General features: G+C 63.7%; 50 protein-coding genes (2 of these 50 running past the window's edge). 21 read left to right on the top strand and 29 right to left on the bottom strand.

The features are described 5' to 3' along the window. The 4 genes from CURSPS6_RS01600 to CURSPS6_RS01585 all read right to left on the bottom strand — a co-directional run. A protein-coding gene (locus CURSPS6_RS01600; RefSeq protein WP_030013610.1) for an amidohydrolase family protein crosses the window boundary here: on the bottom strand, positions 1–401 show its beginning. Its footprint begins 736 nt before the window's first position; the window shows 401 of its 1,137 coding nt (coding positions 1–401); the start codon lies at positions 399–401; its stop codon lies beyond the left edge, outside the window. Further along, the gene (locus CURSPS6_RS01595; RefSeq protein WP_030013609.1) at positions 391–1,689 is read right to left on the bottom strand and encodes a glutamine synthetase family protein; all 1,299 of its coding nucleotides are present in this window, start codon (positions 1,687–1,689) and stop codon (positions 391–393) included. The genes CURSPS6_RS01600 and CURSPS6_RS01595 overlap by 11 nt, the downstream gene beginning before the upstream one ends. 144 nt (positions 1,690–1,833) lie before the next feature. Continuing rightward, complete coding sequence (locus tag CURSPS6_RS01590; protein WP_051687507.1) at positions 1,834–2,685, bottom strand: MurR/RpiR family transcriptional regulator; 852 nt, start codon at positions 2,683–2,685, stop codon at positions 1,834–1,836. Continuing rightward, positions 2,679–4,034 carry an aspartate aminotransferase family protein gene (locus tag CURSPS6_RS01585; protein WP_030013606.1) on the bottom strand — a complete coding sequence of 452 codons (1,356 nt, stop codon included), beginning with the start codon at positions 4,032–4,034 and terminating at the stop codon, positions 2,679–2,681. Before CURSPS6_RS01585 ends, CURSPS6_RS01590 begins: the two co-directional genes overlap by 7 nt. A 115-nt stretch (positions 4,035–4,149) precedes the next feature. On the opposite strand from CURSPS6_RS01585, the gene CURSPS6_RS01580 reads away from it, so the two are divergent. Further along, positions 4,150–5,607, top strand: coding sequence for an APC family permease (locus tag CURSPS6_RS01580; RefSeq protein ID WP_030013605.1), 1,458 nt, complete (start codon positions 4,150–4,152; stop codon positions 5,605–5,607). Positions 5,608–5,819: 212 nt separating this feature from the next. Further along, positions 5,820–6,725 (top strand): SDR family oxidoreductase, encoded by a 906-nt coding sequence (locus CURSPS6_RS01575; protein WP_030013604.1) that lies wholly within the window; start codon positions 5,820–5,822, stop codon positions 6,723–6,725. Positions 6,726–6,816: 91 nt separating this feature from the next. Here the strand turns inward: CURSPS6_RS01575 and CURSPS6_RS01570 are convergent, their stop codons facing one another. From CURSPS6_RS01570 to CURSPS6_RS01560, 3 genes are all read right to left on the bottom strand, one after another. After that, complete coding sequence (locus tag CURSPS6_RS01570) at positions 6,817–7,449, bottom strand: hypothetical protein (protein WP_030013603.1); 633 nt, start codon at positions 7,447–7,449, stop codon at positions 6,817–6,819. A 308-nt stretch (positions 7,450–7,757) separates the two neighbouring features. Continuing rightward, the gene (locus CURSPS6_RS01565) at positions 7,758–8,270 is read right to left on the bottom strand and encodes an HD domain-containing protein (RefSeq protein ID WP_321164007.1); all 513 of its coding nucleotides are present in this window, start codon (positions 8,268–8,270) and stop codon (positions 7,758–7,760) included. A 181-nt stretch (positions 8,271–8,451) separates the two neighbouring features. After that, a complete protein-coding gene (locus CURSPS6_RS01560) occupies positions 8,452–9,627 on the bottom strand; it encodes an epoxide hydrolase family protein (protein WP_030013601.1) in 1,176 nt (391 codons plus the stop codon). 432 nt (positions 9,628–10,059) lie between these two features. Between CURSPS6_RS01560 and CURSPS6_RS01555 the strand changes: the two genes are divergently transcribed. Next, the gene (locus CURSPS6_RS01555) at positions 10,060–10,779 is read left to right on the top strand and encodes a glycosyltransferase (RefSeq protein WP_030013600.1); all 720 of its coding nucleotides are present in this window, start codon (positions 10,060–10,062) and stop codon (positions 10,777–10,779) included. A gap of 195 nt (positions 10,780–10,974) precedes the next feature. Here CURSPS6_RS01555 and CURSPS6_RS01550 read toward each other — a convergent pair whose 3' ends face one another. Then, complete coding sequence (locus tag CURSPS6_RS01550; protein ID WP_030013598.1) at positions 10,975–11,433, bottom strand: hypothetical protein; 459 nt, start codon at positions 11,431–11,433, stop codon at positions 10,975–10,977. A 76-nt stretch (positions 11,434–11,509) separates the two neighbouring features. Here CURSPS6_RS01550 and CURSPS6_RS01545 point away from each other — a divergent pair, with 76 nt between their 5' ends. The 7 genes from CURSPS6_RS01545 to CURSPS6_RS01515 all read left to right on the top strand — a co-directional run bounded on the left by CURSPS6_RS01545 (position 11,510) and on the right by CURSPS6_RS01515 (position 20,119). After that, positions 11,510–12,097, top strand: a complete 588-nt coding sequence (locus CURSPS6_RS01545) for a TetR/AcrR family transcriptional regulator (RefSeq protein ID WP_030013597.1) — start codon at positions 11,510–11,512, stop codon at positions 12,095–12,097. Continuing rightward, positions 12,094–12,729, top strand: coding sequence for a VC0807 family protein (locus CURSPS6_RS12605; RefSeq protein ID WP_160319766.1), 636 nt, complete (start codon positions 12,094–12,096; stop codon positions 12,727–12,729). Before CURSPS6_RS01545 ends, CURSPS6_RS12605 begins: the two co-directional genes overlap by 4 nt. Beyond that, positions 12,726–13,937: a nucleotide disphospho-sugar-binding domain-containing protein gene (locus CURSPS6_RS01535; protein ID WP_160319765.1), complete on the top strand. Its 1,212-nt coding sequence runs from the start codon at positions 12,726–12,728 to the stop codon at positions 13,935–13,937. The genes CURSPS6_RS12605 and CURSPS6_RS01535 overlap by 4 nt, the downstream gene beginning before the upstream one ends. Before the next feature lie 455 nt (positions 13,938–14,392). Next, entirely contained in the window at positions 14,393–15,625 is a 1,233-nt protein-coding gene (locus CURSPS6_RS01530; protein ID WP_030013593.1) for an XdhC family protein, read from the top strand. Beyond that, positions 15,616–16,569 carry an FAD binding domain-containing protein gene (locus CURSPS6_RS01525; protein WP_035809999.1) on the top strand — a complete coding sequence of 318 codons (954 nt, stop codon included), beginning with the start codon at positions 15,616–15,618 and terminating at the stop codon, positions 16,567–16,569. Before CURSPS6_RS01530 ends, CURSPS6_RS01525 begins: the two co-directional genes overlap by 10 nt. Further along, positions 16,566–19,442, top strand: a complete 2,877-nt coding sequence (locus CURSPS6_RS01520) for a molybdopterin-dependent oxidoreductase (RefSeq protein ID WP_082469921.1) — start codon at positions 16,566–16,568, stop codon at positions 19,440–19,442. Before CURSPS6_RS01525 ends, CURSPS6_RS01520 begins: the two co-directional genes overlap by 4 nt. Beyond that, positions 19,439–20,119, top strand: a complete 681-nt coding sequence (locus tag CURSPS6_RS01515) for a nucleotidyltransferase family protein (RefSeq protein ID WP_051687505.1) — start codon at positions 19,439–19,441, stop codon at positions 20,117–20,119. The genes CURSPS6_RS01520 and CURSPS6_RS01515 overlap by 4 nt, the downstream gene beginning before the upstream one ends. On the opposite strand, the gene CURSPS6_RS01510 is transcribed toward CURSPS6_RS01515, so the two are convergent. Together CURSPS6_RS01510 and CURSPS6_RS01505 are read right to left on the bottom strand one after the other, a co-directional pair. Beyond that, complete coding sequence (locus CURSPS6_RS01510; protein ID WP_030013588.1) at positions 20,116–21,171, bottom strand: glycosyltransferase family 2 protein; 1,056 nt, start codon at positions 21,169–21,171, stop codon at positions 20,116–20,118. The genes CURSPS6_RS01515 and CURSPS6_RS01510 overlap by 4 nt on opposite strands. Continuing rightward, positions 21,168–22,229, bottom strand: a complete 1,062-nt coding sequence (locus CURSPS6_RS01505) for a glycosyltransferase (protein WP_082469917.1) — start codon at positions 22,227–22,229, stop codon at positions 21,168–21,170. Before CURSPS6_RS01505 ends, CURSPS6_RS01510 begins: the two co-directional genes overlap by 4 nt. A 186-nt stretch (positions 22,230–22,415) precedes the next feature. On the opposite strand from CURSPS6_RS01505, the gene CURSPS6_RS01500 reads away from it, so the two are divergent. Further along, entirely contained in the window at positions 22,416–23,894 is a 1,479-nt protein-coding gene (locus CURSPS6_RS01500; protein WP_030013586.1) for an O-antigen ligase family protein, read from the top strand. A 17-nt stretch (positions 23,895–23,911) separates the two neighbouring features. Here CURSPS6_RS01500 and CURSPS6_RS01495 read toward each other — a convergent pair whose 3' ends face one another. Continuing rightward, positions 23,912–24,979 (bottom strand): glycosyltransferase, encoded by a 1,068-nt coding sequence (locus CURSPS6_RS01495; RefSeq protein ID WP_051687504.1) that lies wholly within the window; start codon positions 24,977–24,979, stop codon positions 23,912–23,914. Positions 24,980–25,123: 144 nt separating this feature from the next. On the opposite strand from CURSPS6_RS01495, the gene CURSPS6_RS01490 reads away from it, so the two are divergent. Continuing rightward, on the top strand, positions 25,124–26,755 hold the full coding sequence (locus CURSPS6_RS01490) for a lipopolysaccharide biosynthesis protein (RefSeq protein ID WP_030013580.1): 1,632 nt from the start codon (positions 25,124–25,126) through the stop codon (positions 26,753–26,755). A gap of 65 nt (positions 26,756–26,820) precedes the next feature. Beyond that, positions 26,821–27,432, top strand: coding sequence for a hypothetical protein (locus tag CURSPS6_RS01485; protein WP_030013579.1), 612 nt, complete (start codon positions 26,821–26,823; stop codon positions 27,430–27,432). Between the two features lie 80 nt (positions 27,433–27,512). Here CURSPS6_RS01485 and CURSPS6_RS12470 read toward each other — a convergent pair whose 3' ends face one another. From CURSPS6_RS12470 to CURSPS6_RS01455, 6 genes are all read right to left on the bottom strand, one after another. Then, positions 27,513–29,189, bottom strand: a complete 1,677-nt coding sequence (locus tag CURSPS6_RS12470) for a hypothetical protein (protein WP_152978017.1) — start codon at positions 29,187–29,189, stop codon at positions 27,513–27,515. An 85-nt stretch (positions 29,190–29,274) separates the two neighbouring features. After that, a complete protein-coding gene (locus tag CURSPS6_RS01475) occupies positions 29,275–30,243 on the bottom strand; it encodes a hypothetical protein (RefSeq protein ID WP_235503651.1) in 969 nt (322 codons plus the stop codon). Next, positions 30,240–31,400, bottom strand: coding sequence for an acyl-CoA dehydrogenase family protein (locus CURSPS6_RS01470; protein WP_030013576.1), 1,161 nt, complete (start codon positions 31,398–31,400; stop codon positions 30,240–30,242). The genes CURSPS6_RS01475 and CURSPS6_RS01470 overlap by 4 nt, the downstream gene beginning before the upstream one ends. A gap of 4 nt (positions 31,401–31,404) precedes the next feature. Further along, the gene (locus CURSPS6_RS12240) at positions 31,405–32,157 is read right to left on the bottom strand and encodes an acyl carrier protein (protein ID WP_082469911.1); all 753 of its coding nucleotides are present in this window, start codon (positions 32,155–32,157) and stop codon (positions 31,405–31,407) included. Next, positions 32,154–33,317 (bottom strand): glycosyltransferase family 4 protein, encoded by a 1,164-nt coding sequence (locus CURSPS6_RS01460; protein ID WP_082469910.1) that lies wholly within the window; start codon positions 33,315–33,317, stop codon positions 32,154–32,156. The genes CURSPS6_RS12240 and CURSPS6_RS01460 overlap by 4 nt, the downstream gene beginning before the upstream one ends. Next, positions 33,317–34,714, bottom strand: coding sequence for a sugar transferase (locus CURSPS6_RS01455; RefSeq protein WP_082469908.1), 1,398 nt, complete (start codon positions 34,712–34,714; stop codon positions 33,317–33,319). Before CURSPS6_RS01455 ends, CURSPS6_RS01460 begins: the two co-directional genes overlap by 1 nt. A 438-nt stretch (positions 34,715–35,152) precedes the next feature. On the opposite strand from CURSPS6_RS01455, the gene CURSPS6_RS01450 reads away from it, so the two are divergent. Then, on the top strand, positions 35,153–36,538 hold the full coding sequence (locus tag CURSPS6_RS01450; protein ID WP_030013572.1) for a hypothetical protein: 1,386 nt from the start codon (positions 35,153–35,155) through the stop codon (positions 36,536–36,538). A gap of 167 nt (positions 36,539–36,705) precedes the next feature. Here the strand turns inward: CURSPS6_RS01450 and CURSPS6_RS01445 are convergent, their stop codons facing one another. From CURSPS6_RS01445 to CURSPS6_RS01405, 9 genes are all read right to left on the bottom strand, one after another. Next, on the bottom strand, positions 36,706–38,352 hold the full coding sequence (locus tag CURSPS6_RS01445) for an alpha-keto acid decarboxylase family protein (protein WP_030013571.1): 1,647 nt from the start codon (positions 38,350–38,352) through the stop codon (positions 36,706–36,708). A 295-nt stretch (positions 38,353–38,647) separates the two neighbouring features. Then, positions 38,648–39,649 carry an amidohydrolase family protein gene (locus tag CURSPS6_RS01440; RefSeq protein WP_030013570.1) on the bottom strand — a complete coding sequence of 334 codons (1,002 nt, stop codon included), beginning with the start codon at positions 39,647–39,649 and terminating at the stop codon, positions 38,648–38,650. A gap of 2 nt (positions 39,650–39,651) precedes the next feature. Next, positions 39,652–40,749: an amidohydrolase family protein gene (locus CURSPS6_RS01435; protein ID WP_030013569.1), complete on the bottom strand. Its 1,098-nt coding sequence runs from the start codon at positions 40,747–40,749 to the stop codon at positions 39,652–39,654. A 115-nt stretch (positions 40,750–40,864) separates the two neighbouring features. After that, the gene (locus tag CURSPS6_RS01430; protein WP_030013566.1) at positions 40,865–41,341 is read right to left on the bottom strand and encodes a pyridoxamine 5'-phosphate oxidase family protein; all 477 of its coding nucleotides are present in this window, start codon (positions 41,339–41,341) and stop codon (positions 40,865–40,867) included. A 116-nt stretch (positions 41,342–41,457) separates the two neighbouring features. Further along, on the bottom strand, positions 41,458–42,804 hold the full coding sequence (efeB, locus tag CURSPS6_RS01425; protein WP_030013564.1) for an iron uptake transporter deferrochelatase/peroxidase subunit: 1,347 nt from the start codon (positions 42,802–42,804) through the stop codon (positions 41,458–41,460). 3 nt (positions 42,805–42,807) lie between these two features. Next, on the bottom strand, positions 42,808–44,139 hold the full coding sequence (gene efeO, locus CURSPS6_RS01420) for an iron uptake system protein EfeO (RefSeq protein ID WP_030013561.1): 1,332 nt from the start codon (positions 44,137–44,139) through the stop codon (positions 42,808–42,810). Positions 44,140–44,146: 7 nt separating this feature from the next. Further along, positions 44,147–45,037 carry an iron uptake transporter permease EfeU gene (gene efeU, locus CURSPS6_RS01415; RefSeq protein ID WP_030013557.1) on the bottom strand — a complete coding sequence of 297 codons (891 nt, stop codon included), beginning with the start codon at positions 45,035–45,037 and terminating at the stop codon, positions 44,147–44,149. Between the two features lie 170 nt (positions 45,038–45,207). Further along, positions 45,208–46,566: an MFS transporter gene (locus tag CURSPS6_RS01410; RefSeq protein ID WP_030013556.1), complete on the bottom strand. Its 1,359-nt coding sequence runs from the start codon at positions 46,564–46,566 to the stop codon at positions 45,208–45,210. A gap of 179 nt (positions 46,567–46,745) precedes the next feature. Then, entirely contained in the window at positions 46,746–47,441 is a 696-nt protein-coding gene (locus tag CURSPS6_RS01405) for a GntR family transcriptional regulator (protein ID WP_082469906.1), read from the bottom strand. A 156-nt stretch (positions 47,442–47,597) separates the two neighbouring features. Here CURSPS6_RS01405 and CURSPS6_RS01400 point away from each other — a divergent pair, with 156 nt between their 5' ends. The 6 genes from CURSPS6_RS01400 to CURSPS6_RS01375 all read left to right on the top strand — a co-directional run bounded on the left by CURSPS6_RS01400 (position 47,598) and on the right by CURSPS6_RS01375 (position 52,198). After that, positions 47,598–48,797 carry a 4-oxalomesaconate tautomerase gene (locus CURSPS6_RS01400; protein ID WP_051687501.1) on the top strand — a complete coding sequence of 400 codons (1,200 nt, stop codon included), beginning with the start codon at positions 47,598–47,600 and terminating at the stop codon, positions 48,795–48,797. Further along, positions 48,794–49,846, top strand: coding sequence for an amidohydrolase family protein (locus CURSPS6_RS01395; RefSeq protein ID WP_051687500.1), 1,053 nt, complete (start codon positions 48,794–48,796; stop codon positions 49,844–49,846). Before CURSPS6_RS01400 ends, CURSPS6_RS01395 begins: the two co-directional genes overlap by 4 nt. Beyond that, positions 49,839–50,522 carry a 4-carboxy-4-hydroxy-2-oxoadipate aldolase/oxaloacetate decarboxylase gene (ligK, locus tag CURSPS6_RS01390; RefSeq protein WP_030013550.1) on the top strand — a complete coding sequence of 228 codons (684 nt, stop codon included), beginning with the start codon at positions 49,839–49,841 and terminating at the stop codon, positions 50,520–50,522. The genes CURSPS6_RS01395 and ligK overlap by 8 nt, the downstream gene beginning before the upstream one ends. A 25-nt stretch (positions 50,523–50,547) precedes the next feature. Further along, the gene (locus CURSPS6_RS01385) at positions 50,548–51,573 is read left to right on the top strand and encodes a VOC family protein (RefSeq protein WP_051687499.1); all 1,026 of its coding nucleotides are present in this window, start codon (positions 50,548–50,550) and stop codon (positions 51,571–51,573) included. 116 nt (positions 51,574–51,689) lie between these two features. Continuing rightward, on the top strand, positions 51,690–51,941 hold the full coding sequence (locus CURSPS6_RS01380) for a type II toxin-antitoxin system Phd/YefM family antitoxin (protein ID WP_030013546.1): 252 nt from the start codon (positions 51,690–51,692) through the stop codon (positions 51,939–51,941). Then, positions 51,938–52,198 carry a Txe/YoeB family addiction module toxin gene (locus CURSPS6_RS01375; RefSeq protein ID WP_030013545.1) on the top strand — a complete coding sequence of 87 codons (261 nt, stop codon included), beginning with the start codon at positions 51,938–51,940 and terminating at the stop codon, positions 52,196–52,198. Before CURSPS6_RS01380 ends, CURSPS6_RS01375 begins: the two co-directional genes overlap by 4 nt. 190 nt (positions 52,199–52,388) lie before the next feature. Here the strand turns inward: CURSPS6_RS01375 and CURSPS6_RS01370 are convergent, their stop codons facing one another. After that, a complete protein-coding gene (locus CURSPS6_RS01370; RefSeq protein WP_030013541.1) occupies positions 52,389–53,660 on the bottom strand; it encodes an SLC13 family permease in 1,272 nt (423 codons plus the stop codon). After that, a complete protein-coding gene (locus CURSPS6_RS01365) occupies positions 53,657–54,808 on the bottom strand; it encodes a PrpF domain-containing protein (RefSeq protein WP_035809992.1) in 1,152 nt (383 codons plus the stop codon). The genes CURSPS6_RS01370 and CURSPS6_RS01365 overlap by 4 nt, the downstream gene beginning before the upstream one ends. Before the next feature lie 102 nt (positions 54,809–54,910). On the opposite strand from CURSPS6_RS01365, the gene CURSPS6_RS01360 reads away from it, so the two are divergent. Beyond that, the gene (locus CURSPS6_RS01360; RefSeq protein ID WP_051687498.1) at positions 54,911–55,843 is read left to right on the top strand and encodes a LysR family transcriptional regulator; all 933 of its coding nucleotides are present in this window, start codon (positions 54,911–54,913) and stop codon (positions 55,841–55,843) included. A 366-nt stretch (positions 55,844–56,209) separates the two neighbouring features. On the opposite strand, the gene CURSPS6_RS01355 is transcribed toward CURSPS6_RS01360, so the two are convergent. Then, a protein-coding gene (locus tag CURSPS6_RS01355; protein WP_235503649.1) for an MFS transporter crosses the window boundary here: on the bottom strand, positions 56,210–56,367 show its final stretch. 1,324 nt of this gene lie beyond the right edge of the window; 158 of the gene's 1,482 nt are visible here — the last part of the coding sequence; the start codon falls outside the window, past its right edge; it ends in the stop codon at positions 56,210–56,212.

The following is a 56,367-nucleotide window of genomic DNA, read 5'->3' as shown; positions in this document are numbered from 1 at the left end:
TCCAATCGCACGATCTCGTGGGTGGTGCCCCGGAGGTCGGCGTTCATGCGGGCGACGTCCCAGATCGCGTCGGTCGCGAAACCGGAGTCCACGATCCAGTCGCTCACGCCCGCCGAATCCATCAACACTCTCGCCAGGGCATCGGCGCCGAGGCGATCGCGGGTGTCCATGTAGGCGTCCGCGCTCGCGTGGGCCTCCAGACCGAGGACGGGTGCGCAGTGACGCCGCACCGCGAAGCCGACCTGGCTGTCGAAGGCGCTGACCCCGGCCGGTTGGGGCACGTCGCATTCGCTGATGAGGGTCTCGAACGTGCCCCGATCCACGTCTCCGGCGAGGGGGCCGTGGACGTGGTGGTCGACCAGCCTCAGATCGCGGAGGGTTTCGTGAAGATCAGTAGACATTCGCGACCTTCCGGCAGATCTCCTCCGCGGTCATGCCCTCGCAGGCTTCGAGGTCGGCCCGCTTGACGTCCATGTAGGTCTGGATGAGATCCGGGTCGAACCACGACATCACGATCTCATCCTTGCTCAGGGACTCCAGGGCGTCCTCGACGTCGGTGGGCAGCTTGGGGACCCGCGTCAGCTCTTCGGCCGGATCCTCCTCGTGCCAAATCTTCTCGGGCTGATAACCGCGCTTGATGCCTTCCATTCCGGCGCGCACGATGGCTCCCACGGCCAACCAGGGGTTCGCGGTAGCGTCCGCGGCGCGGTATTCCAGGTTGAACTGGTGCTGCGGGCGTCCGCCACCCAGGGTGCTCGTGGGGCAGATCCGCACGAGGGCCTCACGGTGGTATTCGCCCAGGAAGGCCCCGCCGACGCTCCAGCGGTTGGGGCTCAGCCGCAAGTAGGAGGCCGGGCTGCACGCGGTCAAGGCGGTCAGCGGCTTGGCGTGGGTGATGATCCCGGCGGCGAACTGGGCACCGATCTCGGCGAGATCCGAGGGACGCGCCGGGTCGTGGAGCACCGGGGCCCCGGTCTGGGCGTCGCGCAGGGAGAAGTGGATGTGCACGCCGCTGCCGGAGCCGTCCGGGTCCAGCAGGGGAGCGAAAGAGGCCTTGCGGCCGCTGCGTTCGGCCAGGTCACGGACGAGGTCACGGAGCACCACGGCGCGATCGGCGGCGGCCAGGGCGCCGGTGGGTTCCAGGGTGATCTCGAACTGGTCCTCGCCGTATTCCGGAAGCCACGTCTCCGGCTGGAGGCCGACCTCGTCCAACAGCTCCACGAGCTTGGACCCGAAAGGCTCGGCCTTGCGGAAACGTTCGAAGCTGAACGGGGCGGTCTCTTCCGCGCCGGTCAGGAAGAACTCGTGCTCGAAGGAGGCCACGACCTCCAGGCCGGTGAGTTCGGTGAACTCGCGCAGGGCGTCGCGGGCAAACGTGCGGGGGCAGCAGGCCCAGGGGGAGCCGTCGGGGCGCGTCTGGTCGGCCAGGTAGTAGCTCAGGCCGGGACGTTCCTCGGACTCGGGAATGTTAATCGACGCCTCGTTGTCGGGCATGAGACGCAGATCCCCGGTCGCGCCAAAGACGTTGTCCTCGGCGATATGCCCGAAGGCCCCGATCGCCAGGTTGGCCGGGACCCAGCCGACGCCGCGTCGTAGTGCAGCCGGGGTCTCGGCGCCGGGGACCGAACGCCCGCGAGTCTGCGCGGCGAGGTCGTTGGTCGCGATGAAGGTTAAGGGGGTCGTGGTCATGGTCCTCACGCATCTTCGTCAGTGAATCAAGTGTTCCAACACCGAGCGTTTCGATGTCTTCCGTAATGCACATTACATTTTTTGAGAGACGTGGGCCACACCGGCTGCCGCATTGGGTGCGTATTTCGGGTGGTGAGACGATCCTCAGGCGTCCCGGAGGATGTCTTCGGCCAACGCGACCCGGCGCTTGCCCCGCTCGCCCAACTGTTCCGTCACCGCCGCGACCAGGCTCTCGACCACCGCGGTCGCGGCGGTGATGGAATCGAAGGGCGAGACCGACTCGACGGGGCAGGGCAGGACCACCGAAGAGGTTCGGGCGATCGGGGAGAGCCAGACATCGGTCATGAGGCACACGGTGGCCCCCTGGGCGTGGGCGGCCTGGGCGAAGCGCTCGGCCCAGGCGGTGTAGCGCCGGTAATCGAAGGCGACGAGCACCGTGTGCCGGTCGGCGTCGGCCACCGCGGTCGCGCGGGACAGCTCATCCGGGCCGACCACCGAGACTCCGGGGCGCAAGAGCCTCAGGTGTGCGGCCAGGTACTCCGCGAGGAAACCGCTGAACCGGCCGCCCACGAGCATGATCTGTTTCTTCGGATCGCACAGCTCGTGAACCATCGCGCGGAATTCGGATTCGGGGAGGCCCTCGTAGGTGCTCTCGATCATCTCCACGAAAGAGCGCCGGGAGCGGGCCAGGACGTCACGGCCGTCCTCGTGGGCCGCGCCGGTCTTGTGGGGGTATTGGCTCAGGGGTGAGCCTTCGTCGTTGAGCCCCTTGACGACGTCGCGCTGGAGCTCCGGCCAGCCCGAATAGCCCAGGCGCGCGGCGAAGCGAATGACGGTCGGAGGGCTTACGTCGGCGACGGCGGCCAGTTCCGCCACGGTGCCCAAGGCCGCACTGGGGTATCCGGCGAGCACGGCCCGGGCGGCCTTGCGCTCGCTCGGGCTCATGTCTTCCATGGACTCGTGCACGAGCGAGCGTACGTTCCGGTGACTCACCATCCAGAGAACCTCCTCAGGTTGTTCGGATCAATCTTTCCATCTTCGGCGTCCCGGAGGGCCTGGGCGATCGTGTCGGCGATGAATTCGGCGTCCTCGCGGGTGATCGTCAGGGGCGGAACCAGTTCCAGAACATTGCCACCCTTTCCCGAGTAGTTCAGGGCGACGCCGAGCTCGAAGGCCCGGTACACGGTGGCCGCGGCGAGTTCGGTGGCGGGCTCTTTGGTTCGCCGATTCGAGACCAGCTCGACGCCGATCGATAGCCCGCGGCCGCGCACCTCGCCCACGTGGGGCATGGTTGCGGTGCGCTCCTGGAGAAGCTCCTTGAGCAGCCGGCCCTGGGTGGCGGCGCGCCGGGGAAGGCCTTCTGTGTCAATGCGGCGGAGGATCTCGAGACCGGTCCGGGATCCGGCGGGGTAGCCGTTCATCGTGAGGAGGAGACCGCCGGAGGCGGCGTCGGCCATCCCGGGGGTCATGATCGCCGCCGACACCGGAAGCCCTCCGCCGAGGGTCTTGCCCAAAGTCAGGGCGTCCGGGGCATGGGTGGGATCGTCGAAATAGTCGTCGGCGGCGTACGCGGGAAAGGTCCCCGTGCGTCCCAGGCCGACCTTGACGTCGTCGACGCACAGCAGCGCCCCGTGCCGGCGGCAGGCCCGGTGAATCTCCCGCAGGAAATGCCTCGGAGGTATCAGGATCCCGCCGTCGTGCGCGATGGGTTCGACCATGACCAGGCCGATATCGCCCGGGGCGAGGGCCTCCTCCGCACGGCGGATGACCTCGGCCAGGAGTTCTTCCTCGGTGCTGGTGGGGTCCCCGGTGACGGCTTCGGGGCGGTAGAGGTCCGGGTAGGGCAGGACCACGGCGCGTGGATCGAGGTCGCCGCCGGCGTCGGCGTTGAATCCCGAGACCGCCTGGGAGTCCCCGATCCCGCCGTGGTACGAGTGGCCGAAGGTCAGGACCTTGCCGCGGCGGGTGGCCGCGCGGGCGCTCCGGATGACCGCGGTGTTGGCGTCCGAGCCCGTCAGGCCGAGGTAGACCTTGCGGCCGGCGACCCCCGGGATCACGTCGAGGAGGCGCTGGGCGAATTCCACGGAGGCCGAGTTCGTCATCGCCAGCACGTTGGCCCCGCCGCCCTCGGCGAGCGCGGATCCGGCGGACTCGGCCAGTTGCGCATCGCCGTAACCGAGTCCAAAGGCCCCCTGCCCGGAGGTCGCGTCCAGGACGCGCCGGCCGTCGTCGGCGACGAGGTACGGGCCGACGCCCGAGCGGACCGCCAGGGGGTAAAAGCGCATTTTCGACGGGCCGGCCAGCACCGATTCGTCCCGCTCGTAGAGGTCGTGTGAGGGATCCATGGGTGTCCTCCGTGAATCGTGAATAACAGAAATGTCTTGTTTCTGAGGATTTGTAACGTGTATAACTATAGGCAATCTATGTGACGCTGAACACTGCGTCGGAGAGTTGGGCACGATGAACGACGCCAGAACGCAGAGCACCCCGACCGCGCCCGAGCCGAGCGCGACCCCCGCCGCGGGCAAACCGAAACGGCTCATCGGGCCCATCCAAGCCGCGGCCCTCTCGGTGGGGTTCATGGGACCCGTCATGGCGATGGCCCTGAACGGCATCGGCGTCGCGGGCCTGGTGGGCACCAAAGTCCCGTACACGTTTCTCATCGCGGCCATCGGCGTATTGCTCGTGGCCTATGCTTTTGTCCGCCTGACCGGGAAATTTGCGCACGCGGGGTCGGTTTACGCGCTGACCGGGGTGACCATCGGGCCCCGGGCAGGGTTCTTTTCGGGCTTCGCCCTGCTGGGCACGTACCTGTTCTTTGTCGCGTGCATCTACGGGGCCTGCGGCGTCTTCTTCGACGCCTTCGTCTCGACGCTGGGGTGGGATATTTCGGTCCCGTGGCCGGTCACGCTGATCGTCATCGCGGCCCTCGTGCTTCTCTTGGGCGTGCGGGAGGCGCCGGTCATCACCAAGATCCTGATGGTCATCGGCGCCGTCGGTATCGGCTTGATGTTGATCCTCGCGGTGATCGTGATCGTGCAGGTCGCCAGCGGCGGCGGACCCCACGGCGAGCCGTTGAGCATGGACCCGGTGCTGCCGGGCGGGGCGTCGACCTCGGCCGTCATGACCGCCTCCGTTTTCGCGTTCCTGTCCTGGGCCGGCTTCGAATCCTGCACCTCACTCGCGGAGGAGACCCGCAACCCTCGGCGCGCGATCCCGATCGCCCTTCTCGGTTCGGTGATCCTGGGCGGGGTGATCTACGTGGTCGTGATGTACGCCCAGACGGTGGGGTTCGGCACCTCGGATGCGGGCGTTTCTTCCTTCGCGGGCGCCGACTCGTCGTTGATCGAGATCGCCTCGATGTATACCGGGCCGATGTTCGCGCGGTTATTGGCGCTCTCCGCGTTCGCGGTGGCCTTCGCCTCGGCGCTGAGTTCGACCTCGGCGGCCTCCCGGCTGCTCTTTGCCCTGGCCCGTGACGGATTCGGCCCGCGATTCCTGGCCCGCACGCCCGCCGGCTCGTCGACGCCGCGCAACTGCGTGACCGCCGTCGTGGTGCTGACCCTGGCGCTGTCCCTGTTCCTGCTGATCTTCCAGGCCCGGGCCTTCGAGACCTACTACTGGTTCGCGACCATCGCCGTGCTGTGCCTGATCGTCGCCTACGCGATGACGTCCGTGGGTGCGATTGTGGCCGCCGCCCGCGGGACCTTCGGCCTCCACCGGTGGGAGATGATCATTCCCCTGGTCGCGCTCGCATACCTCGGATACGTGTACTTTGTGCAGGCGTGGGGTCAGGAGGCGCCCTTCACCTACTTCCCCTGGATCGCCGGCGTCTGGTGCCTCGTGGGGCTCGTGGTGGCCTTGGTCCGGCCGGATATGGCAAAGAACATCGGGGATGAGCTGTTGCTGGAGGACTGACGATGCCGGTTGCTTTCGTGACCCGCCGCGAGAACGTGACGTTCAGCATTTAATGAATGATTGAGTCAAAACTTTGGGCCGTGAATCCGCGGATCGTCGTGACGAGGTTTTGGGTTTAAGCCGAGAGCTGTCGAGCCTGGTTGGCTGCGGCGCCTCAGCTTTAGAGTGGGTATTGAGCCAACGCAGTTTTCGAAAATCTCTCAAAGGAGAACATGATGACTCAATCGGCCGATCAACTTACCTTCCAGAACCCGGTCACGCGGTATCCGGTCATCGAGCCGCCCCGGCAGAAGCAGCCGGAACCCGGCCTGGATGCACACCTTGAGCCGAGCACGGATCGCGGCGAAAAGACCTACCGAGGAACCGGACGGCTCGACGGGCGTAAGGCGCTCATTACCGGCGCGGATTCCGGAATTGGCGCGGCGGTAGCGATTGCCTTCTCGAGGGAAGGCGCGGATATCGCCATGAACTACCTGCCCGCCGAGGAAGAGGACGCGCAGTACATCAAGAGCCTCCTCGAAAAGGAGGGACGAAAGGTTCACCTGCTTCCCGGGGATCTCTTGGACCACGAATTCTGCGCGACCCTGGTGGATCAGGCCCACGAGGCTCTCGGTGGACTGGATATTCTGGTCAACAACGCCGGCAAGCAGGTCATTACGGATGGCCTGGAGAATTTGAGCGACGACGAGTTGGAAAAGACCTTCGACGTCAACATCCTGGCGATGTTCCGCATCACCCGCCAGGCGCTGAAATATCTGCCCGCGGGATCGGCCATCGTGAATTCGACCTCGATTCAGGCCTATGATCCGTCGACGCACATCATGCATTACGCATCCACCAAGGCGGCGATTAATAACTTCTCCAAGGGTCTGGCGCAGGACCTTGCCCCGCGGGGCATCAGGGTCAACGCCGTCGCCCCCGGGCCCATCTGGACCCCGTTGCAGGTCAGCGAGGGCCAACCCCAGGAAGCCCTCCCGTCCTTCGGGCAGAACACGCCCTTGGGCCGTGCCGGGCAACCCACCGAGTTGGCTCCCGCGTACGTATTTCTGGCTTCCCCGGAGTCGAGCTACGTGATGGGGGAAACCCTGAACGTCAACGGCGGGATGGTTTCACCGTAAACGGCTAGGGTCACCGGCGCATCCGTTCGTGCTTTCGCGGAAGGATGCGCCGGTGACTTTTTTGTGCCCGCCCGGGCCCGGCGGGCTCGGGTTAGCTCGTCATGTCCGTCTTGATCCAGCCGCTGTCATCGGATCCTCTGAAACCGTTATCCGTCGAGTACTCCGCCGAGATGTAGTAGTAATACGAAAATTCCTGCGGAATGCAGGTATTCGATGTGGTGATGGCCGTTTTGATCTGGCTTCCCGGCCAGGTGTAGTCGGTGGTTTGTGCAACGGTCCGACCCGTGAACCGGAAAATGAATACGTCAAAGGGCGACCCATCGATGTATTCGGTGTCCGCTTGTTTGGTCAGCCGGTAGTCGCCGTGGGTCAAGTTCAGGGACTCGATGTACCCCTGGGGCATGGCCAGAGCGAATTCGATGAGACCGAGGGTCACCGTGGCTTCTGGCGACGAATCCGCCGCTCGGAAACCAAATCCCGGCGCCGCACCGTCGATGGATATGTCGGTGTGGAAATCCAAGTTTGGATGGAAATTGAAGCCGGGCGAGCACTGGCCCTGAAATCCATAGGTTCGCCCGTGCCACGACGTGCTCAGCTCGTAACGAAGCGGTTGCGAAACGGAATATGCCGGTACCGCGCTGGTGGCCATGACCACCGGGGCGGCCCAGAGAGCGCCACGGGTCAAAGTGCGGCGTGAAATCGTCGATGAGACGGACTGATTCATGCGTATTTCCTTCAGGAGTGCGAGAAGTGATTGACCTGAGGGGGAAAATATAACAAGAACATGAAATTTGAACAACACTCCGACGGGCCTGCTCAGTCCATCACTCGCAGACGTCGTTGAGCAGGCCCAAAGCCGAAGCATCCCCGGAGTGCCGCCGATCTACCCCGAGCCGAGGATGCGGTTTCGGAGGCCGCCGGGGGTCCGGCGACCCCCGGCGGTACTTTCGTGGATGAGGCCCGTGGCGCTCAAGCGAACCCAAGAGAAAGCAAGTCGGCGCGGGTGGACACATAACGTCGCGCTTGCCACAGTTATTCGAGTGGGTGCCGCCTCATTCGTTCGGCAAGCCCGTTGCTGACCAACCGCTGGGCGGCGGTGTCTGGTTTTCTGCGGGCTTGGTCGGTAACGCAGGTGCTAAATTCCTCGGCGAGGGAGCCGCGCGGGTACTTCTCTGTCACCTCTTGCAGGAAGGTCTGCGGCAGGATGTCGATGCCGGCACCGGTGATGTCCAGGCCGGTTGCGAGTTCCAGGAGGTGCCCCTCCAAGTCGAGGCCCGGATCCACGCTGGTCCAGTTGTGCCGGATGATCACCTCAGCCACACGCTCGCGCCGCGCGGACGCCCATCCCGCCCCAGCGGTCAGGACCTTGGAGATATGACCGGCGGCTTCTTCGTAGGACAGCGTGTGATTGTCGAATTCCGCTACGGTGCCCAGATCGTGGAGGAGCGAGGCAACGTAGAGGAGCTCGTGGTCGACCCCGGAAATTCTTCTCACCGAGGCGATTCCTTCTGCCCACAGCCAGGAACGCATGGTGTGGTTCAGCATGGCATCGGAATGGTATTCGGTCACTAATTCTCGGGCCGCCCGTGCGGCAGGGGTTTGTGGCGGGTGGATGGCGGCGAGCTTCATACGAAGAGTGTTCCACAGTTGGGACGGCCCGTCGCTACGTGGCTGGTCTAACGTGATGAAGGGTCACGACAAGTCGTCAGATGGCAAATTCCCAGCCCTACTGTCTCGCCGCATTCAACACGATAGCTAACCCCTTCCTGACGTCACCAAGGAAATACTGTGGCATTTCTAGTGATGGGAAATGGCCTCCGGATAAAGGCGTCTGCCAGTGAACAATATTTCGGTAACGTCTCTGCGCCCAAGGTCTCGGCGTCTTAGCAATGTCATGTGGATAGGTGGTGATCGCGGCCGGGACATCCACCGTGAGCTCCGGGTCAAGCGATCCAAAACTTTCATAGTAGATTCGGGCAGCTGAGGCGCCCGTGGCGGAGAACCAGTACATAGACACGTTATCGAGGAAGGCGTCTCTCTGGATGGACTCGAATGGGCTCTTCTTGGTGTCTGTCCATTCGAAGAATTTGTCCAGAATCCATGTCAAGAGACCGACCGGAGAGTCCACCAGCGAGTAGCCCATTGTCTGTGGCTGATCTGCCTGCACCTTGGCGTAGGCGGTGTGGTTCTTCTGGAATCGTTGAGTGTGTACGACCCACTCGAGGTCGGTACTAGTCAGTCCGCTCTTCGTCTGACCCACCGGCCCCTCGTTGAAGGTGCTGTGGATGCCGATCACGTGATCCGGGAATCGTCCGGCGAGGATTGTCGTGATGACCCCTCCCCAGTCCCCTCCCTGAGCCAAGAACCGGGGGTAACCTAAACGGTCCATCAACTCGACCCAGGCGCTGGCAATCTTTTCGGTACCCCAACCCGTGTTCTCAGGCTTGTCGCTGAAACCGAATCCCGGAAGTGAAGGGATTACCACGTGAAAGGCCGGTGCCTCCGTGTCGATGGGTTCCGCAAGATCATCTACCAGGTGAGCAAACTCAATGACACTGCCTGGCCAGCCGTGGGTAATGAGCAGAGGAGTGGCGTCGGGCCGCGGAGATCGCCGGTGCAGAAAATGAATGCCGACACCGTCGATCACGGTCTTGAACTGTCCCACCTGGTTGAGGTGTTCTTCGCATGCCCGCCAACTATAGTCGGTGGCCCAATGAGACACGAGGGCACGAACTTCCTCGAGCGGCGGACCTTGCTCCCATCGGTCGATGGGAGCAGAATTCCCCGGGCGGGTCGCCGCCTCCGGGTATCTCGTCATACGTAACCGTGTTCGTAGATCCTCGAGATCACGGGAGTCGATATGAAGCTCAAATGGTTTTATGGTGTCGATTTGAGATGTCATCAAGGGGCTACTTTCGGGGACGCATTCAGAAGACGGTTTGAGCTCGCGGGTGGTATATCCCATCCTAAAAGGGATCTGTAAAGAACAGTGTCTGGTCATCGATTTCTGAGACGGTGTCGAGGCCATGGCGGGGTGTAAGCGCGTACAAGACCGGGAGATCGATGGTGTGAACCCTTCTCGCTGACACGACGGTTTTCGCCTATAAATGCGAACACATCGTGTGATCAAACATCGTGACGGGACCTGTTCGGTTGTGAGTTCTTGGGCCCCAGGGGAGGTGGGGACTTGCGATGCTCGGCCCCCGGTGGGTTTCATGGGAATGTTTCACATAGGTTCCTATAGATCGGGCTGCACTTCCTCTAGGAGGGGCCCACGAGTTTTGGATCCTCCCGGAGCGCGAGCCTCACCCCACAATGCCACGAGAGAGCCCCGATGTTCAGCGTCGTCATTCCTACCCTGCAAAAATCACCAAAATTGGGCAGATTGGTCGCCAGCCTGGATGCCGTCGATCTGGTTGGGGAGATCATCGTGATCAATAACGCCCCGGAACCGCTGGTCTTTGCGAGTCCGAAGGTTCGCATCCTGAACCAGGCAGAAAACATCTTCGTCAACCCGGCGTGGAATCTGGGCGCGGAACAGGCGCGGTTCCCGTGGTTGGCAATCCTCAATGACGACATCGTCCTCGGTCGAGACTTTTTCGCCCGGGCGGCGTTGCTATTGCGCACGGGTCGAGTGGGCATGGTGGGGCTGAACAAGGATCACGTGACCGGTTCGCCGGGCGGAATCCGAAAATTTGTGCCGGCCAGCCCCGCGTATAAACGTGGAATCGCTTTTGGGGTGGCCATGGTCATGCCCACCAAGAATTACGTTCCCATACCCGAGAACCTCAAGGTGTTTTACGGGGACGACTGGATATTCCACTCCCAAACCCGACGGAATTGGACGCTGAGAAATATTCGCATCGACGTGGACATGTCCGTCACGTCGGGCGCTCCGAAGTTCCTCGCGATGGGGCGCGAAGAAAAACGCTGGTATTTCGCACATCAACCGACTCACTACCTGGACCGTTTCGGGTGTGAACAGCGTGCGACGCGGAAGTTGCTGGATATTGCCTACGGGATTCGACGATTCGTCGCCCGAGTGGGCCGCTAAGGCATGGTGAGGATCTTGAACTCGCTATGCAACCAGTCGCATCAATAGTCAAACGTGACCCCGGCCCCGCAGACTGGGCCGGGGTCATCTCTCCCGTTGCCTCGTCATGTCCGTCTTGAGCCAGCCGCTGTCCTCGAAACCCTGAAAACCGGTATCCATCGAGTACTTCGAGGAGATGTAATTGAAGTACGAAAATTATTGCGGAATGCACGTATTCGGCGTGGTGATGGAGATGGTGATCTGACTTCCCGGCCGACTGTAGTCGGCGGTTGACGCAACGGACTGACCCGTGAATCGGAAGATGAAGACGTCGAAAGGGACGCCATCGATGTATTCAGTGGATGATCTTTGGGCGAGTCGATAGTCGCCATGCGTCAGTCGCATGGTTTCGATATATCCCTGAGGCATCGCCAACGTGAACTCGATGAAATTCAGGGTAACGGTGGCCTCCGGAGAGGAGTTGCTCGCGCGGAATCCAAAACCCGATGCCGCGCCGTCGATGAAAATATCGGTGGGGAAGTCTAGATTTGGCTGAAAATTGAATCCCGGTGCGCAACGCCCCTGGAATCCATAGGTCCGAGCGTGCCATGACGTGCTGAGTTCAGATAGAAGCGGTGCGGACACGGAGAATGCCGGAACCGACGTGGTGGCCATAACCAAGGGTGCGGGCCACAGGCCGCCACGAGTAGCGGCCCTTGCAAAAAGTTATCTGCATGGATAATTTTAAACCATGCCTCCTACTCAGCAGCGCGCCGTCGAGCGCCGTACCCACATCATCGCGACCGCCGTCGACGTCGTCGCGGAGGTCGGCTACCACCAAGCCTCCTTTGCCAAGATCGTCGAACGCGGCGGCCTCAGCAGCCCCCGGCTGATCTCGTACCACTTCACCAACCGCGAGGCCCTCATGACGGAGGCCCTCGCCTACGTCGTTGAGCAGGCCCAGGCCCATATGCATCCGCGCATCGCGGCGGCCATGACCGTGCAGGAGAAGCTCGCCGCCTACATCCTGGGCAATCTGGACTTCCTGGAGACCAACCCCACCTGCGCGATTGCCGCCGTCCAGATCGTGGCGAATCTGCCTCGCGCCGAAGGTGATCAGACCCAGGGGGACACCTCCGTTCGTCTTCTCGAGCAACTCTTTACGGACGGCCAGGCCGCGGGGGAGATGCGACACTTCGATAACCGGGTCATGGCCGTGACCCTCCGCGCCGCCATTGACGCCGCCGCCACCGGAATCGACCGGGCCAACCTTGCCCACCATGCCGAAGAGCTCGTCGAGATCTTCCGCCTCGCCACCACGGTGGAGGTTCAGTCATGAGCGCTACCGGAAACCAGGCTGTGATGCCCCGTCGCCGCCTGATCGTTCAGCTTGTCGTCGATGTCGTCCTTCCGCTGGTCGTGTTCTACGCGATGCGGTCGCAAGGTGCCTCGGTGCTTATGGCGTCCGTGGTATCGGGGGCGATCCCGGCGGCGAGAAGCATCTTTTCGTTAGTCAGAGGACGTGTGGATGTCATGAGCCTCGTCGTGCTCAGCCTCTTTGTGGTGGGCACGGTCATTGCGTACCTCGAAGGCGACGCCCGCCTGTTTTTCGCCAAAGACGGCTGGCTCACCGGCATGCTCGGCCTGTGGATCATTTTCTCGCTCTGGATGGCTCGCCCGTTCATGCTGCACCTCGGGCGGGCTATCGCCTTGGCGAAAAAGGGTAATCGCTCCGCCGACGAATGGGAGCATCGGTGGCACGCGGACCTGCGCTTCCGTCACGACCTCCGGTTCGTCAGCTGCGTTGTGGGCGCGGTGCTGATGCTCGACGCCGTCGTGAGGGTCTTCATCGCCTACACCCTCCCGGTCGACGTCGTTCCCGCGGCCACCAACATCCAGTACGTCATCATGCTGGTGGGGCTCTTGGGCTGGTTCTTCCCATACACCGCGCGTCACGGGTTGCGGGCATGAGCCGTCGTTTGCGCGTTGCGATCCTGACGATTCCGTCGACCGGGCACGTCAACCCCACCCTGGACTTGGCCGCGGAACTGGTGCGCCGTGGCCACGACGTGACCTACGTGGTGCCGGTGGATTTCGGCTGGGCCGCCCGGAAGACCGGCGCCAAACACCAGGCCTACCGCTCCACCCTGGCGCCGCGGCCCGCCAGTGAGCCACCAGGTCCGGAGTATGCGTGCTGGTTACCTTTCGTTCTCCTCGCCGAAGCGGATCATGTGATTCCTCAGGTCCTACCGTGCATGGAAATATTGGCCCCCGACGTGCTCGTCTATGACAGAACCACGTATCCCACGGCTCACGTGTTGGGTGCACGTCTCGGATGCCGGGCGGTCCAGTTCTTCCCTTCTTTCGCCTATAACCAGGTGTTCTCGCTGGTCGGCGACCTGGAGCGGGCCACGATCCTCAATCCCGCCCACGAGTCGAACGACGCGCTGCGCACCGCGTTGGCGGACGGTGCGCAGCGGTGGGGCGTGAGCGAGCTGACCCCGGACGACGTCGTGCTGGCCCGTTGCGAGACGGCGATCGTCGCCGTGGCGCGCTCATTCCAGCCCGCAGCGGAAACATTCCCGCTGGGCTACGTTTTCACGGGTCCGGGTCTGTGCACCCGCACGGTCGTGGAGGGTGAGCCCATGCCGACCACCGGTCACGAGGTATTCGCGTCCCTCGGCACGGCCTTCACCAACCGCCTTGCGGATTTCGGAGCGATCGTCGAGGGAATTCAGCGTGGCGGACGAGCTGGTCTCCTGGCGACCGGTGGCATGAGGGGCGGCCCGACGCCCACCGACCTCGTCGACGTCGTCGCGCAGGTGGATCAGCTCGCGGCCCTCGCTGCCGCGCGCGTCTTCGTGACCCACGCAGGCATGGGCGGGGTGCAGGAATCCCTGGCCTTCGGCGTGCCGATGGTGTGCATTCCCCAAACGAGCGAGCAGAGGGCGGTTGCCCGGCGCGTCGTGGAGCTAGGACTAGGGGAGATGCTGGAACCCGGCGTCACCGCGGCGGATGTGAGTGACGCCGTCGACCGGGTGGACCGGTCAGAGGTTCGGGGGCGACTCGGAATGTGGTCCCGCGGCCTGAAGGGCATCGATGCGGGAAGTCAGGGAGCCGACCAAGTCGAACGTGTGGCCGACGATAGCGCTACCTCGGAGAACCTGCCTCAGCCCTGACCGCTTACGGGCGAGGTATGGACCGCACCGCTTGCGACGTCGCCAAAAGGACCACGCCAAGCGCCCCGACGGCGCACGTCGACATGACGCGTCCTTGCAAATCCGGCGGAGTGACTGCGAATACTTGGCCGAAGAGTCCTGAATTGAGGGTCGGGGGGGGGTGAACCACGAACGATACGAGCTTCGTTGGAAAGGGTTGGGTTTCGGCACGGCTCACCTCCTGAATACGCGTGCAGTCCTCCACGTCGGGATAGGTGAGGTATTGATTATAGTTAAAAAATGAACCAATGATTCTTCGAATCGTGGTCGACTGCCGGACAGGTGGTAAGACCTGCGCGTTCCTGACATGACCCTTGCCACGCCCAAAAATTGTGATCTAAAATAAGTGCATTGCCTATGGCGAGTCCCATGAGCTGGGCTATCTACCGGGCGCTACAGAAAGGACAGGTAGCCCCGTGTTGGATCGGCTGTACGCATATTCCTCGACCCTAGAAACCCCCGAGCGGTGGGCCATCGCCACCGTCATCGCCACCTCTGGGTCCGTCCCACGGCCCATCGGCACCTCCATGGCCGTCCGAGACGACGCGCTGACCATCGGCTCCATTTCCGGAGGATGCGTCGAGTCCGCCGTCGTGGACGCCGCCCTCACCTGCATCGCCGACCGCGAATCCATGATCTGCGAGTTCGGGATCAGCGACGAGGACGGTCTGTCGGTCGGGCTCATGTGCGGCGGAAACATCAGCGTCGTCATCGAACCCGTCGCATCCTTGGCCGACGCCATGCGGTCGCTACTGGGCGCCTCCGCCGAGTCGGATGTCGCCTCCGGGGAAGCCGTCGACAACGGTGTGGTGATCCGACCCCTTCCGCGGCACGTCGCCATCCGCAACGGGCAATTGACGGAAGAAACCGGTCAACCGGCCCCGGCAGGTTCCGCCAGCGAATTGCCGACCGTGGCCCTGGCCGTCACGGAGTCCCTGCCGGAATCCGCCGCCGCATCGTTCGGACGCGCGGCCGTGCAGGTGGAGGAAATCATGCGGCGCGGCGGATGCGGCGTGGTCGAGACGCGCGACGAGACCGTCCCCGAATGCCCCACCACGGGAAGCCTGTTCGTCGAGTCCCGGAGGCCACAGGCCAGAATCCTCATCTACGGCGCCAACGACTTTTCCTCGGCGATCGCCCAAGCATCATCGTTCCTGGGGTTGCAGGTCACCGTGTGCGACGCCCGCGAAGTCTTCGCGACCCGGGCCAGGCATCCGGGTGCGAACGACGTCATCGTCGCACGACCCGGCGACCATTTTGCCCGGGAGCGCGAGGCGGGCCGGATCGACTCCCGCACCGCCGTCATCATGCTCACCCACGACCCCCGTTTCGACCTACCCGTGCTCGACCAGGCCCTACGCATGGACCTGGCCTACGTCGGGGCGATGGGGTCCCGCTCCACCCACGAGCGCCGAGCCCAGGAACTGATCCACGGCGGCCTCCCTCCAGAGTGTTTCGCGCGCTTGCACTCACCCATCGGACTCGACATCGGCGCGCGAAGCCCCCAAGAGGTCGCCATCGCGGTCCTCGCGGAACTCGTGGCCGTGACCCACGGGCGGGCCACCTCCGACGGAATCCCGGAACTGCGGAACACCTCCGGCCCGGTACACGCCGCCCACCAGCGCAAGGAGACCGTCTCATGGACATGACCTGCGTCGACGCCGTCCTGATGACCTCCGACCCCGAGGACTGGCGCCCGGGGGACAGCTGGCTCGCCGGCGGCACCGTCCTGTATTCCTACGGAACCGACATTTCCCACGGACCACCGACCCGCCTGCTCGACATCACCGACGCCGGATGGGAACCGTTGACCTGGAAACCCGCCGACGGCCAACCCGCCGGCCTCGAGATCGCCGCCACCTGTCGCATCGCCGACGTCTACGCCTTCCCGTACCGCGCCGACGCGGCTGGCGGGACCGATCAGACGACCCACGAACCCCTCCGGCCCCTGCCCGGCCTCGACCTCTTCCGGCCGTGCTGCGACTCCTTCGTCGCCTCCTGGAAGATCTGGCACCTGTCCACCATCGGCGGCAACGTCGCCACGGCGCTACCGGCCGGACCCATGACCTCCCTGCTGGCCGGCCTCGACGCCGTCGCCGAGCTCTGGGGGCCGGGCGGAATCCGCCGAACCGTACCCGTTGCGGAACTCGTCGTGGGGGAGGCCGCGACCGTCTTGACCGACGGAGAACTCATCCGCGGCTTCCGGGTGCCGCTCGAGGCCCTACGGCAGGACTGCGCCTTCCGCCGCATCTCCCTCACGGAAAAAGGCAGATCGGCGGCCCTGTTGATCGGCAGACGCCTGGACCGTGACACGCTCCGCCTGGTCATCACCGCCTCGACCCGCCGACCGCACGTCGTCGACCTCCCCACCGGCGGCGGAAAAACCCTCGCGGCCTTGCACCAGGCCATCGAGGAATCCGTCCCCGCGGGGGAATGGCACGACGACATCCACGGCTCGCCCACGTGGCGTCGGGCCATGACCCACCGGCTCGCCGCGGAAATCCTCGCGGAGCTCTTCCCCGAAACCTCCACTGGCACAGCGCCCGCATCCCGCCCCACCGGAGACATCACGATGATTCGGAGCACCTCATGAGCGCGACCCACCCCTCCCAGGAACGGCTCGGCCCCGGGAACGCCCCTGAGCCCGAGGCGCACACCGCGCCCCACCACGCCGTCGTGGACCACCGAAACCTCCCGGTGGACCCCGCCCCCGGTCAATGCCTGCGAACCTGGCTGCGCGACCAAGGCTCCACCGGCGTCAAAAAGGGGTGCGACGGCGGCGACTGCGGCGCCTGCACCGTGCTCGTGGACGACGAACCCGTCCACTCCTGCCTCTACCCGGCCCACCGCATCGTCGGCAAAAACGTCATCACGGTCCAGGGGCTCGGAACCCCCGAATCCCTCCACCCCGTCCAAGAGAACTTCCTCAACGCGGGCGGCTTCCAGTGCGGATTCTGCACCGCCGGCATGGTGTGCACCGTCGCGGGAATGTCGGAGGCCGACCGAAAAGACCTCCCCCGAAGCCTCAAGGGGAACATCTGCCGATGCACCGGATACCGCAGCATCGAGGACGCCGTCGCCGGACACACCAACCTCGACCCGGGCCACCAGGGCGTGGGATCCAGCACCGGCGCGCTCGCCGGCCCCGGAGTGGTCACCGGAACCGCCCGCTACACCATGGACCTCGACACCGGCGAGCTGCCGAGCCCGATGCTCTACGGCGCCCTGGTCCACTCCGACCGGGCCCACGCGCGAATCCTGGCGATCGACACCGAAGAAGCCCTCCGGGAACCCGGGGTGGTGAAGGTCCTGACCCATCGGGAAGCCCCGATGCGGCGCTTCTCGACCGCGCAACACGAACTGCTCGCCGACGACCCGGCCGACACCCGCGTGCTCGACGACGTCGTCCGCTACTACGGCCAACGGGTCGCCGTGGTCATCGCCGAGTCCCAACGCGCCGCTGAACGCGGGGTCGCCCGAGTGACCGTCACCTACGAGGACCTGCCGGCCGTCTTCGACGTCGAGCGGGCCGACGCCCCCGACGCGCCCGTGATCCACCCCGAGGACCCGCCCGAGGCGACCGCGGGACGCTCACACCCGAACGTCGTCGCCGAGGTTCACCACGAGATCGGCGACGTCGACCGGGCCCTCGCAGAATCATTCGTGACTAGCGAAGAAACCTTCCACACCCAGCGGCTCTCTCACATGGCCCTGGAAACCCACGGGTGCATCGCCTGGCAGGAACCCGACGGTCGATACGTGCTCCGCACCAGCACGCAGGTACCTTTCCTGGTCAGGAGGACGCTCGGCCAACTCTTCGACCTCCCCCGCGACCGGCTCCGGGTCTACTGCGAGAGGGTCGGCGGCGGATTCGGCGGGAAACAGGAAGTGCTGTGCGAGGACATCGCCCTGCTGGCCACCATGGCCACCGGGCGGCCCGTCCGCATCGAGCTCTCCCGGAAGGAAACCTTCACCGCGACCACCGTTCGGCACCCCTTCCGGATGACGGTCCGCGCCGGCGCCGACCGCGACGGCAAGCTGACCGCGCTCGCGGTGGACGTTCGGGCCAATACCGGCGCCTACGGCAACCACGGGCCAGGAGTTCTGTTCCACGGGGTCGGCGAGTCTATTGCCGTGTACAACGCCCCGAATAAGCGCGTGGACGGCCTCTCGCTGTACACCAACACGATCCCCTCGGGCGCCTTCCGAGGGTACGGGCTGAGCCAGATGATCTTCGCGGTCGAGTCCACCATGAGCGCCCTCGCCGCGAAGCTAGGGGTCTCGGAACTGAGCTTCCGGCACAACAACATCATCCGCCCCGGAGACCCCATGCTCAGCGTCGAGGACGAACCCGAAGAGGATCTGGTGATCGGCAGCTACGGCCTGGACCAGTGCCTGCGCCTGACCGAAGACGCGCTGCGTCGTGGCCAACAGCGCTGGCGCGAGAAAGAGGCAGCCGGCGGGGCCGAGGACTGGGGTGACGAGTGGAGATTCGGGGACGGCCACGCCGTCGCGATGATCGCCACGGCGCCCCCACGGGGTCACATCGCCCACGTCGAGATCGAGCTGGGTCCCGCGGCCACGTACCGGCTGAAGGTCGGAACCGCTGAATTCGGCAACGGCACCTCCACGGTTCACGCCCAACTCGCCGCGAGCCGCCTCAACACGACCACGGACCGGATCCGGCTGGTGCAATCCGACTCCGACGTCGTCGAGCACGACACCGGCGCGTTCGGTTCCACGGGCACCACGATCGCCGGGCGCGCCAATGACCACGCGACGAAGCGGCTGGTCGGAGACCTCCGGAGCATGGCCGCGGCACATCTCGGGGTCGCTCCCGAGGCGGTCGCGATCCGCGGCGACGAGGCGGTCACGGACGGCGGTTCCGTGGCCTTGGACCGGCTCCGCGACGCATGCATCGAAAGGACGGGCAAGCCGCCCGCCGCCCACGGATATTGGGACGGCTCCGAGCGATCCGTCGCCTTCAACGTGCACGCCTTCCGCGTCGCGGTCAACATGGCCACCGGGGAGCTCCGGATCCTCCAATCGGTGCACGCCGCCGACGCCGGGGTCGTGATGAACCCGCACCAGTGCCGGGGTCAGATCGAGGGAGGCGTGGCCCAAGCGATCGGCGCCGCACTCTACGAGCAGGTGATCGTCGACGAGAACACCGGGAAAGCGGTCACGGACATCGTCCGGCAGTACAAGGCCCCGAACTTCGCCGACGTCCCCCGCACCGAGGTCTATTTCGCCAAGACCTCGGACGAGTTGGGGCCGCAGGGGGCCAAATCCATGAGCGAATCTCCCTTCAACCCCGTGGCGCCGGCCCTCGCCAACGCGATTCACGCCGCCACGGGGGTCCGGCTGACCCGTACCCCCATGACCCGAGACGCGATCCACGCCGCGCTCGCCGAGGCAGGGCGGCTTCTCGGAGGGACGTACGCGGGGGAAGCCGGCACCCCATGAACCCGCGCCCGCTCGCCGACCCGGCCGTGACCGGATGCGCGTTGATCCTGGCAGCGGGCCAGGGGCGACGGCTCGGGGCGGGCCCTAAGGCATTGCTCCCGTGGGGCGGGTCCACCCTGGTCGCTCGGGCCGTCCGCGCCGCCCAAGAGGCCGGTCTTGTTCCGGTCACGACCGTCGGCCCCGCCCGCACCCAGGTTTTGCGTCAGCTTGCCACGGCCGGCCCGGCGGGGGTGCGCCACGCCGTGCCGGTCCCGGACTTCGAGGTCGGGATGTCCGCCTCGTGGAAGGCCGGCGTCGCGGCCATAGGGAGGATCCCGGGGACGACCCCGAAGACCCCGGTGGTCGTCATGCTCGTGGACCAACCCGGCGTCGGGGCCGGAGTGCTAACCCGCCTGGTCAGAGGGTTGCGCCCGGGGCGCGTCGTCCGGGCGGTGTGGCAGGGACAACCCGGTCATCCGGTCGCGATGACCCACGCCCACGCGCGCGAGGCGGCCGCGCTATCCTGCGGCGACGAGGCCGCGCGGACGTGGATGCGCTCGCATGCCCACCTCGTCGACGGGGTGGAATGTGCGGATCTCGGCTTCGGACAAGACATCGACACCCCGCAGGATTGGGCGACCGCCCTGGAGCTGGACGGCGACGTCGGTCGCGCGCGGTCGGGACGCGAGGCCTGCTAGCGCGTCATCTCCCGGGTGAAACCAACCCGTTCATCAAGTATTCGCTGACGCCTACCCAGCCACGCGCTTCCGTAGGGGAGATAGGAAATGATGGATTTCACGCGGAGCCTGCGTTGAGACGGCGCGAGCTGGGCTGCCTGCCGCAGTAATCGGGCCCCGAGCTTCAGATCACCCTGGCGAAAAGCATTTTCGGCCTCCGAAGAAAGCCGTATCGGCGAACCCGCGGCCAAGCGTCGCTCGACGTTTATTCTCTCGTCGGCCGTCAGCCCCATGGCGGGATCGCCGAGGGCCTTGAGCAGTACCGCGTCTTCCCCCGCGTACATGTTCTCGCGTTGCGTGGACGCCGATTGTCCGGTCCAGCGGTAAAGGGCCGTCGGGTTGTCCTGACGCACTATCCGCCACCCCCGGCGAACGGCCCGGAGCCATAAATCCCAGTCTTCGCAGTAATCGAGGTCTTCGTCGAAGTACCCGACCTCCTCGAGCAATTCCCGGGGAAAAATCGCGAATATTCCGGCGATGTTGTTGGTCAGAATGCTGCCTGGCTGACGGGAGGCGCTCGGCAAAGGATCCCGCAGGAGCACCCTGCCGGGGTTAATGCCCGAGGGAGTGAGCAGATGCGCATTGCTGACCACGATGAGGCGCGACGCCGACCGGTCTCCGGCCCGCGGAAGCCCGCCCGCCGCCGCGAAAGCATTCATCGCCACGGAAAAGTACTGGGGGAGGACCATATCGTCGGCGTCGACGAATGCCAGGAAATCGCCCGTGGCCTCCGACATCGCGCGATTGCGGGCGCTCGAGACCCCGCCGCGGTCCTGCCGCAGGACCCTGACGCAGGTGCCGGTCGGATGTCCCGCGGGCCACTGAGAGGCATAGGTTTCCGCCAGGCGGAGGCTCGCATCCGATGAGCCATCGTCGACCACGAGGATCTCGAGGTCCGGGTAATCCGCCGTGACCAATGAACTGAGCGTCCCGCCCAGGGTCGCCACGGCGTTATGGCACGGGGTCACGACGGAAATTCTCGGAGGCGTGGGGTTCTCTGCGTCGCGGATCATCGGCCGGTCACCCGGTGGTAGATCTCGACCCATCGGTTCATCGATGTCTTAAAGGTCAGGGACTCGACCCATCGCCGCGCCGCCCCGGCCCGGCGGCCGGCTTCCTCGGGTCGGCTCAGCGCCTGTACGAGGGCCGAGACGAACGCGTCCCGCTCACCCGCGGGGACCAGCCACCCTCGTTCACCGTCGCCCAAGGCCTCGGCAACGCCACCCACCGAAAAGGCGACGACCGGCGTCATACGGGAAAACGCCTCCAAAATGACGTTCGGCATGCCCTCGCTGTTGGAGCTCACGGCCAGCACCTCGGCGGAGTCAAGGGCGCGTGCGGGGTCGGTGTGGTCGAGCAGGGTGATCGACCCGGCGACCACCGGGTCCTTCTGATAGCCGCGAACGATGTCTTCGCAGCGGGCCTTCAGGGCCTTTTCCCCGTCCGAATGGGCGGCGCCGGCGATCACCAGCGTGGCGTGGGGAACGCGTCGGCGGACATCGGGCCAGAGGTCGAGGAGGGCCTCGTGGCCCTTGCGCCAATCCCACCGCCCGAGCATGAGAACCCGCCCCGAGACGGGCGAGCGTTCGTCGATTTCATCCATGCCGGGGACGCTGACCCCCATGAGCACCGTGTCCGTCTGCCGGCGACGGGCGCCGCGCGCGATGGCCGTCTCCGTGACGGCCCGCGCATTACCGACGACCGCATCCGAGAAGAGATAGCACAGGCGGTCGGCGAGCTTGAAGGCCGCATTTTTCCACTCGTCGAGGCCGACTTCGGCGATGATCACCCGGGGCCGGTAGCGACGCTTGAGCGAGGACGGGGACAGTTGCGCGATGCGGCTCAGCAGGGGAGCCCACAGGTTCGGGGTCGGTCCCCACGCGTGGACCACGTCTGGTCGGGAGTCCAGAAGAGTTCTCACGAACTGACGAATAAAGCGAACATCCATCATTCGAGATTTCGACGAAGTGATGGTGGGTATTAAAGATGTGAAATTGTCTTGAAGCGGCCCGGGCCTTAAAAGGAAAACCGAATGTTCAATGTCCGGGTCGTCTTGCGATTCCTCCAGCATGTGAAGTAGTTGCAGCTCGGCCCCACCCCGCGCACTACCGGACAGATGCAATATTTTCACGACTAGTATTCTCCCCCTGGCGGGCCAGTTTTGGCCCAATCTATGCCGTAACAATATACTCTAAAGTATTCCGTAAGAGGGTAGCAGTCCGTCATGGCTGTTCGGGGACGCCGATGTAAGGAAAGTATGTCTAATTTGAGGGAAAGCGGAAAGTGGGAAGTCTTTCGCGACGCCTCTCCTTCGCGGCCGAGCACCCCGGTGCCCGCCGAGCCCCCTCGCGACGCGCCCCACCACGTGGCGAACCGACCGTGGGGTCCCTTGTGGTCGGCGCGAGGCGTATTCCTCCTGGCAGGCGGGCTGGCGCTGGTTTCCGGCATCCTGGTGGCCGCCGGGGCTCCTCTGGCGATGGCCGCCGCGCCGGTCCTTCTCGGCCTCGGCGTGCTCCTGCTGAATTACCCCAAACTGGGGTTTTTGATCTTCATGCTCACGGTGGGATTGAACTGGACGATGGCCGGTTGGCCCAGTTCCGCGACAAAACTAGGGGCCATCCTCTTTGTCGGAATCACCGGACTATCGATGATCATCCGACGGATTCCTCCCCGGATGCATTGGTTGCATTTCTTGCTGCTCGCCTTCGCCTGCTGGACCGTCGTGAGCGCCAATGTCGCGGGCAACGGGTCGCTCTCCAACGGGTTTTCCGCGACGATCGCCGGTTGGGCGGTCGTGGTGATTGCCGCGAGCCAAATCTTTGAGAGCCGTCGCGATGTCGTCACGCTAGGTGCTTGCTACACGACGGCGATGGCGGCCGGATGCGTCCTGACGTTGATGTCCTATGGCTCCGGGCATTCTTCCGCCCTCGTGCCGGTGGCGGGGGACGCCAACGACTTCGGAATGCTGGCTTCCTCCGGCGCCATTGTCGGAATCGGCGTGGCCCGCGAAAAGTTCCATCCCGTGGTGCGGGCGTGGTGGCTCCTCTGCGCGACGATTTGTCTGATCGTGGCGGTCGGGTCGTTTTCTCGCGGCGCGATTCTCGGGTTGGCCGTGGCCCTCGTGGTGCATTTCTTGTTCCGCCCCAGGGATCGGAAGGCCATCCTGATCGGCATCGTGGTGGCCGCGCTCGCGCTACTTGCCGTCTACCCGAGCATCCAGCGGGCGGTGTCCGTGGCCGTGCAACAGAAGAGTTTCGTGGCCGAGGGCAACGTTTCCTCGCGATTCGACGCGTGGGCCATTGCGCTGAATATTTTTGCCGAGCATCCCCTCGGCGGGGCGGGAATAGGATCCCTGGAGCCGAGGTACTTCGGAGACCTTCACCTCGCCCCCGGAATGCTTTCCCTCGCCTACGCGCACAATTCGTATATCGAAATCCTTTACGGAACCGGCATCATCGGTGCGATCCTCATGGCTTTCGCCATCGGGTGGAGCCTGAAGACGACGTGGCGCGCACAGCGGGTCGAGATCCCGGAGGCAGGCGCCGGGGCGGGCGTTCAGTCCGTGCTGTTTCCCGCCGTCGTGAGCATCTTGGTCGCTTGCTTCACCGTCACCGAGATCATGTACCCGCCGTTCTGGATGGTCTTCGTTCTGGCTTTCGCGGCGCACGCCGTCTCGGAGTCCGCGTCCGCTTCGAGGGTTGTGGCCGACCGACCGGTGGTGCCGTGGGCCCGATAGCGGTGGAGGCCGACGAGTCATTCGGTCTTGGTCGGCGACCCCGCTGACAAGGCCGAGTACAGGTCCCAGTACCGATCGGTCATGGCCTTCACGCTGTATTGTTGCGCGGTCTCGAGGGCCCCGACCGAAAGCGTCTCCCGGAGGGAATCGTCGGTGTCGAGGCGCTTCAATGCCTCGGCCAGCGAGCGGTCGTCGTCAAGCTCGACGAGCAGGCCGTTGCGCCCGTGATCGACTAATTCGCGCGAGCCGAGCACGTCGGTGGCGATGAGGGGCTTTCCCTCGGACATGCCTTCGAGGAGCGCCATGGGCAGGCCCTCGACGCGCGACGTCAGCAACTGTACGTCCGCGGAGTGCAGGATCTCGGGGACGTCCTGGCGCATTCCGAGGAATCGCACGCGCCCGTCCAACCCGAGGTCCCGCGCCTGCCGTTCGAGCTCTTTCCGGGATTCTCCGTCGCCACAGATCAGAAGGTTCATGCGGTCATACTGGGCGAAGGCCTTCAGCATTTGCTGGTGATTCTTGACCGGCGCCAGGCGTCCCACGGCCACCGCGGTCTTCAGGCGGGGATCCAGCCCAAACTCTTCCGCCAGATGGCGCTTCGGCGTATCCCGCAGCGCCGATTCGGGGATGCCGTTGTTGATCGTGGCCACCGGCTCCAGCCCGCCCTCGCGAAGGCCGAAGGTCACTCCCGGGCCGCAGGAAACGATCGGAATTCGGAGGAATTTGTAGAGTTTCGCCTGGGTCGAAAGGTTATGCAGGGTATATCCGCCGTGAGCGGTGCCGAGGAGAACGGGGCTCGTGCGCGGGCCCAGCGCGAGCCGGGCGGCGACCAAAGTTCCGGGGCTATGGGCGTGAATTACGTCGGGCCGAAATTCCTTAACCGCGTGTCTGATCGACCGTGCGGCCGATATGAGGTCCCGGGGTTTCATGGAGGTCTGGCCCATCGAATAATGACGGCCGGGAAACCGGTGCGACCATTCTCCGGGATGCGAAACGACGGCCTGGTCCGTGGCGTCCCGGGCCTGCATGAGGCGTAGCGCGACGGTTTCGGCCCCACCGTGTCGCAGTTCTTTGATGATTTGCATAACTCGCAACGTAGAGTTCCCCCATGGAAAGTAATTAAAAGTTCCCCAACGGCCGGGCCCAGTATCTTGTGGCGCGACGCGTCGTCTATTATAGAGGTTTGTGCGGATTTCGGTCGGCAAGGGGAAGGAAATGACGGATTTATAATGAAATTTGAGGAGATTCCCGATAAATCCGGTATTCCGGAGGAGCAGCCGTCGGCAGACGGTGGAGTCGGCGAACCCATCACCATTAAATCTGTGGGGTACGGTGCGGCCTGGAACATCATTGCGCAGGTTCTTCCGCAAGGCTTGACCCTCATTCAATCCCTGGTGGTTGCGCGTTTGTTGGGCCCTCAGGACCAGGGAATCCAATCATTCATGATCTTTGTCGCCATGACCTGCGCGACCGTTTTCGCCGTGGGTCTGCCCCTTGCGGTCCAGAAGAACGTTTCGGCGTCGCTGGGAGAGGGATCGGCCGAAAAATCCTCATATTGTCTTCACCTCGGAATCCGCTGGAGTTTTATACCGGGCATCGGCGCCGCGGTGGTGACGCTGATCGTCGGACGGTGCATCTATCAGGAGCACGTGTGGGCCTGGCTGATCATCGCGGTGTACGCGGCGGCCGTGGCCGTTCACGCGGTCAGCGCTCAGGCGTTGTTGGGATTGCGGCAATACCGCCAGGCCTCCATCACGGGCGTCGTGGCTCAGATAATTGCCGTTCCCGTGACCGTGATCCTGCTTGTGGCGGGACAGGGGATTCTGGGAATAGTCATCGTGACGACGTTGGCCTCCGTGATCTCGGCCGGCGTGACCATCTATTTGGTCTCCCGGGCACGCCATCGCTGGGGCCTTCGAGGGCGGCCCGACGACGCGGTTCGCCGAACCATGCGCAAAAGCATGATCGGGTTTGCCCTCGGGGCGGGCACGCTCGTTTTGCTGGAGACGGTGGTGGCCCAGCGTTCCGAGTTGGCCTTTTTGGCGGTTTTTCACGGCGACGAACCGGCCCATATTGCCTACTATTCCGTGGCCTTTTCGGCCGTCCAGACCGCGTATAAGGTGCCGGCGGCCCTCATCCCCGTGGTCTTGCCGACCGTCGCCGCCCTGATCGCCGCCGGAAGAATGGCGACCGTCCGAGTTGGATACCTCCAAGCGCAACGATTGCTCCTGACCGCGAGCGGGGCGGGGGCGGGGTTGCTCGCCGGCATCGGCCCGGCGCTGATCGTGCTGCTGTGGGGTGAGGAGTACGCCGTGGCCGGCCGAATCCTGCTCATCATGGGCGGCCCGACCATTCTCTTGGGCGCTCTCACGGCCATCGCGAGCTCGGCGCTTCTCGGCTGCGACCGCCTGAAATGGGTCGTGTGGTCCCAGACCTTGGCGGCCGTGGTGACTCTTCTCGGCGATATCGTGCTCATCGGCCCCTTCGATATCTACGGCGCGGCCGCCGCGAATTCCTTGGGGGTCTTGGCCTCGGCCGTATTACTGGCCAAGGCCGCTCGGTCGGCCGAAGGATTGAAGGGGCCCGGTTTTCATGATTTTCTCACGGTCCTCATATTCTTAGTGCTTTTGGCGGCCCCTGGGATAGGAATGCAACTGGCCGGATGGAATAATATTTGGTGCATTGTCGGAGGCTTCGGAGCATACGTCGTGATGTTTTTGCTGTCCTGGCCTCTGCTGAAGCCGCTCCATCCGGAAGATGTGGACCGATTTCATGAGGCCATCGACCGGTTGCCGAATATGGTGGGTCGCTGGCTTCTTTCCGGAATGCGCAGGACGGATCGGCACATGGGAAAACCCTGAGACGCGTCAAATATTGATGAGCGTCCATCGACAGCTTCCCTATAGATTGAAGGAATCAACACCCTATGAACCACGTCAGAACGAACTCTTCATCGCGCACCGGTGCGGCGAAAACGCTTTGGATCGGAGCGATCCTGGGTCTCGTCGTCGGCCTGTTGGCCGGCGGGGGATTCGCGGTCTTCGGTCAGTCGACCTACATTTCTTCGGCGACGTACGGTCTGGCGCCCGCGGCCGATACCGATAAAGCCTCCGGCGATCAGCAAAGCGTGAACGAACTCGGCTACCTCGTCCCGCTCATTTCCGGGTCGGCCAACAACTCAGATAAAACATCGGAAGTGTCCCGGAAGCTGGGGCGAGACACGGATGCGGAGATCATCCCTTCCACCATTCCGAATTCGGACCTTTTGTTCCAGGTTCAGGTTCGGGCCTCCAATGCGTCGGATGCGCAGGACACGGCCACGGCGCTCCAGGACATCATCCGCGAGGACCCCACGAACCAGTCGATTCTCAAGGACAGCAACGCTCGGCTCATCGTCGTCTCCGAGCCGAGCGTCCCCGAAAGCTCCCTCTCGGTGCCGAAGGGACTCATCGTCGCCGGAGCCGGTCTTGCCGGTGCGCTGGTGGGCGCGGGCATCGTGATGCTCGTGACGCAGCGTCGTCGAGAAACGGCTCAATAGGCGCGGCGCCGCTCTTACCGAGAAAAAAACTCGGGGCAACTCACGTGAGTGAGTTGCCCCGAGTTTTTTCTCGACCAGCGTTACCAGGTGATGTCTTGGAAGTACGTCGTGGCCGTTTCCCTGCTGTCGAGGGAAAGCAATGAATGATCCAGGCCCGCGAGCATGACCGTGGAAATGCTGTCGGGGCGATGCCGCTTGACCGAGTGGATGCCTTCGTCCAATCGTGAATGCCGCAGGTCACCGTGGTCCTGGGCGCTGAAGACCAGCACAACCTCCGTCGTGGGGGGAACATCCTTGAGCATGCCCTCCGGGAAGTCGACGACGCCACGCTGACCCAGCCGACGCCATACGGAATACGGCGCGTGCGACTTGATCAGATTTTTGGCGCGGTTGACGGCCGCATTCTTCCAGCGCGTCGCAGCGGAGAGATTCCCCGTCTCCGGCATGTCCTCGCGCAATTGCTGACCCTCGGGGGTGACCTCCAGGAGGCCTTCCTCGTAGATCCTCCGGTGAAAGTCCAGATCCGACCGCCACGCGATGTTGTTGATCGCGACGATCCGTTCGAAGCCGCCGGTCTCGGCCGCCCGCAGCTGCGCCCACGCGCCGGAGCAGAGGCCGATGCCCGTGACGCGTCGCTCGGTTCTTTCCGCGAGCCAGGCGGCGGCGCCACGAGCCGATTCCACGATGTCGAGCGAGTGCGGATTGGGGTCGGCGAGGTCCTCCGGGTCTCCCAGGTCCCCGCACCCGGCGCGTTCGGCCCGGAAGGCGACGACGCCGCGGGACGCGAGCGTCTGAGACAGGGGAGTCCACAGCCCCGTGGGGCCATCCTTGGGTTCGGACGCACCCGCAAGCAGCAACGCCGCGCGTTGCGAATCGCCGGGTTCGGCGCGAAGCGGGGCCGTGAGGATTCCGAGGGTTCCGTCCTCGGCCTCGATCATCTCCTCCACCAGCGGCCGTCCGTTGTCCCCGGAGAGGTGCGCGACCCGGTCCGGCACGAAACGATCGGCGGAGAAGCCTCCGGGGCCGGGGGCCAGCTCGGAGGCGGCCTCCACGATGTACCGGATCCGGTCGACCGGAACCCGTGCCGCCATCGAGGGGCTCTCGTGGAGTAGGCGGCCTTCCTCGGGGGACGAGTCGATCCTGTAGATGGCCTCCCGCTCGGCCGGAAGCTCCCCGGTTGAGCGGGGCTCCCAGGCAGGGGCCTCCACCGGGCGGAGCGAGTTCAGCTCGGCCACTCGTTCGGGGGAGAACCAAAAACCCGGATGCTCGACCCCTTCGGAACGGGGAACGCCGTCGACGGAGAGCCTGCGCAGCATCGAGCCCTGCCTCAAATACTTCCGGGGAGAAACCGGGTCCCAGACGAGCCGGGGTCCCCAGCGCGGATCGGAAGAATTCGCGAGGAAGGTGGCGCCCAGCTCGAAGCCGACGCCGAGGACGGCGGGCGCATCGGGCCACGTCGCGCGGGACCACCCGAGGACGGCCTCCAGGTCGTCCCGCCAGTCTTGCTCGGTGCCAGGTCCCCGACCAGCCGAGGAATCGCCGGTGCCGCTGAACTCGAACCGTACGGCGACGAAACCGGCCTCGGCCAAGCGAATCGCCAGCACGCGCAGGGTCCGGTACGTGACCGCCAGCGATCTGCCGACGGGCGGGACGATGACCGCTAGCCCTCGTGGTTCTGCCTGCGGCCCGTGGACCCAGGCGGCGAGGTGCCTATCGCGGCCTGACGCAATCCATGTAGATTCCCCGGTTACTTTCATGAGTTTTCCTTTTTTCTGGCGTCGGGGGCCCGGACCATTCCGTGGTCCCCCGACGCCGCGTGATGATGTGGCCTGCGCCGAGCCCTTAACCCAGGCCCAGCGAATCGCGGACGTGTTCCGGCCAGCGACGTGTGTCCGTACCGTGCTGAGCCGCCAAGGACAGGGCAATGCGTTCGAGGCCGAAGCCCGCGCATGCCGTATGAGCGGCGTCGGAACCGGCCGTGATGGTGAAGGCCTCACCGAAATGACCCTGGTGGTAATTGGCCGACGCAATGGCGGTCTGATGCCCCGGGTACACCTCCGTGAGGATTTCGAATTTCAGCTCGGCGGCGCGTTGTCCCGAAGCGAGCATTTTTCCGGCGCGTCCGAAGAACGGATCGTTAGCCGCCGCGATCTCGACCTGAAGGCCGAGGCCCGTCAACACCTGATGGGCCGCCTCGAGCCAGCGGCCCCGGAAATCGAGGCAGTGCCGCTCGTCCCCGAAGGTCACGATTTCGTGCATCCGGAAGGACTCCCGACGCATGGGGTCCGGGGACGGCTCGTCCCGAAAGCAGTCGCCCACGAGCTCGTAGACTCGACGGTCCTGGTCCGTACCTTCCAGCGCTCGGTAGAGGGGATGACAGGCCGCCGAGACCATCGCGTAGTCGCGTCGTGTCAGTTCATCCGCCCAGTCTTCCCCGGCTTCGAGGCGGCGGAGCAGGCGGCGATGATCGCCGGTCTCCCCGTCAAAGGTCGCGATGGCGCCGAGAAGCTGCGGGAACGAAGCCACGTAATCGGTTCGTTGCAGGAGCTCGAAGGCGTTGATGCCCGGGAAGCGCACGCGTTGCGGGGCTTCCGCCTCGACGTCTCCGGCCGTGCGGCGGACGAGCCGGTTGAGCCCTTCCACGACGCTTTCCGGCGCGTCGCCGAGGCCTTCCGGGCCGCCGCCGGGAGCCGGAACCAGCCACCCCGCACGCCTCAGCGCCTCGCCGAAGTGACGGCGGTTGCCGTCCAGATCGGCCTCGGAGAAGTTGGCCGTGGGGTCGTCAGATCGCTGTTCCATGGAATTGTTCATCGTTCACCTCGAGAAATCATGTGCAGCCCGGCTGCGGTATCCAGTAAGCGGTCGTTGCCGATCATGAGCGAAAAGCCGTGGACGTCCCGGACCTGGCGGGACAGGCTCATCGGAGACGCATTGGAATACGCGGAAATTCCGACGATCTCCATCGCCTGGGAACAGATGGTTCGAGCAGACCGCGAGGCCGAAATCTTCAGCGTGTCCATCGCGATGGCAAACCGCGGAGATTCGAGCACCTGCGTGTTTTCCCGGGCCTCGTCGAAACGACGAATAGATGCCGTGACGGAGTCGTGCATGCGCTGGAGGTCCACCTCCAGCTCGGCAACCCGGATGGCCTGCAACGGCGTCGTTCCGGCGACCTTCCGGGCCGCACGCTGGGCGCTCCGACGAGCCGTCTGTCCCGCCGCGGACGCCACGCCGTACCAAGCGCTCGCCCACAGGGTATGCGAGGCCGGCAACATCGTGTGCGAGGAGATCGTGGCGAAGGGATCGTCGAAGATCATGGAAGTGGAGACGACTGCCTCCACCACGAAGGCCTCCGACATGGTGCCCCGCATTCCCATGGAGTCCCAGCCTCGGGTTCGCTCGAGGGTGGCCTCGTCCTGCCGGATGACCATCATGACCTGGTCGGAGTCGGGCGAATCGACGCCGCGACGCGCGGTGAGGAGGATGGCATCGGCGTATCTGCCGTAGGAAATGACGGGGCATCGCTTGCTGACCCGAGCCCGGCCGTCCTTTTCCTCGATATGACACGAGGACCGGCGGGTGTCACCGCCGATGCCTTCTTCCGTGGTCGCCGAGGCCAAGAGCAGTTGCTCCGAGGCGGCTTCCCCGCGGAATTCCAGCAACGCTTCCGACGAGGCGTGACCCACCAGGCACAATGCCTGGCTGTAATGCATCATCAGGATCATGGCGGTCGACGCGCACGCGGCTGCGATGACCTGGCCGACCTCGCACAACTGTGCGTGGGAGGCGCCTAAGCCCCCTTCTTCTTCGGAGAAGGGCGCCCCAAGGAGCCCCTGCTCGCGGGCCTCGTCGATGGCCTCGTAAGGGAAACGCGACTCGGAGTCGACGTCGGCCGCGTGCTTCGCGGCAATATCCGCGACGGCTTTGACCCGATTTTCGAATGTCGGAGGGATGGTGGTTTTCTCCATTCTGTTAGCGCGCCTGTTCGTTGAGGACGGTCATGACCGCGTGGGCGATGCTCTCCACGGAGCTGAAGGTCTGCTTGGTGAGCATGGCCTCGGGGAATTCGATGTCGAATTCGTCCTCCAGGCCGAGCATCACGCTGACCGAGGTGTGTGAACTCATGCCGGCCTGATAGAGGCTCTGGGTCCGTTCGAGATGTTCCTCGTCCGTCGGAAACTGGACGTGGGACGAGAGAACCGAGCGGATGGCCGGGTCGAGTTCGTAGCTGGTGTTCATGAGGTTCCTTTGGGTGATGAGACGGTCAAAACTATGGGTGATTCGCGGTGCCAGGCGTGCCGCGGGGTTGGCCAGATCCCGGTGGGAGATCGCCACCGCGCACGCCATGGACACGGAATCCGTATGGGTCATCGAGATGTCTACGTGACGTAGTCCGGATGCATCCGCCAGCTCTCGAGCCCGATCGTGAAGGGTCACTTCGGGGCGACGGCCGTGAGGAGCGTGGACGCGGATGGCAGGCCAAGGCACGGCATCCGCAGGACCCGCCCCCAAAACCTTGAAGACGGCTTCCTTGGCGGCAAATCGTCCGGCCAGGACCCCGGGATCCCACAGCCGAGCGCCCAATTCGAGGCGCTCGGATTCGTCGAGGATCGCCGCGAGGTACTTGTGGCCGTACCGATCCATGGAGGCCTCGACGGGGGCGTGATCTTGAAGGTCAACGCCGATGCGGGGCCACTCGTGAGGGCCGTCGACGGTGCGGCTCAATCCGTGCCTCCGAAGGCCGTGGCGGAGATTCCGTAGGCCTGAAGGAGCCGTTCCCTCTGAACGCTCAGGGTGTGCTTTTCCATCAACTCGCTGCCACGGTCCAGCAATTTCAGCCGCGTGAAGCCGCTCCACAGGTCGGCCCAGTTCTGGGCAAGCGCCTGAGGCGAATCGAGCTTGATCGGCCAGGACAGGTCGCTAAACGAGGGGACTTTCCGCATCACGACGGGGACGCCGCTGGCACATGCCTCGAGAATGGTGAGCGGGAATCCGTCCCACAGGGCCGAGTGCAGGTAAAGATCGGCCCGACCGATCAGCGCCCGGTTTTCCGCGGGGCTCGTCCACCCCGTGACATCGATTCCGCGACGACGGAGCATATTTTCCTGCTCCGGGTCTCCGCCGCCGATCCATTGGGCCCGGACCGATTCGCCGGTGGCTCGGACCGCCTCGATGGCGGACACGAAAAACTCGGGCCCCTTGGCCTGGGTCAGACGCCCCGAGCCCACGACCAAAGGCCCTTCTCCTGCGGGTTCCGGCGGCAAATTCCGCTCGGCGGTCTCAGGCTGGGAGGACGGGACGGTATTGGGGACGACGATGATGCGTCGTCGCGGAATACCGATACGGCGGGCGAGGCCGGCCTCGTTTTCCCCGCACGCGGCCAGGACATCGGTGAACCGACCCATCGCGGACTCCGCCGCCGCGAATGCGGCGCGTTGGAGTGGGCTTTTGTCACCCCGGAGGAATGCCCACGCGTGGGGCGTGTAGACATAGCGAATGGGGCGACCACCGCGGCGGATTTTCGCCATGCGAATGTACAAGCCCGCGTAGCTGGAATGCGCGTGCACGACGTCGGGACGCACCCGGTCGATCACCGCTCGGGTGCGCGCCACGGATTGCCTATGGTTGTCCGGCAGGCGCTGTACGCTGGCGAAATTCTGGGTCCACGCGTCATTGGCCAGGGGCGCTTCGGCCCGCTCGCGGAAGAGGATATGGTGCTCCAACTCGGGCGTGATCTCGGCGTAGCTTTGCACCGCTCCGGCCACGCCCCCGCCGAAACTCTCGACGACGTGCAGAACCCGGAGGGGGCTCGCCCCGCGTGGGGGAGACCATTGATACGAGAATTCCTGAGGAGTCCATCTCTGAGAAGTCAGTTGAGTCTTCATCAGTACGCACCGTTCTTGCTGACGACCGCCTGTACGGTTCTTGCCAAAATGTTGAGGTCGAATCCGACGGACCAGTTTTCGACGTAGTAGAGGTCGAGTCGGGTCGAATCCGCCCACGACAGGTCGGAACGACCGGATACCTGCCAGAGCCCCGTGATTCCGGGTTTGACGAGCAAACGGCGATGAACGGGCGCTTCGTACTGGTCCACTTCCTCCCGCAGCGGAGGCCGGGGCCCGACCAAGGACATATCGCCTCGGAAGACGTTGAAGAGCTGCGGCAATTCGTCGAGCGAATAGCGACGCAACGTCTTGCCGACGCGGGTGACGCGGGGATCGTTCGCCATCTTGAACAGGACGGAATTTCCGTCCGAGTGCTCCATGAGGGCGTCTTTGAGCTCGTGGCTGTCCGGCATCATGGACCGAAACTTGAACATGTTGAACGTCGATCCGTTGTGGCCGATCCGTTCCTGCACAAACAGCACGGGGCCCGCGGGCTTATCGAGTTTGATCGATATCGCGATCAGGGCCATCACGGGGGATAGCACGATCAGCGCCAGCCCGGAGAGCACAATATCGGTCAGCCGCTTCATCGCGCCGGCAGACCCGTGCATATTGGGGGCAGCAACGTGAATCAGCGGAACGCCGTTGATCGGCTGCGTGTGGAAACGGGGTGCCGCGATATCCGTCATGGGCGGCGCGATCACTAGCCCGACGTCGTCTTCGGATAAAACCCAGCCCAGGCGCCTGAGATCTTCGGGCGGAAACTGGTGTCCCGTCGAAACCGCGACCATATCCACCGAGAGTTCCTGGACCACCTCGCGGATGGATTCGATGTCCATTCCGTCGGCCCTCCACGGGATGCTCGTGAGCTCCGGTATCCACTCGGCGACCGGTTCCTCCGGGAGGTAGGCGGCGATGGGCGCCAATCCTGACTGGGGCGCCGCATTGAGCTTGCGGATCAGGTGGGAGGTCGACAGCTCATCACCGATGACCATGACCCGAACCTGGGCGTCGCCTCGCCTTTTGCGGATCAATTGGTGGCGCAAGGTCCAGCGCTCGATCAGGAGCAGAACGAGGCCTACGGGGAGGGCAATCAGCACATACCCGCGCGCCACCGAGAGTGCGCCCGTGAATGAGACGAGGCACAAACACGCGAAGAGCCAGATGGAGGCCCGGGTGACGCGCCGATATTCTTCGCTGCCCACGCCCAAGATGTTGGAGCTCCTGCTGCTGCTCAGCCAGAGGGCCAGCCACCAGGCGACGCTAATGATCGTCGATACCAGCGTGTAGGAGATCTGGTGGTCTTCGATCTGCAAAATCGCTGCAGATTCGAAAAACCTGGCTCCTTGTGCAGCAAACGCCGCAATGAGTACGCAGAGCGCATCCAGCGTGGCCATGATGCGAACTGTTCGATTATTCCAAATTCGAGCAGTCGTGGATTTCGATCCGCGCCCGGATCGCCTATTTTTCAACGCGTTGAATTTTTGACGAAATTTTCCGCGCGGTGGTTCTGCGTTTGGTAACACTAATCTCTTGTCCCCCAGGGCAATGCAGGTATGTGTAGTTGTCTTCGGCGCTCCCCAGAGCGCCTACCAGTCGGTAACTCGTGCCGTCACATCGTAGTACTCTATAAAGCCTCAAATCAACGTGACGTTAGAATCCTCACATAATTTTTCGCTTTAAATTAAATCTAAATTTGAACGGGAACTACGTGTTGTATGTATCACTATCACGGGTTGATGAGCGTATCCGGTGTGGCCAAGAAGGGCGAGTTGACGGCAATGGATTGAGGGTAGGCTGTGACTCAACCGATGAGGCGACGGAAGGATCTGCGCATGGTTCTTGGCACGGTGGTGGGCCCAGATCTTGCGACGGCCATGTTGCAAACACCGGGGCAAGAGCGGGCGTTGATGCCCGGGGGATGGCTGGTGGGGAAGGTTGCCGTGGCCATTATTCAGCCGTTCTTCGCGATGCCGCAGTATTCGGAGGGTTACACCCTCGCGGATATGAAGGCGGCCAATCCCGGGACCGTCTTTCTCGCCTACGCGAATGGTGCCATCTGCCATATGGCGGAACCGTCTCTCGGCCCGTTGGATACCGCGGTCGACGCCGCCGAGGCCGAATCGAAGGGCTGGCTCATTCCGTGTCCGAACCCATCTGTGTGGCCGGATAAACTCGTCGCCTCATCGCCGCGGGCGGCGGGTAAAAGCCAAAAAGACACTAGTTTGAAATATATTCGCTACGACGACTACCCCAACTACTACTTAGCGAGGATCGATAGCGACGACTACCGTCGTGCCTTCGCTCGTCATTGCCTCGATGTGATGGCTTACTCTTCGAAGTCGTCCCACGGGGCGCCCAACGGGCAATTCGATGGCGTGTTCCTCGACGACACCAATATGGGTCCCCAGCATGGATTGGATCTGGACGATACCGGGGGAGCGCCGGCCGACGGTCGCGCCCCGGAGCCCTACGGTCCGTGGCGGTCGAATGATGATTACGGAAAGACCATGATCTCTTTCGTGCAAGACGTCGCCGGCCAAGTGCGGGACGAAGCCGGCGAAGCAAGCGTCATCGCGGTGAATCTCGGCGCCGACCCGATCTGGGCGGGACAGCGGGCCTTGTCCCTGGAGCTCGCGGCGTCGCGCAGAGGTGGGCGGCCCACGGTGGACCGATTCCTGCGGGAGTACAGCACTGCGTGGTACGGAGGGTACTCGTGGATCGATGCCCAGCGGGTGAAAGGCTACATCGATCAGGCCCTCGACATCACGACGAACGGAGTTTTCGTCGACTTTTCGGACCATGCCAAACCGCCCGCAGACCCGAAAAAGGGGCCAACGACGGCGGAGCGGTCCGCGTGGGATGCTCAGCAGCGTTTGGTCAACGCCGTCGCGCTCTTGGGGCGCACGTCGGGAGGGCCGATCACCACCGCCCAGGCAATTCAGGTCCCGACCGGGCGCAACCAATGGGGTGCCAAGGATCTCGCGGAGGACATGGGAGATAAGGTCGCCAACCTGGATATCGACCGGAACGTGGTCTTCGGCAATTCTTCCACCACGAATTTCCCCACGGGCGCCCTGGCCAAAACCGGCGACGTGTTGCACCGGACCTATTCGACCGGCACCCTCTACGCAAATTTCTCCGGTGAGGACCGCACCGTCGACGGGGTCTTGGTTCCCAAGCGAGACGTGTATTTTGCTCGCTCCAGCGATTCTGAGTAGAAGGCGGGGCGATCGCGCTCTACCGACGCACGGAAGGTGACCTTGGGATATGCCGGTGGTTCGCGAACGTTTCCGCGTGGAGTATTACACAGGGCACTAAGGCTCGGACGGGATGACACCGACCCTCGGTCCCTGGCCGAGTCCCGCGCGAAGGCCCGGCCAGTCATCTAGAGCGCCGCGGTGATTTTCCGCAGGACCTCCGGTGCGTCGTCCGCGTCCGTCACGGCTTCGATGAGGACTAAATCGTGCGGTGCCTCCGCGGCGGTCTTGAGGGCGTCGTGCATTTCTTGGCCGGTGCTTGCCCTCAGGGTCTGGTACGTTCCCGGTTCCGCGCCGAAGAATTGAGGGGCCAACCGCCAATTCCACGCCGGAATGTCGTTATACGCGGCTGTGGGCCCGTGGATGGCGCGCTCCACGGTGTATCCGGAATTATTGACCAAAATAATCACCGCGGGGATTTTCTCCCTGATGATTTGGCCCATTTCCTGGATGGTGAGGTGCGCGGAGCCGTCGCCGATCAGCAGGATTGGCCTACGGGATCTATCCGCCAAACCGGCGCCCAGCATCGCGGGCAGGGTATAACCGATGGACCCCCACATGGGTTGGCCGATAAACATCGAATCCTTGGGGAAACGGTGCTCCGACATGCCGAAAAAGCTCGTGCCCTGCTCCGCGAGCACCACATTTCCCGGCGCCAGTGACTGGGCGACGAGGCTCCACAGGGTGTCCTGGGTCAACGTCGTGTTCGAAGCCTCGACGATCTCGGGGACCTGGGGTTGGGCCTGGGGCATGGGATCGATATCGAGATCCAGCAGTACCTTCGTGAGAATGCGGATGGCCCGCTCCATCGACAGGGGAGTGAAGGATTCGTTTCCCACCCGACTGACCGAGCGCTTAACCTCGATTTGTTTGGCCGAATCGATATCGATGCTGAACCCGGCCGTCGTGTTGTCGGTGAATTCCACGCCCAGGGTGATCAGCGCGTCCGCGTTTTCGACCGTGCGGAGCACGCCTTCTTCCGACGCGGCCCCCACGTAAATCCCGGCGAAATTGGGAGCCGACTCATCCACCAGGGTTTTTCCCCAGCTGAGGGTCGCGACCGGCAGCTTGGTCCGTTCGATCAGGTCATGCAGCGCCGGTGCCGCGCCCAGGCGATGGACGCCCAGATCCGCGAGGACCGCCGCCCGTCGTCGCGGCAGGAACTCCCGAACGGCCTGCTCGAACTGCTCCTCGGCGGCCTCGGTGGAGGATTGCGTGATGCGTTCCAAGGGGCTTGCGGGTGGGTCCGTGGGTGTCGCGGCGACGTCGGCGGCCAGCATCAGGAAGCCGGGCCTCTTGTCGAAGATGACGGTTCGCAGGACCCGGTCGATTTCCCACGTCGCGGAGGGAGCTTCCAGATCGGCGGAAGCACAGGTGACCTCTTCGGCCATGCGCAAGAAATGGCGGAAATCCCCGTCGCCGAGGGAGTGGTGGACCTTGGCCCCTCTGGCTTGGAGTTCCTTCCGCGGAGCGCCGACGATATGGATGACCGGCACCGACTCGGCGTAGGAGCCCGCTATCGCGTTGATCGCCGACAGCTCACCGACGCCATACGTGGTCAGCAGGGCGCCCGCACCTCTGAGGCGGGCGTAACCGTCCGCCGCGTAGCCCGCGTTGAGTTCATTAGATGAACCAACCCACCGGATGCCCGGGTGACCCACCACGTGGTCGAGAAAGTGGAGGTTGTAGTCTCCCGGCACACCGAAGAGCTCGGTGATGCCCAGCTCCGCCAACCGGTCCAGCAGATAATCCCCAATGGTGTAAACAGATGTCATGGCGTTGTCCTTCACCCACATGACGCCGGACGGTTCGCGGCGTCCTTGATATGCGCGAACACCTGGGCCTCATGCGTCGTGACGGCACCTTTGCCGATACGTGCTCTCATCCCGTCGCAGCAGGTCATGAGCCGGCGGGTCGTCCCCCGCGATTCTGGGGTGAGACACCAGCCCCGGGCACATGCCGCGTCGGTCGCCGAGCGGCCCGGTTGCGCACGGGCAGAATACTAATGAGAAGACCTTGCCGCATCAAGAGTGCGTTGGGCCGCTCGAGGACCGTGGGCCACGGACAAGCTCAGCGGCTCACATTCGGCAGAACCTCCTCGGCCGTGCGATGCGCGATGGCTTCCTTTTCGGAATCCTCCAACCGTGCATCCCGGAGGAATTCCTGCGCGCCGTCCATCCGGACGAACGGGTAGTCGACGGAGTACATGATGCGGTCGGCGCCGATCGTTTCGACGCAGTACTGGAGGTTGGCCTGCGTGAACATGCCGCTCGGCGTGACCCAGACGTTGTGCCGCATGTACTCCAGGAAAGTCCTCTCGAGGCCGGTGATCTTGGTCGGAAGCATCTCGTCGAGCCTGTCCAGGAAGAACGGGATCATTTCGCCCCAGTGTCCCAGGATCACCTTAAGGTCTGGGTGACGATCCAGGGCGCCCGAGAGCACCAGGTGCAGGAAGTGGACCGCCGTCTCCTGGTGCCAGCCCCACGCCGCGGTCTGGAGGCGCGTGGTCACGACGTCGCTGAGTCCGGCGTAATTCTCCGCGGTGGTGGCCGGTAACGCGGGGGAGGGGTGCAGGTAGATGGGGCCACCGGTCTGTTCCGCGGCGGCCAGCACGTCGTCGAACCTGGGGTCCGAGAGGAACAGACCGTCGGTGCGCCCAAAGATCAAGGTCCCGGACATGCCCAGTTCGTTGACGGCTCGGCGCAGCTCGTCTCCCGCGGCGTCCGGGACGGAGGTGGGGAGGGAAGCGAAACCCGCAAAGCGATCCGGGTGCCGAGCCATGGCCTGCGCCAGGGTGTCGTTGGTCCTGCGCGTCAGTTCCGGCGCGACATCGGCCGGAAGCAACTGAGCGTTGAGCCCCGACAAGACCTGCACATCGATACCGTAGGCATCCATATCGGCCAGACGCTTCTCGCCGAGGCTCCCGAGAGCCTGAACATCGGGCGCTCCCGGGCCGCCTCCTTCTCCCGCGAAGGCGGTCCCAAACCCGGGGCTGATCTTGGCGATCTCGCGTCCCGTGACCTTGGCGACGTCGGGGTCCATGTAATGCTCTTCCAGAGTGACCAGCCGCATGACTATTCGGTGCCCTTCTGGGCCACGCCGTCTATCCACACCTGGGAGATGTTTTCGGTGGCGGTGATGTCGACCGTGGGATCGCCGGAGACCAGCACCAAGTCGGCCCGATGTCCCGGCGCGATGACGCCGCGGTCGGTCAACCCGAACACCTCGGCGTTGAGCCCGGTGGCGGCGTGAAGGGCCTCGGTCGGGGAGAGCCCCGCCTCGGTCAGGAGGCGAAGCTCCCGATGCAGGGAGGCCCCGTGATCGACGTTGGCCGGAACGCCGGGTGCCTGATTGGCGTCCGTGCCGGCGAGAAGGGTCAGCCCTGCCACGTGCATGTCCGAGACCGCCCGGCGGGCATAGGAGTAATCGAGTCCTTGGTCGGCCAAGAATTCGGCCGTGCCCTGCATCATCGTCAACGTGGGGGAGGAGACCACTGACGTCCGCTGCATCTCGGCGAGGAGCTTCGGAGAAAGTTCACCGTCGAGCGGCGCGTGGGTCAGGACATCGACGCCGACCTTGACTCCCGTCTCGTAGGCGCCGACGGCCGCGGCGTGAGCGACCACGAGCTTGCCCGCGGCGTGGGCCTCGTCGACCGCAGCCTGGGCGACGTCTTCCTCCAGGCCGCCGCGGCCCGGGCTCTCCAGAATGAGTTTGATGTAGTCGCTCCCCTGCTCGACGCGCTCGCGGACCAGCTCGCGGGCCTGTTGCGCGTCGTCGGTCATCGAAGCCGAGGGGAAATTCGGGATGCGGGCGTGCGTGCCGTGATGCGAGACGAGCGGTGCCCCCGCGGTCAGGATGGCGCACCCATGATCCGCCCCTCGGACCTGTTGCACGAATTCCTGGGGCCACATGGCCATGTCGAGGGCCGTGGTGACGCCGAAGTCCAGGAGGCGATCCAGCTGGGCCGGGTCGCTGATGTGGACGTGCGAATCGATCAGGCCGGGCAGCAGGGTCTTCCCAGGCCCGTCCACGTGCCGGTCATCCGGTCCCTGCCGGCTCGACGCCGCGGGGTCGATGGAAAGGATCCCGGTGTGGTCGAACACGACGTCGCGCTTGCCGTCCAACAATCTGGTGCCGTCGAAGACCCCGACGGAGGAAATGATGGTCCTCATGATTTCTCCTGACCGAGGCGCGCAGGTGCGCCCCTGTGATGATGCGGTCGCCCGAAAATCTCGAGATCACTGTCTCTGAGCCATCGGAGCGACCCTCGTTCTGGACGCGCCGTGGTCAGAGTTCCGTGGTGGCGGTGGTGCCGCTCGGGCGATCGCCGGACACACGGGCCTTGACGATATTTGCCAGGGCCGAGGCCTTGCCGCCCGGCTGGCCCCAATGTTGCGCCGAGGCGCTCACGAAGCGGATCAACCCGAGGTTCGGGTCGTCCTTGCCGCCGTCGAACCAGGCCTCGACCTGATCGTTCCAGAGTTTGTTGATTTTCTCGCGGTCGTTGACGAAGGCGACGCTGCCGGCCACCGACAGCCACGACCCCATCTTGGTGAAGGCGACGTTGGCCTTCGAGGCGGCGCGCAATTCATCCGCCTGTTCGCCCTGGAGGCCGATGAAGAACCAGAGGTCCGCGTCATCGGTCACCTCCTGGACGGCCATGGGGTGGCTGTGAAGCCAACCGTCGCTCGTCTCCGAGGTCATCATGACGATCTTCTCGTCCTTCATCATTTCAACGACGTGATCCTGCGTCAGCTCTGACATGGTGGTTCGACTCCTAGCGTCTGCATCGATGTACTTTCACACTACAACCCTGCTCACATCGCATGGCTAGGAGCTTTCCGCGAAAAGACCTCAAGGTGCCTGGCCCCTCCGGGCGGCTATTCGAATAGGCGTTGCCCAATCATGGTGTCCGAATCCCGCAGCCCCGGCGGGACCGCGTACAGCCCTGACCCCACGTGCTGGAGATATTCCGTCAGGGCATCGGTTTCGGTCATTTTCTTGAGAATCGGGTAAAACCCCTCGCGAGGGTCCCGGGCGAAGGCGATGAAGAACAACCCGGCGTCGAGCCGGCCCAAGGAATCGTTGCCGTCGGTGTAGTTATAGCCCCTGCGCAGCATGCGATGGCCCCCGTTATTTTCGGGCGCGACCACCGCGACGTGGGAATTCCCGGGAACCTTCGGCTTATTTCCGGTTTTTGCGTGAAAATCGATGGCGTCGAATTCTTTGTCCGCGGAAGGGGCGTCGACGGATAACGGTGCCCCGTACCGTTTATCCCGCCCGATGATCTCTTCCTGTTCGCCCAGGCCCACGCGGTCCCAAATTTCCAGGTACATGTGAATCTTCCGCGCGAGCAGATAGGTTCCCCCGGTCATCCAGTCGGCCGCGCCGGATTCGTGCGCCCACACGTGCTCATCGAGCACACCGGAACCGTCCTGGGATTTGATATTCGCCGTGCCGTCCTTAAACCCGAAGAGGTTGCGCGGGGTCTCCTGATCCGTCGACGTCGAGGAGGTCCGGCCATAGCCGATCTGGCCCCACTTGATCGCGGCCGTGCCGAAGGCGATGCGCGTCAGATTGCGGATCGCGTGCACGCAGACTTGGGGGTCGTTCGAGCAGGCCTGCACGACGAGGTCGCCGTCCGTGGTTTCGGCGCGCAGTTTCTCGTTCGCGAATTTCGGCATGCCCTCCGCGAGGATCCGGGGCATTTTGGCCTTGAGGCCAAAACGATCCTTCCCGGAGGAATCCTCAAAGAGCGTTTTGCCGAAGCCGAAGGTGATCGTGAGGCCCGCCGCCGGATAATTCCAGGCCTCGCCGGTGTCCTTGGGCGGCATATCTTTGTTGGTGCTGGGTTCGCCGCCGATCAGTTCTCCAGCGCACATCTGCTCCGCCGCGGAGGTCCAGTCCTCGAGCATCCACCGGAGATCCTGGAGGTCAGCGTCGCCGTTGACGGTGTACGCCGCGATGTACATGTTGTCCTGCGCCGGGGTCGTGATGCCCTGTTGCCTCTCGCCCCGAAACGGGTAGGTGAGATCCGTGGTCGCCGCCGGGGCGGCCTCGGCCCGGCCTAGGTGGTGCCCGATCGTGCCGCCGCCGAATCCCGCGATCCCCAGCATTCCCGCCGCGCCGGCCCCGGCGACCAACCGACGCCGCGAAAAGCCACGGGTCTTGCCGCCGGTGGCCTTCGCCTCGTCGGGTTGGTCGGGAGGTGTTCCTGTGTCTGCCATGGATTAGTGAAGGATCGTTCCGGCGACCTCGGACAGGGGCTCGCTCAATCCGTTGACGGCGTCGGAGAAAGCCCGTTGCGTGTCGGTGTAGTTGGCCGGGGAGGGCGCCTCGCCGGTCGCATCCTTTTGCACGGCGGCGATCTGGTCGTACGGCTTATAGGTCGTGGCCCCGTCCGCGGTCTTGCCCGTGGCCTGCTCGTCGATCAGCTTGGTGACCTTGCCGAAGTTCTTGTCGATCTTGGCGGCGAGATCGGGATCCTTCGTGTGGACGAGATCCTTGACGTTTCCGTAGGCCACCTGCGCGCCTTCGAGATTTGCCTGGAAATCGTACATATCCGTGTGTGAGAAGGTTTCCTCCTCGCCGACGATCTTGGACTTGGCGACCTCCTCGAGCAATCCCGACGCGCCGTCGACGACGTCGGAGAGCTTGAGCTCAAACTGTCCGCTGGCCCCGGAAACCTTGCCGTAGACCAGATCGTAGAGCTTCTGGGTGTCGTCGTTGAGCTGGTCGGCGGCCTTCTGACGATCGGCGTCCGAGGCGAAGGCGTACCCCTGGGAGCCGTCGGTGAACAGATCGGCCTCGATGCGGTGCCACCCGGTCCAGTCCTTGAGGACCTCGGGGTCGGTGGTCTTCTTGCCGGCGTCCGCGGCGAGGTCCTGGACCCGGGCATCCATCGCGGCATCGAGGTCCCCGGCCTCCTTGATGCCGAAGGACTCCGCGGTCGGTTCGATGCGCTCGTAGTGTTGGCGCGCGAGCGGATAAAGCTCCTTGGCCTTCTCCGTGTCGCCGGACGTGTAGGCGTCGGTGAAGGCCTTGGTGGCCGTCACGAGCTGACCCGTCTGGTCTTTGACGTAGCCGGTGTAGTTCTTGATGGCTTGGTCCTCGGCGGCCTTGAGATCGTCGGAGACGTTGACGTCGTCGCCCTTGGTGACCTTGAAGTCCGACAACCCCACGAAGTCGCCGACCATATTCGGCTTGCACGCGGTGAAGTACGAGCCCTCGGACACGGCCGTGGTGAGCTCGGTCGAGGTCCCGGGACCGATGTTTTCCTGCTCCGATTCGATTTGTAGCTTGTTCTCGGCCAGGACCTCGAGCTCGTTGGGCTTGGTGCCTTGGTTGGTGATCTGGAATTTGACCTGACCCGACGGGATCTCGGCGGGCTCGACCTTGCATCCGTCGTCGGTGATGGTGACGTTGACGGTGTGGGCGCTGCCCGTAGCGCCGCCGGCCCCCGAGGACGACGAGGCGCTGTTCTGAGGGTTATCGGTGCACGCCGTCAGAGCGACGGCGAGGGTCAAACCCACGGCGAGGGAGAGGGTGCGAGCGTTTTTCATGGGTTCCTCACAAGGTGGTGGACGGGGCGGAGCCGGAAGTCGACTCCCGAGAGCGGTTGGCTCGGGGCCGTGAGCCGCGAACCTGCCGGGTAAAGAAGAACAGGGCAGGCACCACGTAGACCAGCCAGGCCGCGACCTGGAGAACGGTGGGCTGCAGGTTGAACTGGAACATCGCCTGCGCCAAGACATAGAGCCAATAGACAGGCGAGTGCGCATCGGGGAGCACATGGGAGTAGTCCCACGCGTGGGTGAAGACCCCGGGCAAAACGCCGGCCTCTTGGAGGTCCCCGATGCCGTAGGCGGCGATTCCCGCGACGACGAAGATCAGGAAGTACCCGGTCCACGAGAAGAAACGGTGCATGTTGATGCGCCGGGCCCCGCGGAAGACGACCCAACCGAGAACGACCGCGAGGACCAGTCCCGTCAGGACGCCCGCCGTCGTGGCAAAGACGTTGTGCTCCACGGAAGAGCGGATGGTCGCCCAGATGAAGAGGGCGGTTTCCACGCCCTCCCGACCGACCGCGAGGATCGCGACCCACACCACGCCCCAACCCTTCGATCCGCGGTTCAGGGCGCCTTCGAGGGAAGTTTCGAGGTTGTGTTTCATCGCGCGGGCGTTCTTGCCCATCCAAAAGATCATGCTCGTGACCAAAACGACCGCGACCAAGGACAACCCGCCCCCGATGATCTCCTGCGCCTGGAAGGTCAGCGTCCGGGGGCCCCACGTCAGGAGGGCACCCACGCCGAGGGGAAGCAGGGCCGCCACCCCGATACCGGCCCACAGCTTGGGCAACACGTCGCGGCGACCGGATTTGACCAGATAGGCCACCAGAATGCCGATGACAAGGCTTGCTTCGAAACCCTCACGCAGCGCGATGAGGAGATTGGCGATAAACACGGGGTGACCTTAGGGACAGACGAGTGGGGCTCCACCGGCGACCTAGGATCTGCTGGGGATGAGCTAAGTGTAGCCTCACCTCATTTGCTAGGCAAAGTACTTTCTCACATCACCGCAGATCAGCGTGGGTGCCACCCGCGCGCTCGCGGGCTCCCCGGTCCGGTGCGGCCCTACCCGGTATGTACGACGGCGCGTTCCGCCTCCGCGGCCTCGCGCGTTTTGCCGCCGTGCGTACGTAGGGCCAAATAGATCAGGAGCATCATGACCCCCGAGGTGACCCCAAACGCCCCGAACGCCGCGAAACCCCATTTCTCCATGCCCAGGGCGAAGAGCTGTCCGCCCATCCACGGCCCGAAAACGGCGCCGAAGCGACCCATGCCCGTCGTCAGGCCGAGCGCGGTGGCCCGGGTCTCGGTGGGGAAAACGTGGGATACGGCGGCGTAGATCATGATCTGGGCGCTGAAGAGGAAGATGCCGGTGACAAACACCAGAATGTAGGTCACGACCATCGAGGATTTGATGCCCATCGCGCAAACGCCCACGGCTGTGACAAAGAACCACAGCATCGAGACGCGAACCGGGCCCCACGCGTCGGCCACCTTTCCGGCCACCAGGGTTCCGACGATTCCACCCGCGTTAATGAGGCACAGCAGGATCAACGAATTGCCGAGATCGAATCCGAGAGACTCCATGAGCGAGGGCAGCCACGTGCTCATGCCGTACACCAGGAGGAGGCCGCCGAAGGATCCCAGCCAGAAGAGGATCGTCACCACGGCATTCCGGCCGCGGAAGAGCTTGGCGAGGTTTTGGCCGAAGCTTCCGCCCCGCTTGGTGATGGTGGTCTTGGCCAAGGGGGCGACGAGGTCGAATCGTTCCGCCTGAGCGCGAGCCTTTTCCAGGCGACCGCGGGCCACGAGGAAGGTGGGGGATTCCGGAAGCATCGCCAAGACCAGCGGAACCAGAACGATCAGGGGGACCACTCCGACCCAGTAAATCGAGCGCCACCCCAGGTGGGGCAGCAAATACAGGCACAATAGAGGGGCGACGATGCCGCCCGCCTGATGGGCCGTCATGACCGCGCCGACGGAGAAATTGCGAACTCGATCAGGGGCAAATTCGGAGACCATGGCGATCGCCGTCGGCAACAGGCCGCCCAGGCCAAATCCGGCGATCGTGCGCCAGACGCCGAAGCTCCCGGCGCTCATGGCCAAGGCGCATCCGGCGGAGGAGAGGGAAAAGATCGCTGAGCACAGGATGATGCTCCAGCGGCGACCGATCGTGTCGGCGACGATGCCGATCGTGAGCGCGCCGATGAGCATTCCGAAGGTCGCAAAGGAACCGATGTTTCCCGCGTGTGCCGCGGTCATGTGGAAGTCCGCGTCGGCCTGCATGCTCGGGATGGTCGAGCCGTACATGAAGGTGTCGATGCCGTCGAAGAAGATGGCGACCCAGCACAGGGTCAGGACGATCTTGAATGCCCTGTTGCTGGTAATTCTTTGTGTCCTCGGTGCGATGTCGCGAGTAGTCATGAGTTCCCCTTGAAGTCACGGACCTCGCCGGTGAGGTCCTCAGGCTGCGGTCACTCCATTCGGATGGTGATGGGTGACCCGCAGTGAGCAACAGTGAACCAGGACACATCAAAAGTGTCAACAATTTAGTTAATGATGCGAACACCGCCTCTTTGCCGGTGGCGGGCGGCCATGCGAGCTCAGTCCTCGGTTGAGCGAATCGCGTCGGCCACGCTCGCGAGGTGCCGGGACATGGCTTCCGCGGCCGCGTCGGGACGGTGGTTACACACCGCGTCGATGATCGCCAGGTGCTGGGGGAGTGAGACGGCGGGACGCCCGGGATGATTCGAGAGCTTGAATTGGTAGCGCACGGCTTGGCCCCGAAGACGTTTGATGGTCTCGGCGGCCGTCTTCTGCCCGCTCATCTCGATGATGAGGGCGTGGAGCTCCTTGTTGCACTGCGAATACTCGGAGAGATTCCCGGTGTCGACGGCCGCGGTCATGCGCCGAGCAATGGCCCGGAGGCGCTCCACTTGCTCGCCGTCGGCGCGCTCCGCGGCCTTGCGGGCACACATCGCCTCGAGCGCCCCGCGGACCTCGGTGATTTCTACGGCTTCCTCGACGGAGACCGCCCTCACTCGGGCCCCGCGATTCTGAACGCGTTCGATGAGGCCTTCCACGCTGAGTTCGGAGAGAGCGATGCGCACATTTCCCCGGGAGGCGTTGTACTCCTCGGAGAGGTCCGCCTCGACCAGCCGCTGATTGGGCACGAGCTGGCCGGAAACGATCGCGTCGCGGAGAAGGCTGACCAGCTGTGGGGCGGGGGTCGACGAGGCGCGCCCAGGCGTGCCCGAGCTGGCTGCGCGTGGTGCTGTGGTTGAGCTCTCGCCGGGCAAGGGGCTCTCCTTCGGGTTGTGCAAATAACTCCGGGTGGAGACAGTCTACCGAACGGCGAACTTCGTTTGCGATATTGTCAACAATAAAGTTGACGATGTACGCTCAAGTCATCCACATCACCCTCGACGGCGAGGCCGAACCAGAGAGAACCACAGATGACTGAACCCTTCACAGAGGCGGGAAGACCTCCGAGGCCATTCGGTGCGCAGGTTCCGATCCCCGCGTGGCTCATGCGCGGCGGCACGTCTCGGGGGCCGTTCTTCCGGGCCTCGGACTTGCCACGAGACATCGCAGTGCGGAACCGGGTTCTCCTCGCCGTCATGGGTAGCCCTCATCCGTTGCAAGTGGACGGGGTCGGCGGAGGCCACCCCCTGACGAGTAAGGCCGGCATCGTTTCGGGTTCTGACGAGGCCGAGATCGATCTCGATTTCACTTTTGTCCAGCTCCAGCCCGGGAACACCAGCGTTCAGACCACCGCCAACTGCGGGAATATGCTCTCCGCCGTGGTGCCGTACGCTCTCGAGACCGGGCTGCTCGAACCCGGTGGCGAGACGACCACCGCAACGGTCCGAACCCTCAACACCGGGCTGATATCAGAGATCACCGTCCAGACCCCCGAGCTCGGAACCGGTGAGGATTCGCGGCGCGTGGTGGCTTACGACGGCGATACCGCAATCGACGGCGTCGGGGGAACGGCCTCTCCCATCAGGATCATGTTCCGGGACACCGAAGGCTCGGTGGCCGCCTCGCTGCTGCCCACGGGTCACGAGCGGGACGTCGTCGTCCTTGCCGGCGGACGCGAGCTGGAGGCAACCCTGATCGACAACGGCCAACCCATGATTCTGGTGCGGGCGGGCGACGTCGGTCGGACGGGATACGAGTCCACGGAAGAACTCAACGCAGACGCCGATCTCAAGGCTCTCCTCGAAGATCTGCGTATCGAAGGCGCGGGCCTCATGGGGCTCGGAGACGTGCGGGACAAGAGCTACCCGAAAATGACCCTCCTTGCCGCACCGCGTGGCGGGGGAGCGGTTTCGACGCGATGCTTCATTCCGCACGCCGCGCACGAATCCATCGGTGTGCTCGCCGCGGTCACGGTGGCCACCGCCGTGTGCATGGGCGGAACCGTGGCCCACGGCCTGGCCGCATCCGGGAGCGGCCGCCAACGAACCCTCGCGATTGAGCACCCCAGCGGCGCCTTCGACGTCGACCTGGAACTGTCCGAGCGCGGCGAGGTACTGCGCGCGGGGATCACCAGGACCGCACGCCCGCTGATGTCGGGAGATCTTTGGGTTCCCCGCACGGTGTGGGACCCCCAGCGCAAGATTCCAGGAACGGAGAAAACCGAGTCATGATCATCGACTGCCATGGGCATTACACCACGGCCCCCGAGGGGCTCGGACGTTGGCGCGAGCAACAGATCGCGGCCTTGGGCGGGGCCGCGAAGCCGGATCCCGCCGGCCCCCTCATCACGGACGAGCAGATTCGTCATAGCATCGACGCCAATCAAGTGCGGCTGATGGACGAGCGAGGCATCGACCTGACGATCTTCTCTCCTCGGGCTTCCTTCATGGCTCATCACATCGGGGGTTTCGAGACCTCCTCTGCGTGGGCGCGACGATGCAATGACCTGTGCGCCCGGGTCGCCTCCCTTTATCCGGAACGCTTCGTTGCCGCGGCGATGCTGCCGCAGTCACCGGGGATCGATCCGGCGACCTGCGTGGCCGAGATCGAGCGTTGCGTCGACGAGTTCAACGTCGTGGGGGTCAACCTCAATCCCGATCCATCCGGCGGGTATTGGACCTCGCCTCCTCTGACCGATGATTCATGGTTCCCGGTGTACGAGGCGTTGGTCGAGCATCGCCTGCCGGCGATGATTCACGTGTCGACCTCGGTCAACCCCGCTTTTCACACCACGGGAGCGCATTACCTGAACGCGGATACGACGGCCGTGATGCAGCTGATCCAGGGGGATCTGTTCCAGCGCTTTCCCGAGCTGAAATTCGTGATCCCACACGGCGGCGGCGCGGCGCCCTACCACTGGGGGCGCCTTCGTGGGCTGGCGCAAACATTGGGCAAGCCCCCGCTCGAGGAGCACCTGCTGGGGAACGTCTTCTTCGATACCTGCGTGTATCACCAGGCCGGAATCGATGAGTTGCTCGCCGTGATCCCGCACCACAACCTCCTGTTCGGCTCGGAAATGATCGGGGCGGTCCGGGGCGTGGACCCCGAGACGGGCCACTCCTTTGACGACACGGCCCGGTATCTTCGCGCCGCCTCCTTGGCTGCCGAAGACGCCGCGAATATCTGCGAACGCAATGCGCGCCGGGTCTATCCGAGGCTGGACGAGCACCTCAGAAACCTTCATCCCACTACCTCGACAAGGCGGAATACTCATGTTTGATCTCGGAATCGTGCACACCGACGTCGTTCGGCCGGAGCCTGAGGCCCTCGCGGCCCTCGACGGGTTCGATGTGCCCACCCTCCACGAGGCGATGGGGCGCGTTGGCCTGATGCGCCCCTATATCCGGCCCGTGTACACCGGCGCGAGGCTGTGCGGACCGGCGGTGACCGTCCTGTTGCAGCCCGGGGATAACTGGATGCTGCACGTTGCGGCGGAGCAGGTGAGGCCGGGCGACGTCGTTGTCGCTGGCTGTACCACCGAATGTGAAGACGGCTTCTTTGGGGAACTTCTTGCGACCTCAATGCGCGCGCAGGGCGCCCGGGGACTGGTCATCGATGGCGGGTGCCGGGATATCCGACAGCTCGAGGAGATGGATTTTCCGGTCTTTTCCCGGGCGATCAATTCCAAGGGGACGATCAAGGCGACGCTCGGCTCGGTGAACGTGCCGGTGGTCTGCGCCAACGCCCTGATTCATCCGGGGGATGTGGTGATCGCGGACCACGACGGCGTCGTGGTGGTTCCGAAGGATCGTGTGGCTCAGGTGGCCCAGGCCGCCCAAGAGCGTGAAGACCGGGAACGGGACAAACGAGAGAAATTCCGCGCGGGAACTTTGGGGCTGGACCTCTATTCCATGCGGCAACCGTTGGAACAGGCCGGGCTGACTTACGTCGACTAAATCGACGCTCACGAAAGGACACGACATGGCAGAGACAGAGAATTTCGACCTATCCCACGTGGGAGCCGTCGAGTTGTACACCCCGGCTTTTGACAAGAGCCTCTGGTTCTTCAGGGATTTGCTCGCGATGAGGGAAATCGCTCGTATCGGGAATTCCGCATATCTTCGGTGCTGGGATGAATACGAGAACTACACGATCAAACTCACCGCTGCTGAAACGAACGGCGTGGGACGGACGCTGTACCGTGCGTCCAGCGCCGAGGCCCTTGAACGACGGGTCGCCGCGATCGAGGCGACCGGGTTGGGACACGGATGGAGGGAACCGGAGGTTGGGGTTGGGCCCGCCTACGAATTCGAGGACCCGGACGGCCACCTCATGGCCATTTACTATGAGACGCAGCGCTACGAACCAGACGGCGAGGACACCCCGGCGCTGAAGAATCAGGCCGCCGCGTATCCCGGGCGAGGGGTCAATGCACGGCGCCTGGACCACATCAATTACCTCGCCGACGACGTCAATGCCGCCGGAGAGTTTTGGCGGGACGTGCTCAAGGCCCGGGAATCGGAACGGGTGAGGCTCGATAACGGCGGATACGGCGCGTGGTGGTTCAGGTTTCAACAGAAGTCGTACGACGTCGTTTACTCCGAAGACTGGAGCGGGGAGCGCGGCCGTTTTCATCACCTCGCGTTCGCCCCGGACACGCGCGAGGACATTCTCAAGGCCGCGGATATCTTTTTGGAAAACGGGGTGTATATCGAATACGGACCCTATAAACACGCGATCAATCAGACGTTCTTCTTGTACGTGTGGGAGCCCGGCGGAAATCGCATCGAACTGGCCAACGCCGGTGCCCGTTTGATTCTTGACCCGGACTGGCCGGTGATCGAATGGTCCGAAGCGGAACGGGGTAAAGGTCAAGCCTGGGGCATGAAGACCGTTCCCACCTTCCATACTCACGGGACCCCCTACGTGAAGGACCAGGAGCGCATCGACCGCGAGGCGATGCAAGGTATCAAGCGCGCGGCGGTGAGAGAGGTTTATACCGACTGATGTATCCGAGGAAGGCCGGAACCCATGCACCTCCGATGGAAGCGGGCAAGCGGTGCGGCCACAGGTTCGCGACCCCGCGACGTACAATATCCTGTACGTATGAAAGGTGTGGACTGATGAGAACCATGACGTACACGGAATCACGGGCTCGTTATGCCGAGACGTTGGATGCGGTGGTCGATGATCGCGAAGAAGTCATCATCTCGCGTGCGGGCCACGAGCCGGTGGTGATGGTGGCCCTCGACGACTACGAGTCGCTCAAGGAAACCGCTTACCTCCTCCGAAACCCAGCGAACGCCCGCCGGTTACTCTCCTCCATCGATCAATTGGAGCATGGCGGCGGTATCCAACGGGATGCCCTCGAATGAAACTGCTCTGGAGCGAGTGCGCTTGGGCGGATTATCTCTGGTGGCAAACCCAAGATCGCAGAATCCTGAAGAGAATCAACTCCCTCCTGAGGGATATCCAACGTAACGGCAACGAAGGCATCGGAAAACCCGAGCCGCTTAAGCACGGTTTCTCTGGTTACTGGTCCCGCCGGATCAGCGACGAACACCGGCTCATCTACAAGATCGGTGACGACGTCGTGAAGATCGCGGCCTGCCGCTACCACTATGAAGACTGATCTTGTGCTGACCTTTGGAAGAGTATTTGGTCAAGGTCCTCGGCGAGGGTAGGCAACCCCGTGAGCTGAGTGTCGCACTATTCCTCTCGATTTTCTTGCCTTACTGCTCCCGCGGGTAGAGGCTCGGATCATCCGTTTTCGATGACTGGTGATGAACACTGCCGGAGATAAAACCACGAGTCGGTTGGCTCTAGATGATGTGCGTGGGCACCAGGAGGAACCACGACAAGACCGGGGCCAAGGCCACCACAAAGACGGCGTAAATGACCAGGTTCCGCCAGATGGTCGCCTTGGCTTTGCCTTGCGTCGACGCGATGACCAGGGCCCCGTCCGTCGATAGGGGCGAGACGTCCACGATGGTCGCGGAGATCGCTATGGCACTGAGGACCGCCGTGGCGCTCAGGGAGGATTCCTGAATGAGGGGGATGGCCATGGGGATCAGTGCCGTGATCAAGGCGGTCGACGATGCGAAAGCTGAGCCGAAACCCACGATGAGGCACAGCAGCATGCCAACGACCAGGGGTGCGCCGAGGGCCAGGGCGGCGGTCGAAAGATTATCGATAACGCCCGATTCGACCATCAACGAAACGTAGACCATCATGCCGCTGACCAGCAGAATAGTGGACCAGGAGATCCCGGAAACGAATGAATCCGATTTCTGCATCATCGTGAAGGAAAGAATCACACCCACAACGATTCCGACGAACCCGATGGGAAGAGAAAAGACCACCGCGGCGATGATCATGACCACCATCAACGCCAGGGTCAGGATGATCCTCGGCGTCAGTCGATGTTCCCCGACGACTACTCCCATCTGGGTGGTGGGATCAAGGACGTGTCCTTCAGGCTTGGCGTGGAGCCTTCCGATGAGTTTCATGACGACGACGGTGAGTATCGAAACCATCAAGTTGATGGCGTAAGAGGCCAGGCATAAACCGATCGCGTCAACGGAAACACCATGCTTGGAGGCTATGTTCGTCACGATATTTCCCGAGACGGAGATGGGCGAGAACCCGCCGGCGTGGGCGCCGTTGATGACCAGGGCGCCTGTCACCACGGGGCTGAAGCCGGTCCGTGCGCTAAAGGACATGGCCGCCGGCGCCAATAGCGCTACCGCTGCCGGTGAGAATGTTCCCAGCGCGGTCAGAACCGAAGCGACCAGGAAAAATATCCAAGGCACTACCGCGGTTCGGCCGCCCACGCTCTTGATCATGGAGTGGACGAGATAGTCGATGGTTCCGTTTTTCTGCGCGAGGGAGAAGAAATACGTCACCCCCAGAATCGTCACCAAAATACTCGAAGGGAATTCCTTGAGGATCTCTTTCTCGTCCATCCCAAGGAAGAACTCACCAATGATGAAAGCTCCGGCGAGCCCGAGGAGCCCGATGTTGACGGGCCACTTGGTAGCGACGACGAACATTGCTATCAGGACGGCGATTAATACAATGTCGACCCCGGTCATGCTTGCGCCCCTTCCACGAAGGATGAGTTCTCATCCAGGAGGATCTTTGCATCAGCTAGATGCCGTGCACTGCGGAAAACACCGACGCTGGGCGATTGTTGCCCCGTACCTTCGCGGTAGACGGCCGTGATCACTCCGGACGGAGTCCCCAGCCGCAGAGAGAACTCCCCGGCTTCGGTTGATACGCGGGTACCATCCCACAGTTTCTGGGCCGTGGTTCCCTGAATTGCGGCACTGCGCGCCAGGGCCACCGCTGAGGTGATCCCTATGGCAGGATGCGGTGCGTACATGGACAGCATCGTGACCCGTACGTCGTATTCTGCGGCAGTCACCAATTGTCCCGAAATCGTTCGGTAGTCGGTGGGCTCCCCTAAGAGGCCAGTCTTCGGGACGGCCGGGCTTGGAGCGGTACCCGGAGGTGTCAGTGCCATGCGGTGCGATGCTTGTTCCCGCACATCGACGAGCTGATCAACAAGTTCAGCGGGGAACACGGAGCTATCGAAGGCAACTCGTGCTAGCGCACCCGTCGCCGAGACGAAACAGCTCGGTGCACCCGCGTCGATGCATGTTGCCTCGTGTGCGTCGCCGTTCAGCTCAAACGGTTCAACGCTCTTCCCGGTAGGAAGCACGTTGCCGGTCGAGGTTCCGTCGACGTCTTCAAAGAGGACGTCGACCCCAACTCCGGGCAGGGAGACGCCTGGGATCAGGGCATCTCCGGAGGTGGGGACTTGTCCCTGTGGCGTGGCGACCACGGCCCGAATGACCGTGCCGGTGTTGTGGCTATAGAGCCGAACCGCCGTCATGTCCCCGTCGGGGGTGACCATGCCCTGTTGGAGGGCAAAGAGGGCGACGGCCGAGGCGCAGTTGCCGCAATTGGACGCGAACTCCACCTGCCCATCGCCTATTCCCACTTGGGCGAACAGGTAGTTGACGTCAATACCCGGCGTTCCTGACGTCTCGACAACCGCGGCTTTCGACGTCGTCGAGGTGCCTCCACCGATGCCTTCAAGCTGGCGTTCGTCCGAGGCGCCGAAGGCCTCGGCGAGAACACTGCCGATCTGCTCGCGTGTCCCCGGGAGCTGGTCTGCTGTAAAGAGCCAGCATTTCGAGGTTCCACCTCGATACCAGTGACCTATCAGTGGTGACATGATCCGATGTCCTTCCGTTGTAATGCGACTCGGATCACTCTCTCCCGCGGTCGTGGTTCAGCACAATTTATAATTCAGCAAGGTTGCTTAAGCTATGCTTCAATGATGGAAAAATATCTGAACGTCGACCGTCTCCTGACCCTGAGAGCCATCGAGCGGCTCGGGTCGGTCACGGCCGCGGCCGCCGACTTGGTCGTCACCGTTTCGGCTGTCTCGCAACAGGTGGCGAAACTCGAGCGTGAAGTGGGGCTGGCGCTGGTGGAGAGGCACTCTCGAGGCATACGCCTGACCGAGGCCGGGAGGGCCCTTGCCCACCATGCCGAATCGATAGAAAAACAGCTTTCCGCGGCCCGGGCAGATATGGACCAGTTCAGAAACCTTAATAAGGGAAAAATTACGATAGCCACCTTTCCCACCTTCACGGCGTCTGTCATGCCGAAGGTGGTGAGGATGTTTCACCACAAATACCCTCGCATTGACGTGCGGATCATCAGTTCGAGACTCGACGGGGTCGTGGACGCGTTAGAGCGTCACGAGGCGGATATGGGAATATTGTGGGACTATTCTTGGAGCCCCTTTGAGTCGGGTGCCCTAGAGGTGTCCACGCTCCTGGAGGAAGAGAGCATGCTGGTCCTTCCTGATAGTGAAAGATTTGCCCAGCGAGACTCGATGACGATTGAGGAACTCGCCGAAGAAAACTGGATTACCAGAAACGCCCATCCGGTGCGTGAAGCCCTCATAAAAATTTGCCGTCAAAAGGGCTTTGACCCCAATATCGTGCTCACGACCAGCGATTACCAAGAGCTTCAAGGCATGGTTGCGGCGGGGGTTGGCATCGCACTGGCTCCCCGCCTTGCTACTTTGCATCCCATGCCTGGCGTGAAAATTATTCCCCTGCTGGGCAATCCCTCGCCGAGAAGAATCTTATTAGGTTGGAACGCTGCTTCAGTTTCGAATCCCACGATCAGGGGTGCAAGGAAGATATTCTTTGAGGCCGTCAAAGAATATACGTCGCTGGATAATCTCAGCGCTTAGCTAGCGTAAACTACGTCATCCCGTTGAGCCATCTGCGGGTGTAGTCACCCAGTAGAATTTGTGCTTGTCATCTATCCAGGGCGCAACGGGGAAGGGTTTATTGTCTCCCCGAAACGGCGTGTTTTCGAATCACGCTGATGAGCGTTTGTTTCCCGGGCGTTATCGGCCTCGTCGACGAATCACTCTGAGAAATCGCCTTTCCCCTCAAAAGCCCAGCGAACGCTTGTCGGTTGCTGTCTTTCATCGATGGACGGGGAGCATGGTGACGGTATCCGGCGGACGGCCGTCGAATGGGCCTGCCCTAGGGCCAGCTGGGTTGGGCAGTAGGCCAAGCCTCTAAGATGCTTTGGCGCTGCCCCGCCCCGGCTAGTTCAGCAGCATCGTCGAAGTGTCGATGGATTCGTCCTCGTCTTGGCCCTTCTCCAGCTGAACGGCTTCGCGTCGCGTCGCGACGACGGGCACCGAGCCGATGAGCGGCCGTCCCGCGGATTCTCGGAGAAACAGCGTCGCAACGATCGCCAGGA

Source organism: Curtobacterium sp. S6 (assembly GCF_000710345.2).
GTDB lineage: Bacteria > Actinomycetota > Actinomycetes > Actinomycetales > Micrococcaceae > Rothia.
The sequence above is the reverse complement of the archived record's forward strand: the minus strand, read 5'-3'. Positions and strand labels throughout refer to the sequence as shown.

What these genes read in the sequence shown, in the direction of transcription:
- CURSPS6_RS01400 (WP_051687501.1), top strand. Translation starts at nt 47,598, where the DNA reads ATGACTGAACCCTTCACAGAGGCGGGAAGACCTCCGAGGCCATTCGGT.
- CURSPS6_RS01485 (WP_030013579.1), top strand. Translation starts at nt 26,821, where the DNA reads ATGAACCACGTCAGAACGAACTCTTCATCGCGCACCGGTGCGGCGAAA.
- CURSPS6_RS01475 (WP_235503651.1), bottom strand. Translation starts at nt 30,243, where the DNA reads ATGAACAATTCCATGGAACAGCGATCTGACGACCCCACGGCCAACTTC.
- CURSPS6_RS01515 (WP_051687505.1), top strand. Translation starts at nt 19,439, where the DNA reads ATGAACCCGCGCCCGCTCGCCGACCCGGCCGTGACCGGATGCGCGTTG.
- CURSPS6_RS01555 (WP_030013600.1), top strand. Translation starts at nt 10,060, where the DNA reads ATGTTCAGCGTCGTCATTCCTACCCTGCAAAAATCACCAAAATTGGGC.
- CURSPS6_RS01455 (WP_082469908.1), bottom strand. Translation starts at nt 34,714, where the DNA reads ATGGCCACGCTGGATGCGCTCTGCGTACTCATTGCGGCGTTTGCTGCA.
- CURSPS6_RS01395 (WP_051687500.1), top strand. Translation starts at nt 48,794, where the DNA reads ATGATCATCGACTGCCATGGGCATTACACCACGGCCCCCGAGGGGCTC.
- CURSPS6_RS12470 (WP_152978017.1), bottom strand. Translation starts at nt 29,189, where the DNA reads ATGAAAGTAACCGGGGAATCTACATGGATTGCGTCAGGCCGCGATAGG.
- CURSPS6_RS01550 (WP_030013598.1), bottom strand. Translation starts at nt 11,433, where the DNA reads ATGGCCACCACGTCGGTTCCGGCATTCTCCGTGTCCGCACCGCTTCTA.
- CURSPS6_RS01565 (WP_321164007.1), bottom strand. Translation starts at nt 8,270, where the DNA reads ATGCTGAACCACACCATGCGTTCCTGGCTGTGGGCAGAAGGAATCGCC.
- CURSPS6_RS12605 (WP_160319766.1), top strand. Translation starts at nt 12,094, where the DNA reads ATGAGCGCTACCGGAAACCAGGCTGTGATGCCCCGTCGCCGCCTGATC.
- CURSPS6_RS01360 (WP_051687498.1), top strand. Translation starts at nt 54,911, where the DNA reads ATGATGGAAAAATATCTGAACGTCGACCGTCTCCTGACCCTGAGAGCC.
- CURSPS6_RS01385 (WP_051687499.1), top strand. Translation starts at nt 50,548, where the DNA reads ATGGCAGAGACAGAGAATTTCGACCTATCCCACGTGGGAGCCGTCGAG.
- CURSPS6_RS01460 (WP_082469910.1), bottom strand. Translation starts at nt 33,317, where the DNA reads ATGAAGACTCAACTGACTTCTCAGAGATGGACTCCTCAGGAATTCTCG.
- CURSPS6_RS01430 (WP_030013566.1), bottom strand. Translation starts at nt 41,341, where the DNA reads ATGTCAGAGCTGACGCAGGATCACGTCGTTGAAATGATGAAGGACGAG.
- CURSPS6_RS01445 (WP_030013571.1), bottom strand. Translation starts at nt 38,352, where the DNA reads ATGACATCTGTTTACACCATTGGGGATTATCTGCTGGACCGGTTGGCG.
- CURSPS6_RS01585 (WP_030013606.1), bottom strand. Translation starts at nt 4,034, where the DNA reads ATGGATCCCTCACACGACCTCTACGAGCGGGACGAATCGGTGCTGGCC.
- CURSPS6_RS01410 (WP_030013556.1), bottom strand. Translation starts at nt 46,566, where the DNA reads ATGACTACTCGCGACATCGCACCGAGGACACAAAGAATTACCAGCAAC.
- CURSPS6_RS01435 (WP_030013569.1), bottom strand. Translation starts at nt 40,749, where the DNA reads ATGAGGACCATCATTTCCTCCGTCGGGGTCTTCGACGGCACCAGATTG.
- CURSPS6_RS01535 (WP_160319765.1), top strand. Translation starts at nt 12,726, where the DNA reads ATGAGCCGTCGTTTGCGCGTTGCGATCCTGACGATTCCGTCGACCGGG.
- CURSPS6_RS01590 (WP_051687507.1), bottom strand. Translation starts at nt 2,685, where the DNA reads ATGGTGAGTCACCGGAACGTACGCTCGCTCGTGCACGAGTCCATGGAA.
- CURSPS6_RS01505 (WP_082469917.1), bottom strand. Translation starts at nt 22,229, where the DNA reads ATGCTGGAGGAATCGCAAGACGACCCGGACATTGAACATTCGGTTTTC.
- CURSPS6_RS01545 (WP_030013597.1), top strand. Translation starts at nt 11,510, where the DNA reads ATGCCTCCTACTCAGCAGCGCGCCGTCGAGCGCCGTACCCACATCATC.
- CURSPS6_RS01500 (WP_030013586.1), top strand. Translation starts at nt 22,416, where the DNA reads ATGTCTAATTTGAGGGAAAGCGGAAAGTGGGAAGTCTTTCGCGACGCC.
- CURSPS6_RS01580 (WP_030013605.1), top strand. Translation starts at nt 4,150, where the DNA reads ATGAACGACGCCAGAACGCAGAGCACCCCGACCGCGCCCGAGCCGAGC.
- CURSPS6_RS01380 (WP_030013546.1), top strand. Translation starts at nt 51,690, where the DNA reads ATGAGAACCATGACGTACACGGAATCACGGGCTCGTTATGCCGAGACG.
- CURSPS6_RS01575 (WP_030013604.1), top strand. Translation starts at nt 5,820, where the DNA reads ATGATGACTCAATCGGCCGATCAACTTACCTTCCAGAACCCGGTCACG.
- efeB (WP_030013564.1), bottom strand. Translation starts at nt 42,804, where the DNA reads ATGGCAGACACAGGAACACCTCCCGACCAACCCGACGAGGCGAAGGCC.
- CURSPS6_RS01375 (WP_030013545.1), top strand. Translation starts at nt 51,938, where the DNA reads ATGAAACTGCTCTGGAGCGAGTGCGCTTGGGCGGATTATCTCTGGTGG.
- CURSPS6_RS01365 (WP_035809992.1), bottom strand. Translation starts at nt 54,808, where the DNA reads ATGTCACCACTGATAGGTCACTGGTATCGAGGTGGAACCTCGAAATGC.
- CURSPS6_RS01440 (WP_030013570.1), bottom strand. Translation starts at nt 39,649, where the DNA reads ATGCGGCTGGTCACTCTGGAAGAGCATTACATGGACCCCGACGTCGCC.
- CURSPS6_RS01450 (WP_030013572.1), top strand. Translation starts at nt 35,153, where the DNA reads ATGGTTCTTGGCACGGTGGTGGGCCCAGATCTTGCGACGGCCATGTTG.
- CURSPS6_RS01520 (WP_082469921.1), top strand. Translation starts at nt 16,566, where the DNA reads ATGAGCGCGACCCACCCCTCCCAGGAACGGCTCGGCCCCGGGAACGCC.
- CURSPS6_RS01370 (WP_030013541.1), bottom strand. Translation starts at nt 53,660, where the DNA reads ATGACCGGGGTCGACATTGTATTAATCGCCGTCCTGATAGCAATGTTC.
- efeO (WP_030013561.1), bottom strand. Translation starts at nt 44,139, where the DNA reads ATGAAAAACGCTCGCACCCTCTCCCTCGCCGTGGGTTTGACCCTCGCC.
- CURSPS6_RS01595 (WP_030013609.1), bottom strand. Translation starts at nt 1,689, where the DNA reads ATGACCACGACCCCCTTAACCTTCATCGCGACCAACGACCTCGCCGCG.
- ligK (WP_030013550.1), top strand. Translation starts at nt 49,839, where the DNA reads ATGTTTGATCTCGGAATCGTGCACACCGACGTCGTTCGGCCGGAGCCT.
- CURSPS6_RS01570 (WP_030013603.1), bottom strand. Translation starts at nt 7,449, where the DNA reads ATGAATCAGTCCGTCTCATCGACGATTTCACGCCGCACTTTGACCCGT.
- CURSPS6_RS01525 (WP_035809999.1), top strand. Translation starts at nt 15,616, where the DNA reads ATGGACATGACCTGCGTCGACGCCGTCCTGATGACCTCCGACCCCGAG.
- CURSPS6_RS01510 (WP_030013588.1), bottom strand. Translation starts at nt 21,171, where the DNA reads ATGATCCGCGACGCAGAGAACCCCACGCCTCCGAGAATTTCCGTCGTG.
- CURSPS6_RS01490 (WP_030013580.1), top strand. Translation starts at nt 25,124, where the DNA reads ATGAAATTTGAGGAGATTCCCGATAAATCCGGTATTCCGGAGGAGCAG.
- CURSPS6_RS01560 (WP_030013601.1), bottom strand. Translation starts at nt 9,627, where the DNA reads ATGACATCTCAAATCGACACCATAAAACCATTTGAGCTTCATATCGAC.
- CURSPS6_RS01470 (WP_030013576.1), bottom strand. Translation starts at nt 31,400, where the DNA reads ATGGAGAAAACCACCATCCCTCCGACATTCGAAAATCGGGTCAAAGCC.
- CURSPS6_RS01495 (WP_051687504.1), bottom strand. Translation starts at nt 24,979, where the DNA reads ATGCAAATCATCAAAGAACTGCGACACGGTGGGGCCGAAACCGTCGCG.